This window comes from Azospirillum brasilense, from assembly GCF_003349955.1.
GTDB classification, from domain to species: Bacteria; Pseudomonadota; Alphaproteobacteria; order Azospirillales; family Azospirillaceae; genus Azospirillum; species Azospirillum brasilense_B.
This window is the reverse complement of sequence record NZ_QLKQ01000041.1, coordinates 1-57,671: the sequence shown is the minus strand read 5'-3', so window position 1 is coordinate 57,671 and position 57,671 is coordinate 1. Positions and strand designations below refer to the sequence as shown.

The 57,671-nt window shown below is 70.2% G+C and carries 46 protein-coding genes (1 of these 46 running past the window's edge); 22 read left to right on the top strand and 24 right to left on the bottom strand.

Going from position 1 to position 57,671, the window contains the following annotated elements; translation table 11 throughout:
* From DXK32_RS18475 to DXK32_RS18410, 14 genes are all read right to left on the bottom strand, one after another.
* Window positions 1-398: the 5' end (the start) of a hypothetical protein gene (locus DXK32_RS18475; protein WP_114859860.1), read on the bottom strand. Its footprint begins 544 nt before the window's first position; only the first 398 of its 942 coding nucleotides appear in the window; its start codon is at window positions 396-398; its stop codon lies off the left edge, out of view.
* Window positions 399-424: 26 nt separating this feature from the next.
* Window positions 425-1,012: a TIGR00645 family protein gene (locus tag DXK32_RS18470; protein ID WP_114859859.1), complete on the bottom strand. Its 588-nt coding sequence runs from the start codon at window positions 1,010-1,012 to the stop codon at window positions 425-427.
* Window positions 1,009-1,566 (bottom strand): Hcp family type VI secretion system effector, encoded by a 558-nt coding sequence (locus tag DXK32_RS18465; protein ID WP_114859858.1) that lies wholly within the window; start codon window positions 1,564-1,566, stop codon window positions 1,009-1,011. Before DXK32_RS18465 ends, DXK32_RS18470 begins: the two co-directional genes overlap by 4 nt.
* A gap of 3 nt (window positions 1,567-1,569) precedes the next feature.
* Complete coding sequence (gene tssA, locus DXK32_RS18460; RefSeq protein WP_247877225.1) at window positions 1,570-2,670, bottom strand: type VI secretion system protein TssA; 1,101 nt, start codon at window positions 2,668-2,670, stop codon at window positions 1,570-1,572.
* Between the two features lie 8 nt (window positions 2,671-2,678).
* Entirely contained in the window at window positions 2,679-6,815 is a 4,137-nt protein-coding gene (locus tag DXK32_RS18455; protein WP_114859856.1) for a type VI secretion system protein, read from the bottom strand.
* A 15-nt stretch (window positions 6,816-6,830) separates the two neighbouring features.
* Window positions 6,831-7,712: a DotU family type IV/VI secretion system protein gene (locus DXK32_RS18450; RefSeq protein WP_114859855.1), complete on the bottom strand. Its 882-nt coding sequence runs from the start codon at window positions 7,710-7,712 to the stop codon at window positions 6,831-6,833.
* Window positions 7,713-7,720: 8 nt separating this feature from the next.
* Window positions 7,721-9,064: a type VI secretion system baseplate subunit TssK gene (gene tssK / locus DXK32_RS18445; RefSeq protein ID WP_114859854.1), complete on the bottom strand. Its 1,344-nt coding sequence runs from the start codon at window positions 9,062-9,064 to the stop codon at window positions 7,721-7,723.
* Between the two features lie 27 nt (window positions 9,065-9,091).
* Window positions 9,092-9,541: a hypothetical protein gene (locus DXK32_RS18440; protein ID WP_114859853.1), complete on the bottom strand. Its 450-nt coding sequence runs from the start codon at window positions 9,539-9,541 to the stop codon at window positions 9,092-9,094.
* 5 nt (window positions 9,542-9,546) lie between these two features.
* Complete coding sequence (locus DXK32_RS18435) at window positions 9,547-10,308, bottom strand: SPOR domain-containing protein (protein ID WP_114859852.1); 762 nt, start codon at window positions 10,306-10,308, stop codon at window positions 9,547-9,549.
* A gap of 217 nt (window positions 10,309-10,525) precedes the next feature.
* Window positions 10,526-11,041 (bottom strand): SPOR domain-containing protein, encoded by a 516-nt coding sequence (locus DXK32_RS18430; protein WP_114859851.1) that lies wholly within the window; start codon window positions 11,039-11,041, stop codon window positions 10,526-10,528.
* Window positions 11,042-11,051: 10 nt separating this feature from the next.
* The gene (locus DXK32_RS18425; protein ID WP_205215761.1) at window positions 11,052-11,651 is read right to left on the bottom strand and encodes a lytic transglycosylase domain-containing protein; all 600 of its coding nucleotides are present in this window, start codon (window positions 11,649-11,651) and stop codon (window positions 11,052-11,054) included.
* The gene (locus DXK32_RS18420) at window positions 11,648-13,666 is read right to left on the bottom strand and encodes a PP2C family protein-serine/threonine phosphatase (RefSeq protein WP_114859850.1); all 2,019 of its coding nucleotides are present in this window, start codon (window positions 13,664-13,666) and stop codon (window positions 11,648-11,650) included. The genes DXK32_RS18425 and DXK32_RS18420 overlap by 4 nt, the downstream gene beginning before the upstream one ends.
* Window positions 13,663-15,606, bottom strand: coding sequence for a hypothetical protein (locus DXK32_RS33185; RefSeq protein ID WP_247877224.1), 1,944 nt, complete (start codon window positions 15,604-15,606; stop codon window positions 13,663-13,665). The genes DXK32_RS18420 and DXK32_RS33185 overlap by 4 nt, the downstream gene beginning before the upstream one ends.
* The gene (locus DXK32_RS18410; RefSeq protein WP_247877223.1) at window positions 15,603-16,355 is read right to left on the bottom strand and encodes a hypothetical protein; all 753 of its coding nucleotides are present in this window, start codon (window positions 16,353-16,355) and stop codon (window positions 15,603-15,605) included. The genes DXK32_RS33185 and DXK32_RS18410 overlap by 4 nt, the downstream gene beginning before the upstream one ends.
* 182 nt (window positions 16,356-16,537) lie before the next feature.
* Here DXK32_RS18410 and DXK32_RS18405 point away from each other — a divergent pair, with 182 nt between their 5' ends.
* The 11 genes from DXK32_RS18405 (at window position 16,538) to DXK32_RS18355 (ending at window position 29,413) form a co-directional block, all read left to right on the top strand.
* A complete protein-coding gene (locus tag DXK32_RS18405) occupies window positions 16,538-16,852 on the top strand; it encodes a hypothetical protein (RefSeq protein WP_114859849.1) in 315 nt (104 codons plus the stop codon).
* Window positions 16,853-16,980: 128 nt separating this feature from the next.
* Window positions 16,981-17,616 (top strand): hypothetical protein, encoded by a 636-nt coding sequence (locus tag DXK32_RS18400; RefSeq protein WP_236778238.1) that lies wholly within the window; start codon window positions 16,981-16,983, stop codon window positions 17,614-17,616.
* Between the two features lie 168 nt (window positions 17,617-17,784).
* The gene (gene tssB / locus DXK32_RS18395; protein ID WP_114859848.1) at window positions 17,785-18,318 is read left to right on the top strand and encodes a type VI secretion system contractile sheath small subunit; all 534 of its coding nucleotides are present in this window, start codon (window positions 17,785-17,787) and stop codon (window positions 18,316-18,318) included.
* A 49-nt stretch (window positions 18,319-18,367) separates the two neighbouring features.
* Window positions 18,368-19,837, top strand: a complete 1,470-nt coding sequence (gene tssC, locus DXK32_RS18390) for a type VI secretion system contractile sheath large subunit (RefSeq protein WP_114859847.1) — start codon at window positions 18,368-18,370, stop codon at window positions 19,835-19,837.
* Between the two features lie 39 nt (window positions 19,838-19,876).
* On the top strand, window positions 19,877-20,392 hold the full coding sequence (locus DXK32_RS18385; RefSeq protein ID WP_114859846.1) for a type VI secretion system tube protein Hcp: 516 nt from the start codon (window positions 19,877-19,879) through the stop codon (window positions 20,390-20,392).
* A gap of 178 nt (window positions 20,393-20,570) precedes the next feature.
* A complete protein-coding gene (gene tssE, locus DXK32_RS18380; protein WP_114859845.1) occupies window positions 20,571-21,029 on the top strand; it encodes a type VI secretion system baseplate subunit TssE in 459 nt (152 codons plus the stop codon).
* Between the two features lie 14 nt (window positions 21,030-21,043).
* Window positions 21,044-22,840 (top strand): type VI secretion system baseplate subunit TssF, encoded by a 1,797-nt coding sequence (tssF, locus tag DXK32_RS18375; protein ID WP_114859844.1) that lies wholly within the window; start codon window positions 21,044-21,046, stop codon window positions 22,838-22,840.
* Entirely contained in the window at window positions 22,837-23,961 is a 1,125-nt protein-coding gene (gene tssG / locus DXK32_RS18370; protein WP_247877222.1) for a type VI secretion system baseplate subunit TssG, read from the top strand. The genes tssF and tssG overlap by 4 nt, the downstream gene beginning before the upstream one ends.
* Before the next feature lie 53 nt (window positions 23,962-24,014).
* Window positions 24,015-26,630, top strand: coding sequence for a type VI secretion system ATPase TssH (tssH, locus tag DXK32_RS18365; protein WP_114859843.1), 2,616 nt, complete (start codon window positions 24,015-24,017; stop codon window positions 26,628-26,630).
* 16 nt (window positions 26,631-26,646) lie between these two features.
* Window positions 26,647-28,722, top strand: coding sequence for a type VI secretion system Vgr family protein (locus DXK32_RS18360; RefSeq protein WP_114859842.1), 2,076 nt, complete (start codon window positions 26,647-26,649; stop codon window positions 28,720-28,722).
* A 1-nt stretch (window position 28,723) separates the two neighbouring features.
* A complete protein-coding gene (locus tag DXK32_RS18355) occupies window positions 28,724-29,413 on the top strand; it encodes a toxin-antitoxin system YwqK family antitoxin (RefSeq protein ID WP_247877221.1) in 690 nt (229 codons plus the stop codon).
* A 140-nt stretch (window positions 29,414-29,553) separates the two neighbouring features.
* On the opposite strand, the gene DXK32_RS18345 is transcribed toward DXK32_RS18355, so the two are convergent.
* The 4 genes from DXK32_RS18345 to DXK32_RS18330 form a co-directional block, all read right to left on the bottom strand.
* Entirely contained in the window at window positions 29,554-29,946 is a 393-nt protein-coding gene (locus DXK32_RS18345) for a DUF4280 domain-containing protein (protein ID WP_014198555.1), read from the bottom strand.
* A gap of 94 nt (window positions 29,947-30,040) precedes the next feature.
* Window positions 30,041-31,240 carry a DNA polymerase IV gene (locus DXK32_RS18340; protein WP_114859841.1) on the bottom strand — a complete coding sequence of 400 codons (1,200 nt, stop codon included), beginning with the start codon at window positions 31,238-31,240 and terminating at the stop codon, window positions 30,041-30,043.
* A gap of 68 nt (window positions 31,241-31,308) precedes the next feature.
* A complete protein-coding gene (locus DXK32_RS18335; RefSeq protein ID WP_114859840.1) occupies window positions 31,309-31,962 on the bottom strand; it encodes a ChrR family anti-sigma-E factor in 654 nt (217 codons plus the stop codon).
* Window positions 31,959-32,534 carry a sigma-70 family RNA polymerase sigma factor gene (locus tag DXK32_RS18330; RefSeq protein ID WP_114859839.1) on the bottom strand — a complete coding sequence of 192 codons (576 nt, stop codon included), beginning with the start codon at window positions 32,532-32,534 and terminating at the stop codon, window positions 31,959-31,961. The genes DXK32_RS18335 and DXK32_RS18330 overlap by 4 nt, the downstream gene beginning before the upstream one ends.
* Before the next feature lie 212 nt (window positions 32,535-32,746).
* On the opposite strand from DXK32_RS18330, the gene DXK32_RS18325 reads away from it, so the two are divergent.
* Window positions 32,747-34,183: a sigma-54 interaction domain-containing protein gene (locus tag DXK32_RS18325; protein ID WP_114859838.1), complete on the top strand. Its 1,437-nt coding sequence runs from the start codon at window positions 32,747-32,749 to the stop codon at window positions 34,181-34,183.
* Window positions 34,184-34,327: 144 nt separating this feature from the next.
* Here the strand turns inward: DXK32_RS18325 and pflB are convergent, their stop codons facing one another.
* The gene (pflB, locus tag DXK32_RS18320) at window positions 34,328-36,610 is read right to left on the bottom strand and encodes a formate C-acetyltransferase (protein ID WP_114859837.1); all 2,283 of its coding nucleotides are present in this window, start codon (window positions 36,608-36,610) and stop codon (window positions 34,328-34,330) included.
* A gap of 373 nt (window positions 36,611-36,983) precedes the next feature.
* On the opposite strand from pflB, the gene DXK32_RS18315 reads away from it, so the two are divergent.
* On the top strand, window positions 36,984-37,820 hold the full coding sequence (locus tag DXK32_RS18315; RefSeq protein ID WP_059399660.1) for a MurR/RpiR family transcriptional regulator: 837 nt from the start codon (window positions 36,984-36,986) through the stop codon (window positions 37,818-37,820).
* 83 nt (window positions 37,821-37,903) lie between these two features.
* On the opposite strand, the gene DXK32_RS18310 is transcribed toward DXK32_RS18315, so the two are convergent.
* The 4 genes from DXK32_RS18310 to DXK32_RS18295 all read right to left on the bottom strand — a co-directional run bounded on the left by DXK32_RS18310 (window position 37,904) and on the right by DXK32_RS18295 (window position 43,306).
* On the bottom strand, window positions 37,904-38,359 hold the full coding sequence (locus DXK32_RS18310; protein WP_114859836.1) for an RES family NAD+ phosphorylase: 456 nt from the start codon (window positions 38,357-38,359) through the stop codon (window positions 37,904-37,906).
* Window positions 38,356-38,790, bottom strand: coding sequence for an antitoxin Xre/MbcA/ParS toxin-binding domain-containing protein (locus DXK32_RS18305; protein WP_114859835.1), 435 nt, complete (start codon window positions 38,788-38,790; stop codon window positions 38,356-38,358). The genes DXK32_RS18310 and DXK32_RS18305 overlap by 4 nt, the downstream gene beginning before the upstream one ends.
* A 162-nt stretch (window positions 38,791-38,952) precedes the next feature.
* Window positions 38,953-42,105 carry an efflux RND transporter permease subunit gene (locus tag DXK32_RS18300; RefSeq protein ID WP_114859834.1) on the bottom strand — a complete coding sequence of 1,051 codons (3,153 nt, stop codon included), beginning with the start codon at window positions 42,103-42,105 and terminating at the stop codon, window positions 38,953-38,955.
* A gap of 16 nt (window positions 42,106-42,121) precedes the next feature.
* Window positions 42,122-43,306: an efflux RND transporter periplasmic adaptor subunit gene (locus tag DXK32_RS18295; RefSeq protein WP_114859833.1), complete on the bottom strand. Its 1,185-nt coding sequence runs from the start codon at window positions 43,304-43,306 to the stop codon at window positions 42,122-42,124.
* Window positions 43,307-43,527: 221 nt separating this feature from the next.
* On the opposite strand from DXK32_RS18295, the gene DXK32_RS18290 reads away from it, so the two are divergent.
* From DXK32_RS18290 to DXK32_RS18280, 3 genes are all read left to right on the top strand, one after another.
* Entirely contained in the window at window positions 43,528-44,238 is a 711-nt protein-coding gene (locus DXK32_RS18290) for a TetR/AcrR family transcriptional regulator (RefSeq protein WP_114859832.1), read from the top strand.
* 219 nt (window positions 44,239-44,457) lie between these two features.
* A complete protein-coding gene (locus DXK32_RS18285; protein WP_114859831.1) occupies window positions 44,458-45,123 on the top strand; it encodes a TetR/AcrR family transcriptional regulator in 666 nt (221 codons plus the stop codon).
* A gap of 144 nt (window positions 45,124-45,267) precedes the next feature.
* On the top strand, window positions 45,268-48,030 hold the full coding sequence (locus DXK32_RS18280) for a hybrid sensor histidine kinase/response regulator (RefSeq protein ID WP_114859830.1): 2,763 nt from the start codon (window positions 45,268-45,270) through the stop codon (window positions 48,028-48,030).
* A gap of 257 nt (window positions 48,031-48,287) precedes the next feature.
* Here DXK32_RS18280 and DXK32_RS18275 read toward each other — a convergent pair whose 3' ends face one another.
* Window positions 48,288-50,813, bottom strand: a complete 2,526-nt coding sequence (locus tag DXK32_RS18275; RefSeq protein WP_247877220.1) for an HWE histidine kinase domain-containing protein — start codon at window positions 50,811-50,813, stop codon at window positions 48,288-48,290.
* A 528-nt stretch (window positions 50,814-51,341) separates the two neighbouring features.
* On the opposite strand from DXK32_RS18275, the gene pyk reads away from it, so the two are divergent.
* From pyk to dctP, 6 genes are all read left to right on the top strand, one after another.
* A complete protein-coding gene (gene pyk / locus DXK32_RS18270; protein WP_114859828.1) occupies window positions 51,342-52,865 on the top strand; it encodes a pyruvate kinase in 1,524 nt (507 codons plus the stop codon).
* Between the two features lie 66 nt (window positions 52,866-52,931).
* The gene (pflA, locus tag DXK32_RS18265; protein ID WP_114859827.1) at window positions 52,932-53,711 is read left to right on the top strand and encodes a pyruvate formate-lyase-activating protein; all 780 of its coding nucleotides are present in this window, start codon (window positions 52,932-52,934) and stop codon (window positions 53,709-53,711) included.
* A 38-nt stretch (window positions 53,712-53,749) separates the two neighbouring features.
* Window positions 53,750-54,643, top strand: coding sequence for a formate/nitrite transporter family protein (locus DXK32_RS18260; RefSeq protein WP_114859826.1), 894 nt, complete (start codon window positions 53,750-53,752; stop codon window positions 54,641-54,643).
* A gap of 133 nt (window positions 54,644-54,776) precedes the next feature.
* Complete coding sequence (locus DXK32_RS18255) at window positions 54,777-55,724, top strand: DMT family transporter (RefSeq protein ID WP_114859825.1); 948 nt, start codon at window positions 54,777-54,779, stop codon at window positions 55,722-55,724.
* A gap of 73 nt (window positions 55,725-55,797) precedes the next feature.
* Window positions 55,798-56,556, top strand: a complete 759-nt coding sequence (locus tag DXK32_RS18250) for a GntR family transcriptional regulator (protein WP_114859824.1) — start codon at window positions 55,798-55,800, stop codon at window positions 56,554-56,556.
* A 444-nt stretch (window positions 56,557-57,000) separates the two neighbouring features.
* Window positions 57,001-57,671: TRAP transporter substrate-binding protein DctP (gene dctP, locus DXK32_RS18240; RefSeq protein ID WP_205215760.1), on the top strand; the 671-nt coding region annotated here is incomplete at its 3' end.

The following is a 57,671-nucleotide window of genomic DNA, read 5'->3' as shown; positions in this document are numbered from 1 at the left end:
GGCACGTAGACCACATATTCCGCCGTCTGGTCGCTGTCCTCGATCACCAGACGGATGGTCTGGGTGTCCAGCGGAAAATGGCTCACGTCCCAGGGCTGGTTCAGAACGGCCTGGACGCGCGCCTGCCCGTAGTTGGTGTCCTTCAGCTTGCGGACCGGGGTGGGCGTGCGGGATTCGATCCGCCCGTTCATCAGCTCGAACGTCTCCAGCGGGTTCAGGGAGTCGTCGTCCCAGCGGAACCAGACGTAGAAGTCCACATTGACCTGATTGTCGCGGAGATTCACCCCGGTGATCTGGTTGACGTAGGTGCCGACCACCACCTTCGCCGGTTCCGCCCGCGACGCTCCGGGCAGGCCGGTCAGAAGGATGGCGAGGAACGCCAGCGCGTACCGAATCATGATGCCCTCTCCTTTCCTGCCGGATGTCAGTGCGCGTGGCTCTTCTTGACCAGCACGTCCATGGTCGCCAGCAGGACGCCGGAGACGATGAAGGTGATGTGGATGGCGACCAGCCACATCAGGTCGCGGTCGGAGACCTCCGACACGTTCATGAAGGTCTTCAGGATCTGGATGGAGGAGATCGCCACGATGCTGGCGATCAGCTTCACCTTGAGCGCGCTGAAATCCAGCTTGCCCATCCATTCCGGACGGTCGGCGTGGCCGGCGACGTCGATCTTCGAGACGAAGTTCTCATAGCCGCTGAAGATCACCATCAGCACGAGGTTGCCGACCATCGTCAGGTCGACCAGCCCGAGCACGATCAGGATGATGTCGTTCTCCGTGCCGTGGAGCAGAAGCGGCAGCGCGTGCACCAGTTCCAGCGCGAAGCGCCAGCCGATCATCAGCAGCGCGCCCACCAGACCGACATAGAGCGGCGCCAGGAGCCAGCGGCTCTGGAACATCACCTGCTCCAGGAAATGCTCGGCCCGGCGCGCCGGACCGCGGCGCCCCTCGCCGTTGCGGGGCAGGAGGGTGGTGTCGCCGCTCAGGGCCGACGGGTTGGACTGGGTCATGACTTGCTCGCCAATGTGATGTCGCCACGGATTTGGCCGATTTTCCGGCCGTCGATCTGGTGCTGGTAGGTCATCTGCAGCTGGTCGAAGGCCAGCGAGATGGTCTCGGTGCCGTTGCTGCTGTCGTCGTTGTCGACCGACAGCACATATTCGGTGATCTGCGTGTTCTTCAGGATGATGGTCAGGTACGGCTCGGCGAAGATGTCGCTTTCGCCAAAGAACTCGCCGCCCTGAAGCTGCGCGAAGGTGCGGAAGAAATGGATGGTCGCGGTGACGTCCTTCTTCTGCGGATCGAAGGCCGCCTGCATCAGCTTGGGCGAGGCGAGGTCGAAGTGACGCTCCAGCTTCAGGCTGTCGACGCCGAGCTTGTCCTGCTTCTGCGCCTTCCGGCTGCCGAAGTAAGAGTTGTCCTCGATCGGGTCGTCGTAGTTGAAGCCGCCGACCTCGCGCTTGCCCGACGACAGGTCGAAGCTCACGCACTCGGCCAGATTCTTATAGTTGCGGATCAGCGACTCGCCCTTGATGCCGGGGTAGTCGAGCAGGATGCGGGGCATGGCTCAGCGCTCCTCAAGACGCAACAGGCCGAAGATCCGCCCGACCTCGCCGCGGTCGCCCAGCAGCTCGGCGTACAGCTCCGGCAGGGACAGGTTCCCCCAGGCGGCGGCGCGGCGGACGAGGTAGGAGGTCGGGCTGTGCGGCTCCTCCCGTGCCAGGAAATCGGCGATCTGGTGCAGCATCGCGTAGGCCTCCTGCCGGGTCCGCGGCCCGCCGGGGCGGGCGAAGGCGGCGGCGGGAATGATCTCGGCGGACGCGTCGATGGTGGCTTCCTCCCCGCCTTCGGTCTGTTCCGGCGCGGCGGAGGCACCGTCCGGATCGATGCCGCGCTTGGCGAGCGCGTCGCGGTGGAACTGGATCAGGCTTTCAAGGGTCTTCAGAAGCTGGCTGAAGCCGGGGGCGGAGCGGCCGGCCACGGCGTCCAGCTCCGCCGCCAGCGTGCGCACCGCCGTCACCGTATCCCGCAGATGGCCGTGCTGGGTCTGGTAGAAGTCCGGTGGGGTGCGGTCCTGGGCGGCAAGGATCTGCTCGACCGTCACCTCCCCGTCGTCCACCGCCTCGTGGAAGGCGCGCGGATCACGGGTGGCGAGCTTGCGCAGACGCTGGGCGTTCTGCCAGTCCTGGAAACGGTGCGTCTCGTCGGCGTGCGGCCCCGGCTGGGTGATGGCGGTCGCCATCAGATCGCGCGACAACTGGCTGTCCAGCCAGACCAGCGGCGCCAGCCGCGGCTCCGGATCGCCGTCGTCCAGGCGTGGGTAGAGGCCCTCCCAGAAATCCTCGACCAGCCCGTGGACCAGCAGGAGTCCCGGCGCCAGCCCCACCGGGCCGTGCAGACGGCCCAGCGCCTGGACCAGCCACGCCGCGACCTGGAGGTCCTTGGTGCGGGTCGTCAGCAGGTCCGACGCCTGCTGGACAACGCCCTTCCAGTCGGCCTTCTTGACGGTGGTCTGCCAGATGCCCTGGTCCAGATCGTCGTCCATCCGGCGCGCCTCGGTCAGCGCGTCGAATTCCGGGCCGTGGCGCAGGTCGTCGCCCGCCGGATCGTCGCCGGGGATGGGCTGGAGCAGGGCGCCGATGTCGATCAGCGGGTGGGATGCGGTCATTTGGCTGCTCACGGGAAGCGTTGGGCCGCGGGGCGGAGCATCGGGGGCTGGGACGGGGCGGTGCCCAGATCGAAGAAGGCGCGATCCGCCGGAGCCACCGCCCCGGAGGGCGCCGGCCAGCCGGCCAGACCCGGCATCCGCCGCATGCTACCGACCGGGGCCAGCGGCGGCGCCTGCGCGGGCAGCGCCGGCACGGCCACCTTCTCCTCGCGCGGCGGCTTGCCGTCGGCCAGGACGGTGCGCTTGACCGCCAGAGTCATGAAGACCCGCACGTTGGGCTTCACCACGGGTTGCGGCGCCGCCTGGACGGCTGGAGCGATCGGCGTCGGGGCAGCGGCGGCGGCTTCCTTGACCGGGCCGCTGGCCGTGGCCTCGAACAGCAGAAGCGGCTCGGTGTCCGGGCCGGGGCGGCGGTCACGCTGCGGCGCGGCCTGCCGGGCGGCCAGAGCGAACAGCGCCCAGGGACCGTCATAGTCGAAACGCAGCGAGGGTCCGTCCACCGTCACCCCCGCACCGACGCCGGAGACCGGCAGCACCGTACCGTCCTTCGCCCAGCGCAACGTCAGGCTCAGCTTGTCGCCCGGATACCAGCGCAGCGGCGTGCGCGGCAACATGCTGGACAGCGCGCCATTCGGCGTGGCGAGCTTCCATTCGATGATGTCGCTGCCCCCGGCCTCACGCCCGCGGTTGACGCGGAAGGCGGGGTCGAGCGCCAGACCGCCGCTCTGGTCCGGGGTCACCGCGGCGATCAGCAGCGGGCGCGCCCGCTCCATCGTCTCCACGAAGCGCAGCGCCTCGCGTCCGGCGCTGCCGAACCGCTCGCCGCGGCGCAGCCCCTCCAGCACGAAGGCCGAGCGCGCGTCGAACCGCTCGTAGAAGGCGCGCACCGCCGCCGGATCGGCGTCCTCGCCCGGCACCGCGGCGGTTGCGAAGGGGAAGCGGCCGGCCAGCATCTCGTTGAAGGACGCGGCCATGTCGACGTAGGCGTCGTAGACGCGGGCGTCGGCGGCCAGCACGCAGCGCGTGGCGATCCACTGCTTCAGCTCGGCCAGACGGCTGCGGAAGAAGTCGTCCGGCACCCCGTCGATGGCGCCGAGATTCTGGCAACCGGCGGCGTCCACGGCGGCGCTTTCCACCGTCACGAACTTCTCGAGCTGCGCCAGGGAGCTGTTCGGGCGACCGCCGTCGTACTTGTCCAGTTCGGCGATGATGCGCGCCCATTTGGCGGCGGCGCCCGAACCGGTCCCGGCGCCCATCACCGGGCGCTCCAGGATCTCGACCACCGGGGCGGCGATGTCGCGGGCGAGCACCGTCACCTCCTGCCGGGCGTTGCCGAGATAGAGCGCCAGCCCGGCCGGCGTGGTCTGCCCGAACAGCAGGTGCGGCACCAGCGGCCCGTCCACCCAGACGTCCAGCGCATGGGCGTCGGGCCGGTAGAGCTGGTCGCCCTCCAGCAGCCGGTCGGCCTGGACCAGCACGGCGTTGGCCTGCCGGGCCACCGTGTCGCGGATGGTGTCGGCGGAGGTGGTCAGACCGATCTGGCGGAAGGACTGCATGGTCTCGGCCAGCACCGGAAAGGCGGTGCGCAGCGCGTGGGCCGAGGTGCGGAGCTGCGCCAGCCCGCCCGCCCGGTCCACGCCGCCCGGAGCGGGGCTGCCGGCCAGGGCGCGGGCGAGGATGCGCTCCACCCCCTGGCGGAGCTGGTGCTGCGCCGCCGTCCGCATGGAGGTGCGCAGCATGGCCGGCGCCTGCGGCAGGTCCTTGGCGTCGAACAGCAGATAGTCCTCGACCAGCGGTGGGATGCTGTCCAGGGCGGCGCGGTCCCAGCCGGCGCCCACGGCGGGCATCGCCAGCGCGCCGCTGTCGTCCGTCTTCATGAAACGGCGGGCCATCCACACCGCCAGGGTGCGGCGGAGCTGTTCCGCCGCCGGGGCCAGCCGGGCGCCGCCATTCGGGGCCTGCTCCAGCAGGCGGCCGATCACCGAATCCAGGCTGCGGGCACCGACTCCCGCCTCGTCGTAGCGGCGCTGCGCGAGGTCGAGGATGTCGGCGCGCAGGGTGGGGCCGAGCAGGTCGGACTTCTCCAGCCGGCCGAGCAGCGCTTCGAACTCCGGCGGCAGGACGGGGCCGTTGGCGCCGATCCAGGCGCCGCGTTCCGCTCCCAGGCCGCGGGCGGCGTCCTCCAGGCTCGACAGCACCTCGGCGTAGGCCGCCGCCGCGTCGGCGCCGGAGCGCGCCCCGCCGGCCAGCAGTTCCAACTCGTTGGCGGCGACCGACAGCCTTGCGGCGGCGAGGCCGCCCATGGCGAGGTCGCGCAGATAGGCGTCGGCGTATTGCCGGAAGCGACGGCTGACTTCGGCCCGGTGTGCGGTCAGGTCGATGGGGCGTTGCGCCCCTGGTCCCGGCGCCGGGATGGCGGTGCCGCCCGGCGGCTGGTCGATCTCCCAGCCGTGCAGCCGGGCCGAAAAGCCGCGCGCCACGCCGGAGCCCAGGGCGAAGTCCAGCACATCGTCCAGCGGCAGGGTCGGGTCGCGGGCGTCCACGTTGTTGTAGGCGCGGGCCAGTCCCTCGGCGATGCTGATTTCGCCCGCGAAGGCGCGCAGCCGCTCGAAGGCGCCCGCCCCCGCCGGCCCCACCCCGCCGTCGCGGGTCAGGCGGCGCAGCCGGTCCTCGGCGACGTCGCGCACGGTCGACAGGGCCAGCCGGCGGTAGCCGACGGCCAGCGCGCCCGACACCGAATCCGGAACGCCGCTGATCCAGGCGGCCGGAAGCGGGTTGAAGGTCCAGTCGGTGGGCAGCATGGTCACGCCCTGCACGAAGCGGGCGGCGGGATCGCCGTAGGCGGCGGTCATCGGCGCCCCGGCCTCGACCGCTGGGCGCTGGTCGGCGAGCTGCTGCAGCCCGCCCGGAATGTCGGCCAGGACCGGAACCAGCCGGTCCGACAGGGTGGAGGCGCGCTGCACCCCCATCCACAGCAGCAGGACGGCGGCGACGGCGGCGACCCCGGTCCCCACCGGCCAGGAGTAGCGGCGCCACGCGCGGGACGCCGCCAGCGCGCGGGTCGGCTTGGGCAGCCCGGCCTCGGGGAAGATTTTGCGGTTCAGCAGGTCGCGCCCGAACAGCGCCGCCGCGTCGGGATCGGGGCGGCCGGTGAAGTAGAGGCCGCGCACGTAGAGAGTCTCCTGATAGGCGGTGCGCTTGAAGGCGGTGCCGAGCAGGGCGCGCAGCGCCGCCTCCGTCCCGGTCAGCCGCTCCGTCAGGGCGAACAGCGGGGCGCCGTCCGGCGCGGCCGCAGCACCGAACACCTCCAGCTCCACCGCCAGCAGCCCGTCCGCCAGCGATTGCAGCGCCTCGCTTACGAAGTCGGGCGAAAAGGCGGTCTCCAACGCGTAGGGGCTCGACCAGCCGAGCATCCCGCCGGTCAGGGACGGCGGCAGAGCCTCGGCCAGCGCCGCGAATCCGGGAGCCTCCTCGCAACCCGTCACCACCACATAGACCGGCAGCGCGAAGCCCAGCGTGCGCTGGATCTCCCACAGCCGGGCGTACAGCTCCGTCCCGCGCGCGGTGGCGCGGCGCACATCGTCCAGCTCGGCCAGCGGAACGGTGAGGATCAGCCCGTCGGCGGGCAGCATCGGGCGGCGGCGGCCCAGCAGGTCCAGCACGCCGGCCCAGGCGGCGCGGGGATCATCGACGTCGATGACCACCGCCCGGTCGTAGAAGCGCCAGGAGAAGCCGGCGTGCCGCTCGGCGGTCACCGGGGGGCGCACCTCGTCCGCGCAGGATAGCAGGCCGGCGTCGTCCGACGCGGCCACGCCGGTGCGCAAGTACCAGGGCACCAGATAGACGTTGCGCGACAGCGTCTCGCGATAGGCGGCCAGACCGTCGCGGAACAGGCGGCGGATGTCGCGGATGGTGACGTCCGGCGCCATCGCCGCGAGCGCCGGAACCGACCCACCCTCCTCCGCTGCCGCGTCGGGCGGCGGCAGGGCGGCGGGCTCCGCCGGGGCGGGCGGCGCCGCGCTGCGGGCGCGCAGCAGGATCGCCGCCATCACCGCGATGATCAGCAGCACGAGGACGAGAAGCCCCGCGAAGACCCAGATCTGGTTGCCGGCGATGCCGGACAGGACCGCTGCCAGGAGTTCCATGACCGTCCTCTCCCGTCAGCGGGTCACGCGGACCGATGCCTGAAGCACCGCGTCCGCCGCGTTGGAAAGCTGCGCCGTGGACATCCACCAGAGCGCCTGACCCAGCACCAGCCACAGCCCGGCGATGGCCCCCAGCACCAGCGGCCAGCGCGGCCCGCGGGCCAGCGTGCGCGCCTTGCCGTCGGTCAGCGTGTAGGCGTAGGCGGCGGGGATCAGCGTCCGCCCGCCGGGCAGCACGCCGGCGCCCAGCTCGGACTCGCGGCCGGCGATGAACTCGAACAGCCGGGCGCTGTAGTCGCGCAGGGTGGACTCGCCGCCCGGCACCCGGCAGCGCCCCTTGAAGCCCATGCCGAGCACGCAGAGATAGACCGCCGCCAGCTGGACCAGCCGCCGGTCGTTGCTGGCGAGCAGCGCCTCCATGCGGTCGAACACCCGCTCGCCGGCCAGCCGGGTGCGGAACACCGCCTGCTCCAGCAGCACGCTGCGCCACAGCTCCCGCCCGTTCCACTCCACGTCGTGGATGAACAGGTCGTCGGCCAGCGCCGCCATGGCGTATTGCGCCTCGCGGTGCTGGCTGATCATCAGGTCGGTACCGGTGCGCCCGACCTGGACAGCCTGCGCCTCCAGAAAGTCCTGAAGGCGGCGGATGATGATCTCGGCGTCGGGCTCCAGCGCCAGGGCCGGCACCGCCGCAGCGGCGCCGCGCGGCGCCGGGGTCGCCAGGGCGTCCTCGGTCAGGAAGGCCGGCAGGCTGTCCGCCGTCTCCCCGGCGGCGCCCTCGGGCTTCGCGGCGGCGGCGGGACGGCCCGCGCCGACCGCGGCGCGGTGCGTCCGGAGTTCCCGCGCGAAGGCGAGGAAGTGATCGACCAGATCCCGGCGGTGCAGCATGGCGGTCATTCCCAGCCTCAGGCGCTGACGAAGAGGGTGATCTCGACGGGGCGGAAGCGGCTGCCCAGCGAGTCCGGATTCCAGATCTCCAGCCGCTCGCCGGGGACGATGTAGCGGGGATCGACCTTGACCTCGAACGGCACCACGCCGCGCGGGGCGGCCACCCCGCCCTCGCCGCTGTCGTCCAGCGCGACGCGCTCGGCCCCCTTGACGCGCAGGCCGGACAGCGTCTCCAGCCGCGAGCGCGAGGCGACGATGCAGTTCTCCATCCAGGCGGCGACCTCGCTGACCGGGGCCGACGCCGGGCCGCGCACGCCGACGACCAGCCGGCCCTTCAGCCAGGCCTCGTCCATCGGCAGCCCGAACATGCCGTCCTCGAAGGTGAAGGGGATGCGGGCGACGCCCTCCTTCACGCGGTCGATCATGCGCAGGATGAAGTCGCGCACCTCGCCGAAGCTCGCCATCGGGTCGTCGTGGTCGTAGCGCGACAGCTTGGCCGGCACGGCGCCGCTGGCGAAGGCCGACAGGTGCCCGGCCAGCGTGCACAACGACATGTAGACGTCGAAGGGGTGGCAGACGCCGACGCCGAGCTGCGCCTCCAGCGGCGGCAGGCCGGTGACGAGGCTGCGGATCTCCGCCCGCGCCGCCTCGGCCAGCTCGGTCGCCGGGTTGCCGTTGCCCACACCGGAGCGCTCGGCCAGGAACAGCGCCTTCTCGCGCACGCGCCGCACCACCTCCGCCCCCAGCCGGCCGAGCGGCGCGTTGGCGGCGACGGTCAGCGCCGGCGGCACGAAGTCGGTCAGCACGAAGGCGTCGTTGCGGAAAGTCGCCTGCGCGATCGGCATGGAGACGAACTTCTGCGGCGGCTTCTGCGTCGGGCCGGTGGTGGCGAACAACGCCGGACGCGGGCGCAGCCGGGCGATGGACAGTTCCTCCCCGCCATGCTGGTCGGCGACCGGCGCGCCCTCGACCGAGACGTAGCGCGGCGTTTCTCCCGGCCCCGGCGCGCGGTCGCCGCGGGCGGCGGGAACGATCAGGTGGATGGTGATCTGCGTCTGCCCCACCGGGTCGGCGTAGGCGGAGATATCCACCTCCAGCGGCTCGTCGGTCCCGGCGCGGTAGTCCACGACGAGGCCGTCGGGCAGGATCGCCTCCAGCTCGCGCACCTGGACCAGCCCGGAGACGAGCTGCACGCGGTCGACCTGGAGATGGACGACGCCCCAATGGAAGGGCCGCGCCTGCCGGACATGGTAGGTCAACTGCCGCTCGTGCCGCAGCGCCTGCTGCTGGAAATGCTGCGGGGCCAGCAGCATCCCGTCGTGCCAGTCGATGGCGTCGGGAATGTCGCGCGCCTCGGTCATGCGGTCCTCACGGAGAAGGAAAGAACATCACGGAACCAGTTCGACATCCTTGTCCCCGGCGGTGAGGGTCAGCGTTCGTGTGTCGGGCACGCGCAGGCGGTGCGGCCCCGGCGTGGAATAGTTGGCGAAGACCAGCAGGGCCCAGGCCGGCTCGCCCGGCGGCAGGTCCGCCTTCAGCGTCTGGCCGGGGACCAGTTCCCAGCTCGTCACGCCGAGCGTGGTCGGGTGGTCGCGCATGGACTGCTCGCGCTGGCCGAACCATTCCGCGGCGGTCAGCGCGCCCAGCTTGTCCACCAGCGCCTTGTCGCGGACGGCAACGAGGTCGATGGCGACCGGCGTGGTGTCGTTGGCGGCCGGGGCGACCGTGAAGGACACGCTGTCCAGCGCGGCGCGCGGCTTGTCCGCGCAGCCGGCGACCAGCAGCGCCAGCGCCAGCGCGCCGGCAAATCCCACTCGTTTTCCGTTCACCGGAGTCATGGCGTTCAGCGCTCTCCCGCTTCGGCAAGGGTGACGACGGTCCCGGACACCCCGTTGGCCCGCGTCAGCGCGTCCAACGCGCGGGCGGCCTCGTCGGCGGCGGCGTAGCGTCCGGTGCGCACGGCGTAGGGGGCGTTGCCGCCCGGCAGCGGCGCGAAATCGACCGTGCCGCGCACCCCGCGCTGGGCGGCGGCGGCGGCGAAGGACTCCGCGTTGGCCGGGGTGGCGAAGCGCCCGAGTTCGATGGCGTAATGGCGGATCGGCGCCGCCCCGTCTTCCTTCATGGCGTCCAGACGGTCGTTCAGCGTGTCCTCGACGACGCCTTCCACGCTGTTGCCGGCGAATTCGGTGACGCGGTAGCCGGTCTTCTCGATCACGTGGGCGGCGGTGCCGGCCATCCAGCCGGGCAGGAAGCGGCGGGCCGCGTCGGCGGCGCCGCGGGTCACCGGCTCGGTGGCCGAGATCGCCCGTCCGCGCGCCTCGTCGCTGAACATGTCCGCCGTCTCGATCACGCCCTGGCGGGCCTCGAAGCTGTCGGCGACGTTGCGTTTCGCCATCCCGGCCAATCCGCCGCCCGCGGCCGGCGCCGCGTTGGATGATGATGATGCCGTGACGGGAGCCGGGAGCGAGGCCACCGGCGCGTCGCCGTCACCGGTCAGGATCAGCGCCGCCATCACCGCGCCCAGCAGCAAGGCCACGACGGTCAGCACGGCGACGCCGGCGGCCAGAGCCGCCACCTGCCATCGTCCGAGCGTGATCGTGGTCATCGCGGGAAATCCTGGGGAAGACACCATCGGGCGGACCGCCCGCCGTGCAGGGCGGCGGCCCAGCCTGATAGAAGCATCCCGGCGGCCCAAATCCGCGCGCTGTCTGGTTCGTTCTGGCGTAGTCCCGCCGGGGTTTCGCGGCGGCGGCCCGGAAGCCCGCCGCGGCCTGCGGAGAAGCCCGCAAATCCGGCGGGTTACCCCCTTGGTCCGAACTGGATCATTCGCCGCCGCCGGCCTTCGCGGGCAGGGCGGCGGCAAGCGGCTCCTCGACCACCACCCCGCCGATCCCGGCGGTCCGCTCGAAGGACGGGCGGCGCGCCTCGGCCTGCCAGCGGTCGGCGAAGGCGCCGGCACGCACCCGGTGCCACTGCCCTCCGGCGGCGTCCATGGTCTCGACGATCTCCACCGGAAGGCCCCGCCCGGCCAGCACCGTCGCGAAGTCCTGGGCGTTCCCGGCGGAGCGGAAGACACCGAGTTCGATGGAGAATCGCGCCGTCGTCGCCTTCACGGACGCGACCGGACGGACCGGAACGGCGGCCGGCGCGGCCGCCTCTGGCTCGGCCTTCGCCGCCTCCTGCGGTGCTGCGGCCGGGGTGGCGGGCGCCGCCTTCGCCTCGGCGGGCGTGGAGTCCTCCGCGCCTCCCGGCACGCTGCCGCCGGCCAGGAAATAGCCCCCCGCGAAGGCCACGAGGAGGAGGAGCAGCGCCAGAACGCCGATCAGGAGTTTCTTCATGGCTCCGCGCTCACGAGTCCGGGCCGCCGCACAGCCGGCGCATCTCCGCCGTCTCGCGCTGGTAGCCCAGCCGCACCCGCCGATCGAGCACGAGGCAGAGATAGGTGTCCTGCGCCGTCGGGTCGCTGGCGTGGTAGCGGCGCACCGCCTCCGTCCAGGAGCCGTGGCGGTCGTACAACTCCCGCAGGAAGCGGGCGGCGTAGGCGACGTTGACGGCGGGGTCCAGCATGTCCTCGCCCCCCGCGAAGGAACCGGCGTGCCAGCGCGTGTGGATCTGCATGCAGCCGACCGCCACGTCGCCGCGCAAGCCACCCTCGTCGTCCTGCATCAGCCGCAGCGCCTCGCGCCGCGTCGCCGGGTAATGCGGGCGCCCCGAGACGTTCAGCGCCCAGGGCCAGGGCATCCCGGCCCGCCCGGACTCCACGACGCTCATGGCGTGCAGGATGCCCGGCGGAATGCCGTAGAGCGTCTCCCCGTTGCGCAGGTAACGGCCGCACTGGAACAGCGCGGGGCCGCCGTCCGATGCCGGCGCCACCTCCGCCACCGCCGGCCCGGCGAGCAGCGCGCCCATCAGGGCGAGCGCACCGGCGAGAAGGCCGCGCGCCCTCACGCCCGCACCCGCAGGGCGACGCACAGCCGGTCCACCGCCATCGCGGCGCCGCCGCCATGCTCGGCCAGCCCGGCGGACACCGCCGCGGTCACGCTGGCCGAGGACAGGTCGTCGAGGTTGCCGAGGATGCCGGTCAGCCGCGCCCGCCCGAAGGCGACGCCGAAGCGGTTCTCGCCGTCCAGCAGCCCGCCGTTGCACAGCACCAGCGTCGAGGGCACCGGCAGGTCGAGCGCGGTTTCCACCGCCGTCATCGCGGGATCGAGGCCGAGCGGCGGGTTGGCCGCCACCGGCAGGTCCACGACATCGCCGAAGCGCCGCAGCAGGAAGGGTTCCGGCACGCCCGCGGCGGCGAAGACCAGCCGGCGCGAGCGCGGCGACACGATGCCCATGGCGAGCCCGATTGACAGGCCCGCGGCGTTGTCCGCCGCCAGCAGCCGGTTGGCGCCGGTCAGGCAGGCCGCCGGCCCGAGCCCGGCCGCCGCCAGCGTCCGCAAGGCGGCGCGCGCCGTCACCGTCATGAAGCCCGCCGCCAGCCCGCCGCCCGAGACCTGCCCGATCAGCACCACCAGCGCCCCGTCCGCCGTCAGGAAGAAATCGTAGAAGCTGCCGTCGAACTCCGCCGCCGGGCGCATCAGGCCCGACGCCTCCAGGTCGGGGGCGGTGGTGAGATCGGGCGGCAGGATCGCCGCCTGCATGCGCCGGGCGATCTCGAACTGCTTCTGCAGCTCGACAAGCTCGGTGCGGGTGTCCAGCGCGGACTGAAGCTGGCGGACCATGCCGTCGAGCGCGGTGTGCTGGTCGCGCACGCGCTCGGCCATAACCTCGAAGGCGACGGCGAGCGCGCCGGGGTCGTCGGTGCGCGCGCAGGGCGTCCGGCCCTCCGACGCGGCCTCGATGCGGGCGAGGTCGGCGAGGAGTTCCCGCCGCCCCTGCTCCGGCAGGGTTTCCGACAGGCGGAGCATCTGGCGGCGGATGAAGGACTGCTGGCGCAGCCAGTGGCGGGCGCGCCGCTCCTCGGCGTCGCGCAGCGCGCGGCTGCGGCTGCGGAAGACCTCGACGGTGCGGGCGAGCTGCCCGGCCTCGTCGGCCCGCTCCGCCCCCAGCACGGCGACGCCGGTGTCCCCCGCGGCCAGCGCGGACAGGGCGGACATGGAGGCGTAGACCGGCGTGAAGACGCGCCGGAAATACCAGTCCAGACCCAGCGTCCCCGCCACCAGCACCATCAGCACCACCAGGATGGCCGAGCTGTCGAGAAGGCTGTCGGCCATGGCGGCCAGCGTGGTCTCGCGCACCGTGACGAGGTAGAGCGCCCCCTCCGTCCCCGCCACCTTGGGCAGCCGCAGCTTGCGCACGCCGTAGCCACGGGCGCCGATGGTCGCCCGCGCCTCCTCGCCGCGCTCCGCGGCAGGACGCACGTCGGGCCAGGCCAGCGGCCCGGCGTGGCCGTACAAGGTGCCATCGGCGCCGACCAGGAAGGCTGAGCCCCCGAGAATACCGGCCAGCGCCTCCAGGCTGCCGGTCAGCGGACGGGTGGCGATCAGCGCCCGGTCGGCCGGCCGCTGCGTGCCGAGCGGGCGGGCGAGCAGGAGCTGCGCGGCACCACCGGTCAGCACCAGACCGTCCTGCGTGTCGTTGCGGGCCAGAACCTGCCCGATGCGCCGCTCGTCGAGAAGGCGGATCGGCTGGTCGGCCGGGACGGCGAGCAGGGTCTGCCCGGCGCCGTTGACCACCGTCGCCGCGGTGAAGCCCAGCGCGCCGAGCCGCTCGGCCGCCGCCGCGGCGTTGCCGCGCTCCAGCGCCTCGCTCAGGCGGGGGTCCCCCGCCGCCACCCGCGCCGCAGCGGCGGACTGGTCGAGAAGCCCCTCCCACAGCCGCAGGGTCAGCCGCCCCTCGTCCTCGGCGTGGCGGTCGGCTCCGCTCTCGATGCGCAGCAGGGCGAAGACGGCGGCGGTGACGAGCACGGCGAGGACCACCGCCGCCGCGGCCACCGTCATGCGTTGACGAAGCCCGGTCATCGCGCGGCCTCCCCGTCGAGCGGAAGGCTCCGGCGCGGCACAGCGCGGCGCCACAGCGCAAGCGCCAGAGGCGGCAGGGCTCCGATTCCGGCGAGCAGGGCCAGCGAGGGCAGCAGGCCCGCGGCGACCACCGCGTTGCTCCCGCCGGCCAGCCACAGCGCAGCGAAGGTTCCCGCCAGGGTCAGCGCGGCGCGGACCGCGGTCAGCCCTCCCCAGCCTCCGGACGCCGCGAAGCCCGCGTGCGCGGCGCCAAGAGCCGCGGCGGCGCTCAGCGCGACGGCGGTTCCCGGACCCACCGGGCCGAGCGCCAGAAGCAGCCCGACCGCCGCCGTCCCGCCCAGGCTCATCGCCGCCGCCCCACTCCGCGGGACCAGGAGGGCAACCAGCGCGGCGGCCAGCCAGGCCGGGGTCGCGTGCAGCCAGAGAAGCTCCGCAAGCCGGCGCGCATCCATCGCGCCGCCGCCGTCGGCCCGGCTCAGCGCCGCCATGGCCAGGGCGGTGACCAGCCACAGGCCCCAGCCCTTGGGGCGCGGCGTCCCGTCCACCCACCAACGGTCCATCGCCAGCAGGGCGCGCAGCGTCACACGCGGCAGCGTCAGGCCGGTCCGCCGCTCCAGCCGGACGGCGGCCAGCAGGCCGGCCAGCCCGGACAGCATCCCGCCGGCCACGAGAACGCCGGGCACCGCGCCGCCGATGCACAGGACCGACAGCCCCGTCCCGACGACGAGACCGCCCGCGGCGGACACCGCCGGCCCGGCGCGCAGGCTTTCGGCGGCGGGACGGGCCGCCTGGAAGGGAAGCGCCGCGGCCATCCCACCCAGCACCGCCCCGCTCAGCCAGACCACCACTCCGTCACCCAGCCCGTTCAGCAGCGCCCACGCGCCCAACGCCAGCGCCCCCGCAATGGGCGCGCGGCGGCCGAGCGCCAGAGCGAACGGCACCGCCACGGCCAGCCCCAGGGCCACCCCGCCCAGCGCGACGCCCGGCGGCAGGTGCCGCGCCGCGAACGCGGCGGCGACGGCCGCCCCGACCCCCGCGCAGAAGGCGGTGGCGTAGGGCAGCGACCCGGCGTCCGGCGGCGCCAGCGCGGTCAGCCGGTCGGGCGAGAAGCGCCCCAGCCGCTCGATCCGTTCGATCAGCGGCGCCACCTCCGCCGCCGCGTCCTTGTTGAAGCTGAGGTCGCGCACCTCGGCCAGATAGCTGCGCAGGCGGGCGAAGCGGTCGTTCACCCCGGTCACCACCCGGTTCATCTCGGCCAGCAGGGTACCGATCAGGCTCTGCTCCACCGGCGGGGCGATGCGGTCGTAGACGGAACGCGCGAGGTTGGCCTCCAGCGAGGCCGCCAGCCGCAGCGGCGCCATCACCTGGGCGTTCAGCATGGTGCGCAGCGCCAGCCCGCCGAGCGCCAGCGCGATGCTCAGCGCCACCGCGAAGTCGATCAGGATGCGCGGCGCGTTGGCCGGCTGCGCCACGGCGTTGCGGCCCAGCAGCACCTCGCCCGCCGTGGCGGCGCCCTGCCGGATGGGAAAGCGCTGCAGGACCAGCCCCAGCGCCGGCCAATCGGTTTCCGCCGGCACCAGCCGGACCGACAGGTCCGGGCGCGCCGCGTCGGATTTCTGGTACAGCGGGCGTCCGGCGCCGTCCACCACCAGGATCAGCTTGATCTCTGGGAAGACCGCGCCGGCCTCGCCCAGATAATCCTCCATCCCGGCCATGCGGTCGAGCGGCAGACCGAGCGCCAGCGCCTTCTCCAGGTCATGGGCGATGCCCGTCCCGACGATCTCGGCACGGGAGGCGATTCCCCGGTCGGCCAGCCCGGCCGCGGCGATCAGCGCCGCCGCCAGAGTGGCGAGCCAGGGCACGACGACGACCACCGCCATCAGCGGGATGAAGCGCCGCAACACGCCGCGCTGGGGGAACGGGGTCACGGGGCGGGTCATCGCAGCACCTCCCCGTCGATGCGGGCGGCCTCGGTCTCCGCCGCGCGCAGCCCGGCCAGCACGGCGGACAGCGCCGGGTCGGCCACCGCCACGGCGGCGGGTTCGTCGACCTGGAGTTGCCGAGCCTCGGCGGCGTAGAAGGCCGTCCGCTCCAGAACGGACCGGCAGACGCCGGACAGCAGAAGCCGCGTGCCCAGAACGGCAAGGATCGCGATGGCGGCCAAGAAGACGGCGGTGACCGTCGCGGTCTCGCGCAGCGCGGCCAGAACCTCAACCCGCGCGTCCTGCTGCGGGGCGAGGCCCAGCACGGCGCCGGCGGGTTTGCCGAGGGCGTCGGCCACCGGCACGCCGACCAGCACGCCGTCGCGGTCGGCGAGGTCCCAGGGCTCCGTCGGCAGCCCTGCGGCACCACCCATCCAGGAGGCCGGCACCGGTGTTCCCGCCGCCTGGGCGGTGGCGAACAGCACCGTCCCGCGCGGGTCCACCACATAGAGACGCACGCCTCCGCCGCCGGTGGACGCCACGTCGATCAGCCTTTGCAGGTCGTTCTGGTCGGCAAGCGGAAAGCCGATGGCCGCGCGCTCCGCCGCGCTGGCGGCCACGCGGCTGGCCAGCGCCGACGCGCGCGCGGCGATTTCCGCCGTGTGCGCCTCCGCCACCGCGTTGTGAAAGGCGAACAGGGTGAACGCCTGTCCGCCCACGGCGCACAGCCACAACACAAGCGCCAGACGCCCGAAACCGTAGAGCATGGCCAGCCTCCCAAGGGTCCGGCTATAGCGGCTTTCCGCGGGTGCATCCCGTTCAGATTGGCCCAACTTGGTCTGATCTGCTTTTGCCGCTCCCCGGCCCCTGCGATACTCCCCCGGCCAACCAAGCCAGCCAACCAGACCGGCCAACCAGAAGGGACACGCTCCATCATGACGCGGCCATCATGAACCGGGATGCCCGCCTGCACGCCATCCTCGCCCGGCTGCGCAGCGACTCCCCCGGCGAGCGGCTGGCCGCCCTGTCCGCGCTGGACCGGCTGATGCCCACCGGGACCTCCCTCTACGAGGTCATCCAGGTCGGACTGTTCTACACCGACCGCGGCACCGTCGCCCCCTCGCTGGTCGAGGAGGTGGACCGCCTGCGCGGCGAGGCGCAGGAGGCCGCACGGCGCGAGGAGCGGCAGCGCCGCCGCGTCCGGGCGCTGGAAACCGGCATCCGCGCCGCGCTGGAGGACTTGCGCGGCGGCAGGGACGCCTGACCGCCTTCGCTCCGCAACGGACGCAGTTCCGGCGGCGTGACTCCGGGAGTGGACCAACAAGGCGTTCCGTGGCGGCCCGCCATCGCACACCTTGCGGGGCACTACCGCCGTGCGTACCCGGAGGCCCTTTGCCCACCATCACCGCACCCTGTCAGCATGCCCTGTACGCCGCCGTGGATTCCGCGGCGGCGGCGCGCGGCATGACGGTGCCCGCCCTGATCCGCTCCTGCCTGACTCTGGTCGGGCCGGAGGCGCTGACCCATCTGCCCGACCCCGGCAGCCCGGAGCCGGTGGACGTCTCCCACCGCACCGTGACGCTGAAGAACGGCGGCACCCGCCGCGTGCGGGTCGTGCCGAAGCTGCGCGTGCGCCACGCCACGCCGCTCGACGCGGCGACCGTGCGCAAGGCCGCCTGGGTCGCCGCCACCATCGGCAACGACGACGGCGCGCACCTCATCACCGCGGGCGAGCTGAACGCCGTGGAAAGCGAGATGAGCCGCTGCCGCCTGCGGCTGGAACAGCTGACCGCGGCGCTGGAGACGCTGGCCTTCCGCCCGCTGCGCCAGCCGATCCGCAAACCCTGGCAAGCCACCTACGTGCTGGGCTTCACCCATGAATGGGGCCTCGATCCGCAGGTGGTGAACAGCCGTTTCCGCACGCTGGCCCCGATCTTCCACCCCGACACCGGCCTGCTGTCCAGCGCCGAGCGGATGAGTCAACTGTTGGAGGCCCGCAACTTCCTCTTGCAGCACCTTCGAAGCTGAGCGGGCGATGCTTCGTACACCGGACATTCCCTCCGAAACGGAGGTGTTCCGGGGCGATGTCGTCCAATTGGGGTCCATCTCGGCTGGCCTCCGCGGGGGTGCCTTTCGAATGATGGCGAAGCTCGACAGCCGGCGCGCGACGCGCACAACCCTATGAGGTCGTCAGATATGAGCGAGAGCAGTCAGAAGAAGTTGGAGCGCGTCCGCCCGCCGCGGGTGAAGCTCACCTACGAGGTCCACACCGGCGGCGCCCAGGAGACCAAGGAGCTGCCCTTCCTGGTCGGCATCCTGGCCGACCTCAGCGGCAAGCCGGAGAAGCCCCTTCCCAAGCTGAAGGAGCGCAAGTTCGTCGAGATCGACCGCGACAACTTCAATGACGTGATGGCCGCCACGGCGCCGCGCCTCGCCTTCCAGGTGGACAACAAGCTGCAGGAGGACGGCGGCAAGCTGAACATCCTGCTGAACATGCGCCACATGGACGATTTCCAGCCGGTCGAGGTGCTGAAGCAGGTGCCGACGCTGAGCCGCCTGTTCGAAGCCCGGCAGAAGCTGTCGGACCTGCTGGCCAAGCTGGACGGCAACGACGAGCTGAACGGCCTGCTGAACGACGTCATCACCAGCACCGAGCAGCAGGACGAGCTGAAGAAGCTCCTCGGCCCGGCGGACGCCGCCGCCGGCGAGCCCGCGGGCGAGCCCGCCTGATCCCCCGTCCCGGCAAGCCCAACCAGAACCCCCTTCACGGAGCGAACAGGTGAGCACGGAAACGTCCGTTGAGAGCGCCGCCAGTCTGTCCCTGCTCGACCGCATGATGGTCGAAGGCAAGATGGCGCGCGAGGAGGGCCAGCGGCCCTACGCCCGCGACCTTCTGACCGAATTCGTCGACCAGGTCCTCGCCGAGACCGGCGACGCCTCCGCCGTCGACGTGGTCGAGGCGATCAACCAGCGCATCGCGCAGATCGACGAGCTGATCAGCGACCAGCTGAACGAGGTCATGCACCACCCCGACTTCCAGACGCTGGAAGCGACGTGGCGCGGCCTCAACTACCTCGTCATGAACACCGAGACCTCGACGACGCTGAAGCTGCGCGTCCTCAACGTCTCGCGCAAGGACCTGCAGAAGGACCTGGACAGCGCGGTCGAGTTCGACCAGAGCGCCATGTTCAAGATGGTCTACGAGGCCGAGTACGGCACGCTGGGCGGCACGCCCTACAGCATGCTGGTCGGCGACTACGAGTTCGGTCGTCATCCGCAGGACATCTCCCTGCTGGAAAAGATGTCGAACCTCGCCGCCGCCGCCCACGCGCCGTTCATCAGCGCCGTGTCGCCGGCGATGTTCGACATGGAGAACTTCGGTGAGCTGGGCGCCCCGCGCGACCTGTCGAAGATCTTCGAGACGGCCGAGATGGTGAAGTGGCGGTCCTTCCGGTCGTCGGAAGACTCCCGCTACGTCTCGCTGACCATGCCGCACGTCCTGATGCGCCTGCCCTACGGCCCGAACACCGTTCCGGTCGAAGGCATGAACTTCGTCGAGGACACCGACGGGCGCGATCATTCCAAGTACCTGTGGGGCAACGCCTCCTGGGCGCTGGCCTCGCGCATCACCGACAGCTTCGCCAAGCACGGCTGGACCGCGGCCATCCGCGGCGTGGAAGGCGGCGGCAAGGTCGAGGGTCTGCCCAGCCACACCTTCAAGACCGACGAGGGCGACATCGCCCTGAAGTGCCCGACGGAGATCGCCATCACCGATCGCCGTGAGAAGGAGCTGAACGACCTCGGCTTCATCTCGCTGGTCCACTGCAAGAACACGGATTACGCGGCGTTCTTCAGCGGCCAGACCACCAACAAGCCGAAGGTCTACAACACCGACGAAGCCAACGCGAACGCCCGCATCTCCGCGATGCTGCCGTACATGCTGGTGTCGTCGCGCTTCGCCCATTACCTGAAGGTGATGCTGCGCGACAAGATCGGCGCCTTCCTGACGCGCAACAACATCACGGACCATCTGAACACCTGGATCGCCAACTACGTCCTGCTGGACGACGAGGCGTCGCAGGGCACGAAGGCCCGTTTCCCGCTGCGCGAGGCCCGCATCGACGTCTACGACGTTCCGGGCCGTCCGGGCGTCTACCGCGCCAACATCTTCTTGCGCCCGCATTTCCAGCTCGAGGAGCTGTCGGCCTCCATCCGCATGGTCGCCGAACTGCCGGCGCCGGAAGCCTGATCCCCTCCCCACCGAACGCATCGTCCGGAGTAAATCCGCATGTCTATGATCATTCTCGATATCCCCAACGTCGCGGGGGAGTCCTCGGTGGAGATCGCCGGGGGCGTGGTTTTCAAGGACAAGATCCTGTGCGAATCCATGTCGCAGGACATGACCGTCGAAATGGAAGTGTCGACCAACGCCCGCCGCACGGTCCACACCCCGAAGGTCGAGAACATCACGCTTGAGCGCAAGTGGGACCGGGCCTCGCCCAAGCTGATCTCGCTGCTGCTGCGCTCGGCCAACTCCGACACGGCGAAGAAGCAATGGACCATCCATTGCCTCAAGCCGATCGGCGACACCCACCAGTGGGGCGAGTTCCTGACGATCGAGCTGACCAACCCGCTGATCGCCAAGCACAGCCTGAGCGTCAACGAGGGCGACACGACCGAGACCATCGAGATCAACGCCACCGAGATCTACTGGACCTACAAGCGCTACACCGAGGACCAGAAGCACGAAGGCGGCGGCGGCGTGAAGTTCAACCTGCTGAAGGGAACCGTGTCCGACAGCTGAGCCAGCCTCCCCATGATGGGAAACCCTCTCCCCTCTGGGGAGAGGGGAGGGTGAGGGGGCTGCGCTTTTGCCGGACGCACCGTCACGCGCATCCCCCTCACCGGCCCTCCGGGCCACCCTCTCCCCAGAGGGGAGAGGATTACAAAATAGAGTTTCACTCCCCCCAACGGACACGGCGATGACCCAGCCCAAGACGATGACCGGCGGACGGTCGCTGCTGTTCGAACGGCTGATCGACTTCGAACCGGACCAGCCGACGGGCGACGAGCCGTCCGCCACGGTGCTGTCCATGCCCGACCTCAAGGCGTCGATCCGGCGCGAGGTCGCGCGCATCCTCGACAGCCGAAGCACCGGCATCCGCCGCCCCGACCTGGGCGGAACGGCGCTGGACTATGGGATTTCCGACATCACGCATCTGGACGCCGCCTCCGACGCCGACCGCCGTCAGGTGGAACGGATGGTGCGGCAGGCCATCATCGATTTCGAGCCGCGGCTGAAGCGCCCGCGGGTGACCGTCAGCGCCGGAACCGGGCGCGGCACCATGGTCACCAGCATCTCCGGCGAGGTCGTGGCGGGCACCGTCACCGAACGGCTGGAATTCGACGTGGGCCTGCGCGGCCAAGCCGAATCCGGCTGAAAGGACGCACCAGGATGCGGCGCGAGGACCTCCTCGACCATTACGAACGCGAGCTTCTCTACGTCCGCCGGGCGGGCGAAGCCTTCGCGCGCAGCTATCCCAAGATCGCGCGCCGGCTGGCGCTGGGGCCGGATCAGGCCGCCGACCCGAACGTGGAACGGCTGATCGAGTCCTTCGCCTTCCTGTCGGGCCGCCTGCAACTGAATCTGGAGCGCGAGTTCCCGCGCTTCTCCGAGGCGCTGCTCGGCATCCTGCACCCGCAGATGATCGCGCCGATCCCGGCCATGGGCATCGCGCGGATGGAGCCGACGCCCGGCGAGGGGCGGTTGACCGGCGGTTTCCGCGTGCCGCGCGGCACCCCGCTGCACGCCGTGGCCGAGGACAATATCCGCTGCCGCTTCCGCACCGCCTACGACGTGACTCTGTGGCCGGTCGCGGTGACCGACGCCGCGGTGGAACCGGCCGACCGCTACGACTTCCTCGACGGCGCCGCCACTGCCTCGGTGCTGCGGCTGCGGCTGGAGACGCGCAACCAGTCCTTCGAGAACCTGCCGATCGACAGGCTGCGGCTGTTCATCGACGGCGAGACGATCCTCACCTCCGCCCTGCACGAGCTGTTCCTGTGCGGCGTGGTCGAGATCGCCTACGTCCAGCCCGGCAAGCCGCCGGTGCGGTTGCGCGGCGAGAACCTGATCGCCCCGGTGGGCTTCGGCCCCGACGAGACGGTGCTGCCCCACCCCAGACACGCCCAGCCGGCCTACGGCCTGCTCCAGGAATACTTCGAGTTCCCGCAGAAGTTCGACTTCTACGACCTGCCGATCCCCCAGGGACGGCTGTTGGGGGAGGTCGTGGACATCCTGATCGCGGTGTCACGCCCGCTGCCCAACCGGCTGACCCTGCGCAAGGACAGCTTCGTCCTCGGCTGCACGCCGATCGTCAACCTGTTCAACCGCACGGCGGAGCCGATCCGGCTGAACCACCGGCGCACCGCCTACCGCGTCGTTCCCGACGCGCTGCGCGAACGCACGACCGAGGTCCATTCGATCCTGGAGGTCAGCGGCCTGCGCGACGGCGACGGCATGCACCACCGCTACGTCCCCCTCTTCTCGCACCAGCACGCCGAGGCCGAGACGGAGCCGCGCGGCTTCTGGCTGGCCGCGCGCGAACCGACCCAGCGGGAGGACGTGCCGGGCACCGACATCCATCTCAGCCTGCACCACCTCGACCTGACGCCCACCGAGCCGGCGGACGAGACGCTTCTGGTGCGCACGCTCTGCACCAACCGGGCGCTGGCCGAGCAGGTCCCGGCGGGGGCCGCGCTGATGATCGAGGAAACCGCCCCCATCGCCACCATCCGCTGCCTGCACAAGCCGACTCCCGGCCGCCCCGCCCCGGCGGGTGGTTCCTCGGCCTGGAAGCTGATCTCGCACCTGTCGGTCAACCATCTCAGCCTGACCGGCGACGCCGAGGGGCTGCGCGCCTTGCAATCCATCCTGCTGCTGCACGCGCCCGACGACCCGTCCGCCCAGCATCAGATCCGCGGCGTGCAGGGCCTGTCCTCCCGCCCGGTGCTGCACCGCATGGGGCAGGACGCGTGGCGCGGCTTCGTGCGCGGGCTGGAGGTGACGGTGGCCCTGGACGAGCGGAACTTCGTCGGCGCCAGCCCGCTGGTCTTCGGCGGGGTGCTCAGCCGCTTCCTCGGGCTCTACGTCAACGTCAACGCCTTCGCCCAGCTTCGGCTGCGCTCGGTGCAACGGGAAGGGGTGTGGAAGGCATGGTCGCGCCTTGCCGGCAGCCAGCCGGTCCTGTGACGGACCGCGCCGTTAACTCCCCCGCCCTGATCGACCGGCTGGAGGCGGAGCCCTGGGGCTTCGACCTGTTGCAGGCCATCGCCCTGCTGGAGCGCGCCGCTCCCGGTCTGGCACCGCTCGGCACCGGGATCGACCCGGAGCAGGAGGCCGTCCGCATTGAGCACGACCCCAGCTTCGTCTTCCCCGCCAGCGATGTGGTCGAGGCGCGGCGGACCGAGGACGGGCGCGGCGTCGTCCGCTCCCCCGTGCTCGGCGTGGCGGGCATCAACGGCCCCCTGCCCTACGTCGCCACCGAACTGCTGGTGGAGCGGGCGGCGCGGCGCGACACGGCGGGCTCGGCCTTTTACGACATCTTCAACCACCGCCTGATGTCGATCTTCTACCGCACCCGCCAGGGCAGCCTGCCCCTGCTGGAGCGCGACCCGGAACGCACTCTGATGGCCCGCGTCCTGCGCGCTCTGGCCGGCATCGGCACGCCCGGCCTGGAGCAGCGCCTGCCCGGCACGCCCGACCGCATGCTGCTGGCCTTTTCCGGCATCCTCGCCAACCGGCGCCGGTCGTCGGCCGGGCTGGAGGCGATCCTCGGCGCCGTCTTCCGGGTCAAGGTGCGGGTGGAGAGCTTCGTCGGGCGCTGGCTGCCGCTGGACGAGGAGAGCCGCACCCGCATCGGGGGCGGCTTCGGCGCGCGCAACAACAGCCTGGGCCGGACGGTCGTTTTGGGCCGCCGCGTCTGGGACCAGCAGAGCTGCTACGCCATCGAACTGACGCTCGACAGCCTGGAGCGCTTCCGCGAGTTCCTGCCCGATGGGCGGCACCACCAGACGCTCTGCGCGCTCGCCCGCTTCCACACCGGGGACGGCATGGACTTCCGCATCGTGCTGGTGCTGGAGGCCACCAAGGTGCCGCCGACCCGCCTGTCCACCAAGCCGCCGGAGGGCAGCCGCCTCGGCTGGACCTCCTGGCTGCGGGCGCCGGGCCGCCCGACTGTGAAGGACGGCCGCCTGACCCTCGACCCCGCCTCTTATAACCCTCTCCCCCCTGGGGAGAGGGTGGCCCGAAGGGCCGGTGAGGGGGTTGCGCTTGTGCCGGACGTACCGCATAGCGCAACCCCCTCACCCTAACCCTCTCCCCAGAGGGGAGAGGGAACGTCAACGTCATCCCAGGGAGCCGTCCCGTGACCGCCGACATCAAGTCCCTCATCGGAAAGCTCGACCGCGACGGGCGCAAGGTGCTGGAACGCTCCGCCGCGCTGTGCGTCTCGCAGACCCATTACGACGTCGAGGCGGAGCATGTGCTGCTGGCCCTGCTACGGCTGAAGGACGCCACCGTCGCCGGCATCCTGCGCCATTACGGCGTCGAGACTGGCCGGCTGGAGACGGAGCTGGACGCGGCGCTGGACCGCATCCGCCGCGGCAACAGCCGCACCCCGGCCTTCTCCCCCCGTGTTCCGGAGATGCTGGAGACGGCGCTGCTGATCTCGGTGACCCATCTCGACAGCCCGCAGATCCTTCTGCCGGCCATTCTCTGGGCCGCGGTTGCCTGCGATTCCGTGCGGGCGGTGGTGACGGAGTCCGCCCCCTCCCTGCTCGCCCTGCCGCGCGAGCGCACCGCGTCCGACCTGCCGGAGCTGGTCCGCGTCCTGAAAGAGGGAGGGCCATCGGCCATTGCGGCCGACTCCGCTTCCGCCGCCGCTCCGGTCTCCGCCGCGTCGGACGGACGGGCCATGCTGGACCAGTACAGCCAGGACCTGACCGCCCAGGCCAAGGCCGGGAAGATCGACCCGGTGATCGGGCGCGACCGCGAGATCCGGCAGGTCATCGACGTCATGATGCGCCGCCGTCAGAACAACCCGATCCTGGTCGGCGACCCCGGCGTCGGCAAGACCGCCATCGTCGAGGGGCTGGCCCTGCGCATCGCCGAGGGCGACGTGCCGCCGCCGCTGCGCGGCATGGTCATCCGCACGCTCGACCTCGGGCTGCTGCAAGCCGGAGCCGGGGTTAAGGGCGAGTTCGAGAACCGGCTGAAGTCGATCATCAAGGAGGTCTCGGCCTCCCCCGTGCCGATGGTCGTCTTCGTCGACGAGGCGCACGCGCTGATCGGCGCCGGCGGGGCCGCCGGCCAGGGCGACGCCGCCAACCTGCTGAAGCCCGCCCTGGCGCGCGGCGAGTTCCGCACCATCGCCGCCACCACCTGGGCCGAGTACAAGAAGTATTTCGAGAAGGACCCGGCGCTGGCCCGCCGCTTCCAGCCCGTCTCGGTGCCGGAGCCGGACGAGACGGCGGCGGCGGCCATGCTGCGCGGCCTCGTCCGCCGCTTCGAGGAGCATCACGGGGTCCGCGTGCTGGACGACGGCATCGCCGCCGCCGTGGCCCTGTCCGCCCGCTACATCCCCGCCCGCCAGTTGCCCGACAAGGCGATCAGCGTGCTCGACACCGCCTGCGCCCGCGTCGCCATCGCCCGCAGTTCCAAGCCCGAGGCCATCGAGGCGATGGAGCGCGAGGACGCCATCCTGGCCCGCGAGGCGGAGCGGCTGGAGGCCGAACCCGGCACAGCCCACCACGCCCGCCTGTCGCAGATTTCGCAACGCCGCGGCGCGCTGGCCCTGGAGAAGGCCGCTCTGGACGAGCGCTGGACCCGCGAACGCGACTTGGTCGACGTGGTGGAGGCCGCGCTGAAGGCCGGCCACGCCGTGGAGGCCGCCGCGGCCACGGAAAAGCTGAAGGCCGTGCAGGGCGACAGCCCGCTGGTCCCGCACCGGGTGGACGGCGCGGTGGTCGCCGCCGTGGTGTCCAACTGGACCGGCATCCCGGTCGGCTCGATGTCCAAGGACGACCTGGAGGTGGTCGCCACGCTGGAGGACCGCATGGCCGCCCGCGTCGTCGGCCAGCCGCAGGCGCTCCAGGCCATCGCGCGGGCCGTGCGCGGCTACCGCGCCGGGCTGGGCGAGCCGCAGCGCCCCATCGGCGTCTTTCTGCTGAGCGGCCCGAGCGGCGTCGGCAAGACCGAAACCGCCCTGGCGCTCGCCGAACTGCTGAACGGCGGCGAGGACAGCCTGATCACCATCAACATGTCCGAGTATCAGGAGGCCCACGCGGTGGCGACCCTGCGCGGCGCCCCGCCGGGCTATGTCGGCTACGGCAGCGGCGGCGTGCTGACCGAGGCGGTGCGCCGCCGCCCCCACGCCGTGGTGCTGATGGACGAGGTCGAGAAGGCCCACCCCGACGTGCTGGACATGTTCTACCAGGTCTTCGACAAGGGCATGCTGGAGGACGGCGAGGGGGTAGAGGTGGACTTCCGCAACACGCTGATCCTGCTGACCAGCAACCTCGGCGACACGGAGCTGTTCGCTCTGGGCCGCGAGGCGCTCGACGCCGGGCGCATCGGCGAGGCACGGGAGGAGGGGCTGGCCGCCATCTCCGACGTGCTGCGCCGCCGCTTCCGCCCGGCCTTCCTCGGCCGCCTGTCGGTCGTGCCTTACTACCCGCTGAGCGAGGCGCAGATCCGCCGCATCGTGACGATGAAGCTGGACAAGCTGCAGCGCCGCACCGCCGGCAACCGCGGCGCCGAGCTGGCGGTGACCGACGCGGCGGTGGAGGCGCTGGTGCTGCGGGCGCTGAATTCCGACGCCGGGGCGCGCATGATCGACACGCTGCTGTCGGAGTTCGTGGTGCCGGAGGTGGCGATCCGCATCCTCGACCGCGTCGCCGCCGGCCAGCCGGTGGGCCGCATCATCGTGGACCACGGCGCGGACGGGCGCTTCACCGTGGGCGTGGACGGCACGGCGGCCTGACCGGGGAGGGGCGAGGATGGCGAAGCGCTTTTCCCAGGACGGCCAGTATCTGTCCATCACCACCCCGCTGGGGGCGGACGCGCTGGCGCTGCGCACCATCGTGGGGGAGGAGCGGCTGTCGTCGCTGTTCACCTACCGCGTCACCATGATCTCGTCCGACGATGACATTGCCTTCGACCGTGTCGTCGGCAAGGCGGTGACCGTCGCCATCACGCTCGGCGACCAGGAGACGGTGCGTCACATCAACGCCATCGTCGGGCGGATCGAGCTGACCCACGTCGACGACCGCAGCCAGGTCGCCCATTACGAGGCGGAGCTGCACCCCTGGCTGTGGATGCTCACCCATTCCGGCGACTGCCGCATCTTCCAGGAAAAGACGGTCCCGGAAATCGTCGAGGAGGTCTGCAAGGGCGCCGGCTACACCGACATCAAGAAGTCGCTGACCGGCACCTACGCCAAGCGCGAATATTGCGTGCAGTACCGCGAGACCGACTACAATTTCGTCGCCCGGCTGCTCGAAGAGGAAGGCATCTTCTATTACTTCGCGCATGAGGACGGGAAGCACACGCTGGTGCTGGGCGACGGGGCCAACGCCTTCGCCAAGAGCCCGCTGCTCGACGCCTTCGAATACCGCGCCACCGAAGGGCACGACGACGAGGACCATGTGCTGAACGGTCTCAGCGTCGAGCGGCGGGTGACGACCAAGAGCTACGGCATCGACGGCTACCATTTCGAGACGCCCTCGACCGACCTCTACGCGACGGCCGAAGGCGCATCGGGCTTCGGCACGGTCAGCGACTACATGGGCCGCCACACCACCTCGTCGGACGGCGAGGCGATGGCCAAGCTGCGCCAGCAGGCGCTGGCCTTCCCCGGACGCCGGGTGCGCGGCAGCGGCGAATGCCGGTCGCTGGAGGCCGGGACGCGCATCACCGTATCCGGCCACAGCAAGAGCGACCTGAACGCCGAGTATGTCCTGTATTCCGTGCGCATCGACGGGGCGAGCGGCCACTTCAACGCCCATTTCACCGCCTTCCCGCCCGACCTGCCCTTCCGCCCGCTCGACACGGCGGTGAAGCCGCGCATCCACTCCACCCAGACCGCCATCGTCGTCGGCAAGAGCGGGGAGGAGATCTGGCTCGACAAGTACGGGCGCATCAAGGTGCAGTTCCACTGGGACCGGCTGGGCAAGAAGGACGAGAAAAGCTCCTGCTGGGTCCGCGTCGCGCAGAACTGGGCGGGCAAGAATTACGGCATCATGTTCTTCCCCCGCGTCGGGCAGGAGGTGGTGGTGACCTTCCTCGACGGCGATCCCGACCGTCCGTTGGTCACCGGCTCCGTCTACAACGCCGAGCAGACCGTGCCCTACACGCTGCCCGACGATTCGACCAAGAGCACCATCAAGACGCAGACCTCGAAGAACGGCACCGGCAAGTTCAACGAGATCCGCTTCGAGGACAAGGCCGACGCCGAGGAGATTTTCGTTCACGCCCAGAAGGACATGAACGTCGAGGTGTTGAACGACGTCACCCGCCTCATCAAGCACGACGAGGTGGAGACGGTCGAGAACGACAGCACCATCGACATCCAGCACGACCGCAAGCTGACCGTGAAGAACGATCACAGCATCACCGTGTCGGAAGGCAACGAGACTCACGAGGTCGCGAAGGGCACGCGCGCCGTGACGGTGAAGGACAACGAGACCCACACCAACAAGGCGGACTTCATCCACAAGGCCGACGGCGACTACACCCTGACGGTGAAGGGCAACCTGACCATCGACGTGACCGGCGACGTGGTGATCAAGGGCAAGTCGGTGAAGGTGACCGCCACCTCCGGCGAGGTTGGCGTCAAGTCCGGCACCGGCATGACGCTCGACGCCGGCGGCGCCTTCAACGCCAAGTCCGGCATGGCGATGGAGATCAAGTCGGGCATGGGCATGGATGTCAAGGCGAGCATGGGCATGAACCTGAAGGCCGGCCTCGCCTTGTCCGCCGAGGGGCTGTCGGCCACGCTGAAGGCCCAGACCATGGGCGAGGTCAGCGCCGGTGCCATCATGACCGTCAAAGGCACCCTGGTGAAGGTGAACTGAGATGGCCACTGAGACCGCCGACGACATGGCCGCCCCCGCCGCGTCCGATCCCCAACCCGTCGAGGAGCGCGACGAGCTGGGCCGCATCGTCCGTAGCGGCGAGATGCGCGACGAGCAGTTCCATGGCCTCTACACCGCCTACGGCGAGGACGGGCACCCGCTCCTGCGCGCCCGGCTGCGCGCCGGGAAGCTGCACGGGGAGGTGCGCAACTACGCGCCCGGCGGCGCCCTGGTCCAGGTGGCGGAGTATGCGGACGGCGTGCAGCACGGCCAGACCACCTTCTACGCCAACGCCCGCCCGACCTGCCGCATGACCTACCGCGACGGCCTTCTCAACGGTCCGTCGGTCTTCTTCCACGAGAGCGGCACGGTGGCCGCCGTCTTCCAGTATTGCGACGGCAAGCGCGAGGGCGAGGCGCTGTTCCACAGCCCACAGGGCCGTCCAATGCGGCGGGAGAGCTACGCCAACGACCGCCTGCACGGCCCGGTGCTGGGCTATTACGACGACGGCACGGTGAGCGAGCGCGCCGCCTTCCTGGACGGGCTCCAGGACGGGGTGCTGCGCCGTTTCTTCCCCTCCGGCGCGCTGATGCAGCACGGCGTCTACCGCCGCGGCCTGCTGATCGAACCGCTGCGGACCTATTCGGAGGACGGCAAGGAGATCGCCGTGCTGCAGCCCCCGGCGGGGTGAGGGGGAACCCTTGGAAGGTGTTGCCCCCACCCTAACCCTCCCCCGCTCTCGCAGGGGAGGGGACCGCCGCCGCTTCGCAGAAGGCACCCTCTCCCGCCCAGCGGGGGAGGGCCGGGGTGGGGGCAAGAGCCCCGCTCACCCTACGGCGTCTGCACCGTGAACTGCCCCGGCACCACGATCTGGATCACCCCGCCCCAGTTGCACATCAGCTTGCTGGTGGAGGTCAGGGCCGGCATGTTGCCGACCATCACCGTGGGCGCGCCGGGCACCCAAGGGGCGACCGTGCAGGGAACGCAGGGCTGCGGCTTGATCACGCCCGGCGGCGGCACCGGAATCATCGAAGCGACCACCGGGTTGGCCGGGCTGGTGCAGACGCCGAAAGGCGGGATGTTCATGATCGGCTTGTTGTCCATGATGTTGGCCATCGGCGGGCCGCCGGCCATCGTCCGGTTCAGCGGCAGCACCACCAGCGCGGACGGCGCCGCCCCGAAGCTGCAGGTCATCATGGCCCCTGCGCACACCGCCTGACTCATCCCGTCTCTCCCTGCCGAAACGTCCAGGCGAAGAGTGTGCGCCTCCGCCGGTCCGCGGCAAGCGATCCCTGGACCGGATTGGTCCGAATTCGCTTCAACCCGGCGGAGACGGGCCGAACCCGTCGAACAGGCCCGGCTCCGCCTCGGTCTCGGGGTCGAGCAGGTCGGTGCAGCCGATGCCGATCAGGCGGATCGACCGCCCGTCCGGCTCGGCGTCCAGCATCTCGCAGCCGGTCTGCCAGATCAGCCCCGCCGACCGGGCGGGCGGATCGACCCGGCGGGAGCGGGTGATCGTCTGGAAGTCGGCGGTCTTCATCTTCAGCACGACGCTGCGCCCCCGCAAGCCCGCGGCCGACAGGCGGCGGGCCACCGTCTCGGCCAGTGGCAGCAGAGCGTCCTTGAGCGCGGCCTTGTCGGCGGTCTCCCAGTCGAAGGTCGTTTCGGCGGAGATGCTCTTGCTCGGCGTCTCCGGCTCCACCCGGCGGTCGTCCTGGCCGCGGGCGAAGCGGTGCAGCAGACGGCCCATCTTGCCGTGGCGGCGCACAAGGTCGATCTCCGTCCAGCCGCGCAGGTCGCCCACGGTGCGGATGCCGTCCGACTGCAGCTTGCGCTGGAGCACCGGACCGACGCCCCACAGGATCGACACCGGCTTGGGCGCCAGGAAGTCCAGCGCCTGCCCCCGCCCGATCACCGAGAAGCCGCGCGGCTTCTCCAGGTCGGAGGCGATCTTGGCGAACAGCTTGTTGTAGCTGAGCCCGACCGAGGCGGTGATGCCCAACTGGTTCTCGAAGCGGCGGACCAGTTCGGCCAGCGCCTGGGCCGGGCTGATGCTCAGCCGCTCCCCCACGCCCGACAGATCCAGGAAGGCCTCGTCGATGGACAGCGGCTCGACCAGCGGGGTGAAGGCTTGCATAAGCTCCCGCGCCTGCCGGCCCACCGCCTTGTACTTCGCCATGTCGGGCCGCAGCACCACGGCGTCCGGACAGGCCTCCAGCGCCTGCCACATCGGCATGGCCGAACGCACCCCGGCCATCCGCGCGATGTAGCAGCAGGCCGCGACCACCCCGCGCCGATCGCCGCCGATGATCAGCGGTCGGCTGACCAACTCGGGCCGGTCGCGCTTCTCCACCGTGGCGTAGAAGGCGTCGCAGTCGATGTGGCCGATGGCGAGGCCATGCAGCTCCTCATGCCGGACCAGCCGCCGGCCGCCGCATTTCGGGCAGCGCGGCTCGCTCCCGCGGACAGCCGCCGCGCAGTCGCGGCACAGGGCCTTGCAATCGTCGAACACAGCCATGGCCGCAGTCTAGCAGCAGCGCGCCTGCGGCGGGGAAGGAATGTTCCTGTCCCGTTCCAGTTTTCCGCTCAGAAGCGGAAGCCCCGGTTGAGCAGCCAGCCGAGCGGGCCGGTGAAGACCAGCGGCTGGTCCTGCACCAGCAGGCACAGGCACTCCCCGTCCGCGTCGGCCACGGCGTGGTGCGGCGTACCGGTGTCGTAGGACGCCACGTCGCCGACCCGGTAGGCCCCGAACTCGTCGGAGAAGCCGCCCTTCATCACCAGCAGCATCTCGCTGTCGGTGTGGCGGTGGGCCGGCACCCGCGACCCCGGCGCCATGCGCAGCAGGCAGGCCGAGGCCGTTCCGGCGCTGACGCCCCAGGCCGACAGGTGGACGCCCGGAACGACGCGCACCCAGTCCAGCGCCTCCGGTTCCGCCCCGATGGCGCGGCGCAGCGGGCCGGGAAACAGACTCGTTCCGGCCGGTGGGGGTACGGGCGGCGGCGTGGCGGCCGTCGTGTCGAGCCGGGTCATCAGGGTGCCGAACAGCGAATCGGACACCGGCTCCGGCGGCAGATCGGCCAGCAGGACGCCGCCACAGGCTTCCAGCTCCGCGACCTGCGCGCGGCAGTCCGGACAATAGGCGAGATGGGCGGCGATCAGCAGCGACTGCACCGCGCGCAGGCTGCCGGCGGCGTAGTCGAGAAGCAGTTCGGGGGCGGGATGATGGGCCGGCACGGTCACGCCCCCTCCCCGAAGGCCCGGCGCAGGCGGACGAGGGCCAGCCGCAGACGGGTCTTCACGGTCCCCAGGGGAATGCCGCGTTCGGCGGAGATTTCCGCATGAACCTTGTCCTCGTAATAGGCCAGCCGCAGCACGTCGGCCTGCTCCGGCGGCAGGTTGCCGATCACCGCGCGCAGCCGGAAGGCCGTCTCGGCCGCTTCGAACTGGTGGTCGGGCGTCGGTTCCTCGCCACCGTCCGCCATCAGGTCTTCGGGCTGGAGCTCGGGCCGCCGCTCCTGCCGGACGCGGTCGATGCGGCGGTTGCGGGCGATGGTGTAGATCCAGGTGGAAGCGCTGGCCAGCGCCGGATCGAAGCGGTCCGCCCGCAGCCACACCGCCATCATGACGTCCTGGACCAGTTCCTCGGCCGCGCTGCCGTCGGCGCCCAACCGGCGCATGTAGGCCTTGATCCGCGGCGCGAAGTGATCGAACAGCGCGCGGAAGGCGGTGGAGTCCCGGTTGCGGGCGACGGCAAGCAGAAGTTGCTCGTGGTCCGGCATGGTCGGGTCGTTCGAATCGGCCTTCGGCAGCATGCCAGGGAAAGGTCTTCGGTCGGTCTCGGTCTTTGCGCACCATACAACAGCGTGTCCTGCCGCACACGGCGTAATTCGGCATAGGATTTCCGTCATGCATGCGGGCGAAGCACCCCCCAACTGGATTCCCTGGTATGGTGCCCCCACTTGATGCTAGGTCCGCATCCCCCTCCGCAAAGCCCCGCCAAGCCCCCTCCAAGAAGGAAGAAGGCATGAGCCTCGAACCGAACTTCGAACATTTGCGGGCCCGGGCCGTGGAATCGCTGTTCCACCATCTGGCGGACGCCTGCGTCGGGCTGATCGTGGTCGACCGGGACGCGCGGATCGCCTGGATCGGCGAGCGCTATCTGGAGTTGCTCGGCTATTCCGGGAACCCGGACGACGCGCTTGGCCGCCCGGTGGAGGAGGTCATCCCCAACAGTCAGATGCGCCATGTGGTGGAGAGCGGGCAGACCATGCTGCTCGACCTCATGGACATCGGGGAGCGGACCATCGTGGTCACCCGCCTGCCGCTGCGCGAGGAGGACGGGACGTTGATCGGCGCCATCGGCTTCGCCCTGTTCGACCGGGCCGACCGGCTGCGCCCGCTGATGTCGAAATACCAGAAACTCCAGGAGGAGCTGACCCGCGCCCGGCAGGAGCTGGCGCAGGAGCGGCGCGCGAAATACTCCCTGTCGCAGATGATCGGCAACAGCGATTCCATGCGCGAGGTGAAGCGCCTGGCCCGCCGCGCCGCGCAGCTCGACAGCACCGTCCTGCTGCTGGGCGAGACCGGCACCGGCAAGGAGCTGCTGGCCCACGGCATCCACGCCGCCAGCCCGCGTGCCGGGGCGCCCTTCGTCGGGGTGAACGTCGCGGCGATCCCGGAAAACCTCCTGGAATCGGAGCTGTTCGGCGTCGCCCCCGGCGCCTACACCGGCGCCGACCGCAAGATGCGCGAAGGCAAGTTCCAACTGGCCGACGGCGGCACCCTGTTCCTGGACGAGATCGGCGACATGCCGCTGCCGTTGCAGGCCAAGCTGCTGCGCGTGCTTCAGGAGCGCGAGTTCGAGGCGGTCGGCTCCAACAAGGTGGTGCGCGTCGATCTGCGCGTCATCGCGGCGACCAGCCGCGACCTCGACGCCCTGGTCCGCGAGCGGCAGTTCCGCGCCGACCTCTATTACCGTCTGAACGTGGTTCCGATCACTCTGCCGCCGCTGCGCGACCGGACGGAGGACATCGGCAGCATCGCCGACCGCATCCTCGACGAGCTGGCCTTCACCACCACCGCACCGTCGCGGGAGCTGACCGCCGGGGCCATCGCCGTGCTGGAGGATTACGACTGGCCGGGCAACGTGCGGGAGCTGCGCAACGTGCTGGAACGGGTGTCGGCCATGACTGACGACACGGCCCTGACCGCCGAGCACATCCGCGGCGCCCTGCCGCGCGCGGCGGGTCCCGCCGGTCCGGGCGAGCGGCCGCTGGAGGGGGGCGACCGTCCCTTGAGCGACGTGTTGAAGGAGACGGAACGCGCGGCCATCGTCGGCGCTCTGTCCCGCACCGGCGGGGTGAAGGCGAAGGCCGCAAAGCTGCTGGGGATTTCGCGCGCCTCGCTCTACGAGCGGATGCAGGCGCTGGGGATCAGGGAGGATACCCAGGGGACGGTGTGAGTCGGGACGTGTTGCCCCCACCCTTCCCACGGCTTCGCCGCGGGCCCCTTCCCTCCCCCGCTGGGCGGGAGAGGGAGTTGTCCCCTCCCCTGCGAAGCGGGGGAGGGTCAGGGTGGGGGCAGCACGTCGCGGCTCAGACGCTTCTCAATGCGCCCCGTGGAAGGTGCGGCTGATGACGTCCATCTGCTGCTCGCGGGTCAGCTTGATGAAGTTCACCGCGTAGCCTGACACCCGGATGGTCAGCTGCGGGTACAGCTCCGGATGGTCCATGGCGTGCAGCAGCGTCTCGCGGTCGAAGACGTTCACGTTGATGTGGTGCCCGCCCTGGCCGAAATAGCCGTCCAGCATGCCCACCAGATTGTCCACCCGCTCACCCTCGGTCGGACCCAGCGCGCCGGGCACGATGGTGAAGGTGTAGCTGATGCCGTCCTGGGCGTGGGCGTAGGGCAGCTTGGCCACCGACGCCATCGAGGCGATCGCCCCCTTGCGGTCGCGCCCGTGCATCGGGTTGGCCCCCGGTGCGAAGGGCTGGCCGGCCTTGCGCCCGTCCGGCGTGTTGCCCGTCTTCTTGCCGTAGACCACGTTCGACGTGATCGTCAGCACCGACTGCGTCGGCACCGCGTCGCGGTAGGCCTTCTGCTTGCGCAGCAGACCCATGAAGGTCTCGACCAGCCACACCGCGATGCCGTCGACCCGGTCGTCGTTGTTGCCGAAGGCCGGATAGTCGCCCTCGATGACGAAGTCGGTGGCGAGGCCACGCTCGTCGCGCACCACCTTGACCGTGGCGTGCTTGATGGCCGACAGGCTGTCCGCGACGACGCTCAGGCCGGCGATGCCGCAGGCCATGGTGCGCAGCACGTCGCGGTCGTGCAGGGCCATCTCCAGCCGCTCGTACATGTACTTGTCGTGCATGAAGTGGATGGCGTTGAGCGTGTTCATGTAGGCCCGCGCCAGCCATTCCATCATCGGCAGCAGGCGGGCGACCACCGTGTCGTGGTCGAGCACGTCGCCGGTGATCGGCGCGAAGGCCGGGCCGACCTGCTCGCCCGACACCTCGTCGCGGCCGCCGTTGATGGCGTAGAGCAGCGTCTTGGCGAGGTTGGCGCGGGCGCCGAAGAACTGCATCTGCTTGCCGATGCGCATGGCCGAGACGCAGCAGGCGATGCCGTAGTCGTCGCCCCAGTAGGGCCGCATCAGGTCGTCGTTCTCGTACTGCACCGAGCAGGTCTTGATCGACGTTTCGGCGCAGAATTTCTTGAAGCCTTCCGGCAGGCTTTCCGACCACAGAACGGTCAGGTTCGGTTCCGGCGCCGGGCCGAGGTTGTTCAGGGTCTGGAGCATGCGGAAGCTGTTCTTCGTCACCAGCGTGCGCCCGTCGAGCGCCATGCCGCCGATGCACTCCGTCACCCAGGTCGGGTCGCCGGAGAAGAGCTGGTCGTATTCCGGCGTGCGCAGGAAGCGGACGATGCGCAGCTTGGTCACGAACTGGTCGATCAGCTCCTGCGCCTCCTCCTCGGTCAGCAGGCCGTCGCGCAGATCGCGCTCGACGTAGACGTCGAGGAAGCTGGAGACGCGGCCGAGCGACATGGCCGCCCCGTTGGCCTCCTTCACCGCGGCCAGATAGGCCAGATACGTCCACTGCACCGCCTCGCGGGCGTTGGCCGCCGGGCGCGACACGTCGAAGCCGTAGGACTTGGCCATGGCGGCCAGTTCTTTCAGCGCCTTGATCTGCTCGGTGATCTCCTCGCGCAGGCCCAGCGTGTGCTCGTCGATGCGGTCCAGCTCAAGGCTCTTGTACTGCGCCTTCTTGTCCTCGATCAGGAAGGTCGCGCCGTAGAGCGCCAGCCGGCGGTAGTCGCCGATGATGCGGCCGCGCCCATAGGCGTCCGGCAGGCCGGTGATGACGCCGGACTTGCGGCAGCGCAGCATCTCGTCGGTGTAGACGTCGAAGACGCCGTCATTGTGCGACTTGCGCAGGCCGGGGAAGACCTCCTCCAGCCTGGGCGAGGGTTTGAAGCCGTAGGCCTCCAGCCCGTTCTTGACCATCCGCCAGCCGCCGAAGGGCATGATCGCGCGCTTCAGCGGCTTGTCCGTCTGAAGCCCGACGACGAGTTCAAGCTCCCGGTCGATGTAGCCGGGCGCGTGGGCGGTGATCGAGCCGAAGACCTCCGTATCGGCGTCGAGCACGCCGCCCTTGGCCGCGCGCTCCTCCTTCAGCAGGGCGGTGACCTTGTCCCACAGGGCCTTGGTCCGTCCGGTCGGGCCGGTCAGGAAACGGGAATCCCCGGCGTAGGGGTGGACGTTGCGGACGATGAAGTCGCGGACGTTGACCTCTTGCTGCCAGACGCCCGGAACGAAGCGGCGCCAGGGGCGCTCGGCTTGCTGTTCCGGGGTCTCGACGAGTCCGTCTCTCAGCAGGGTGTCCATGATGTCTCCTCACGAAAAGGCGTCTGGGCGGCACGCGCCGCGTCGCTGATCGACCCTGGAGGCCCCCCAGCGGAGGGGTCGGAAGACCGCCGGCCCCCTGGTCGGGGCGGGAGCGGCGGTGTGGCAACGGGCTGTGAAGCCGGCAGGGCCAAAGGTCATTATGTAGTTTTGCTACATAAACCGGATCAGGGAGGCGCGCAAGGCAAAAGCGGTTGATTTTCCACGTTCTTTGATGAAGCTACTGTGACGGAACGCCGCATCGTCGGCGGTCCCGATATGTGGGACAGCGCCGCCGATAGCGCCCTTCTATCGCACGATGTAGTTTTACTATCCGTGCTACGATGGCGGATGGACGGAACGGGGGAACAGGCCGATGCTGGCGAGGATCATGGCGGTGCGCGACGGGCTCCGTCCTTCGGAACGGAAGCTGGCGGACTGCGTGCTGGCCCAGCCGGGCGAGGTGATCACCCTGTCGATGGCCGACATGGCGGAGCGCGCCGGGGTCAGCGAGCCGACCATCGCCCGCTTCTGCGGGGCGCTCGGCTGCAGCGGCTTCCGCGAGTTCAAGATCAAGCTGGCCCAGGACATCGCCGCCGGCATGCCCTTCATCGACCAGGAGGTCAGCCCGGACGACCGCGCGGCGGGCATCGCGGGCAAGGTGTTCGACCGCACCCTGGCGACGCTCATGCAGGTGCGCAACAACCTGTCGGCGGAATCGGTGGACCGCGCCGCCGACCTGCTGGCCGGGGCGCGGCGGATCGAGTTCTACGGCTCCGGCAACTCCGGCACGGTGGCGCAGGACATCCAGCGCCGATTCTTCCGGCTGGGCATCCCCACGGTCGCCTACAGCGACGCCCACGTCTATTTCGTGTCGGCCCTGTCGCTCGCCCCCGGCGACGCGGTGGTCGCCGTGTCCAGTTCGGGCGGCACCCGCGACATGCTGGAGGCCGTGCAGAACGCGCTGTCGTCCGGGGCCGCGGTCGTCGCCATCACCCGCTCCGGCTCGCCGCTGGCGCAGCTCGCCACGGTCAGCCTGCTCGCCGACGTCGCGGAAGACTTCGACATCCACTCGCCCATGACGTCGCGCATCAGCCATCTGGTCCTCGGCGACATCCTGTCGATTGCCGTGGCGCTGCGCAAAGGCGACGCCCTGCGGGAGCGGCTGGAACGCCACAAGCAGGCGCTCAGCCGTCACCCCCGGGAACAATAAATACTAGTATATCAGTTTGACGGCAAGGCGCTTCGGCCGGTGGTGCGCAGCCTGCGCCGTTTCGCCGCGGATCGATGGCCGCTTCAACGGGGGCGGGAGAACAGGCGCGGGTCCCACCGCACCGGCTGCTCCGCGGAAACGGTGATGCGGGCGGCGTCGGGATGGCGTTGGTTTATGACGATGTTGCGGTCCACCGCCGTGACGGCGGACGGCACCAGAAGAACCGCGGAACGCCCCTCGTCGAACCACCGGTCACCATAGGCGCTCGCCACCGCATAGCCGGGCTCGTCCCAGCCGGGCAGATGGGCTGGATGGACGGTTTCGACGGCATCGTCCGGAATGGTGATCGAAACGAAACGGTCATTGACCGGAGCGCGGCCGATGGCGGTGTAGACCAGCCGTTCCAGCATGCAGATGGCGAAGGACTCGCCGCCATAGATCACCCGGCGCCCACGCGAGTTCCAACGCCCACCGTGCACCTCGGCACCGGTTCCGTCGAACACCGGATGGTTGGCGCCGGCAATCCGGAAGGCGATCACACGGGAAGCCCATATTCAATGGCCGCGAGGATCTGCTCGACCTGCCGCGCCCCGAGGTCCGTCACCGCCGCCTCCACCGGCGTGCGGCCGCCCAGCATCGGGTGCGGCGCCGCCAGGAAATCCTGGGCGTCCGCCTCCACCCCCCAAACACTCAGCGCGTGGGCGGTGATGCGGGCCAAGCGCTCCGTCCGTTCGCTTTCATCCCGGCTCAGCCGATCACGGCGCCGCTTGTAGGTGGCCTCCGGCACGATGCCGTACATGATGGTGCGGCGATGCCGGGGATCGCGGGTGACGCGCTTGACGACGGTGCCGAGCGTCGACTTGGGCAGCCCCTCATCAACGGCATCGCTGAGATCGGCCAGCGAATGGACCGGGCGCCCGATCAGCCGCTCTCCACCCAGAACCTCGGCCACCATTTCGGCGCGGATCATGGCTCCTCCCTACGGTATCATATGGCGAAAATATGAGTCCGAATGATCCCTCATGCAAGGACAAAGCACCGCCCACAAGACGCGGCCGAAAAAACAGAGCCAACAAAAAGCCCGGCACCGTTTCCGGGACCGGGCCTTCCGCTTCCAGCCGCAGCCGGACCGTCAGTCGCCGGCGGGCACCGGCTCGGCACCCTGCGGGGGATGGGCGCCGGCGCGCTTACTGCCGAACAAGCGATAAACCGCGACGAAGAAGACCGGGACGAACAGGATCGCCAGCACGGTGGCGGAGATCATGCCGCCCATCACGCCCACGCCGATGGCGTTCTGGCTTTCCGAACCGGCGCCGCTGCTGGTCGCCAGCGGCAGCACGCCCAGCACGAAGGCCAGCGAGGTCATGATGATCGGGCGCAGGCGTTGCCGGCACGCCTCGATGGCGGCGTCCTTCAGGTCCATGCCCTCGTCGTAGAGCGCCTTGGCGAACTCCACGATCAGGATGGCGTTCTTCGCCGACAGGCCGATGGTCGTCAGCAGGCCCACCTGGAAGTAGACGTCGCTGGGCAGGCCGCGCAGCGTGGCGGCGAGCACGGCACCGATGACGCCCAGCGGCACCACCAGGATGACCGACACCGGCACCGACCAGCTCTCGTAGAGCGCGGCCAGGCAGAGGAAGACGATCAGCATGGACAGGGCGTAGAGCGCCGGCGCCTGCGACCCGCTCAGCCGCTCCTCGTAGGACAGGCCGGTCCACTCATAGCCGACGCCCGGCGGCAGCTTGGCCATCATCGCCTCCATCTCCTGCATCGCCTCGCCGGAGCTGATGCCCGGCGCCGCGGAGCCCTGGATGTTGAGCGACGACATGCCGTTGTAGCGCTCCAGCTTCGGCGAACCGTAGGTCCATTGCGCCGTGGTGAAGGCGGAGAACGGCACCATTTGCCCCATGGCGTTGCGCACGTACCAGCGGTCGACGTCGCTCGGCTGCATGCGGTAGGGCGCGTCCGCCTGGAGATAGACGCGCTTCACGCGCCCCCGGTCGATGAAGTCGTTGACGTAGGAGGAGCCCCAGGCCGCCGTCAGGGTCGTGTTGACGTCGGTCAGCGACAGGCCGAGCGCGCTGGCCTTCTCGCGGTCCACCGTCAGCTTGAACTGCGGCGTGTCCTCCAGACCGTTCGGGCGGACGCCAACCAGCTTGCCGTTCTGCGCCGCGAGGCCCAGAAGCTGGTTGCGCGCCTGCATCAGCCGGTCGTGCCCGACGCCGCCGCGGTCCACCAGCTGCAGGTCGAAGCCGGTGGCGTTGCCGAGACCCGGAACCGAGGGCGGCATGAAGGCGAAGACCACCGCGTCCTTGGCCTTCGACAGGGCGCCCATGGCGCGGCCGGCGATGGCCGTCGGCTTGCGGTCGGCGGACTCGCGCTCGCTCCAGTCGCGCAGCCGGACGAAGGCCATGCCGGCGTTCTGGCCGCGGCCGGCGAAGTTGAAGCCGGCGATGGTGAACAGCCCCTCGACGCTGTCTTTCTCCTGCTCCAGGAAGTAGGTCTCGACCTGCTTGGTGGTCTCCAGCGTGCGCTCGATGCTGGCGTTCGGAGGGGCCGACCACAGCACGAACATCGTCCCGCGGTCCTCCTGCGGCAGGAAGGAGGAGGGCATCTGGAGGAACAGGTAGGCCAGACCGCCGACGATCAGCGCGTAGGCGAGGCCGTAGCGCCCGAGCCGCGACACCGCCCCGCGCACGCCGCGCAGATAGACGCGGCTGCTGGCATCGAAGCCGCGGTTGAACAGGCCGAAGAAGCCGCGCTTGGCGTGGCCGTGGCCCTTCGCCACCGGCTTCAGGATGGTGGCGCAGAGCGCCGGGGTCAGCACCAGGGCGACCAGAACCGACAGCGCCATCGCCGACACGATGGTCAGCGAGAACTGGCGGTAGATGGCGCCGGCGGAGCCGCCGAAGAAGGCCATGGGGACGAACACGGCGGACAGCACCAGCGCGATGCCGATCAGCGCGCCGGTGATCTGGCCCATCGACTTGCGGGTCGCCTCGCGCGGGGGCAGCCCGTCCTCGCTCATCACGCGCTCGACGTTCTCCACCACCACGATGGCGTCGTCGACCAGCAGACCGATGGCCAGCACCATGCCGAACATCGTCAGCGTGTTGATCGAGAAGCCGAACAGCGACAGCACGCCGAAGGTGCCGAGAAGCACCACGGGAACCGCGATGGTCGGGATCAGCGTCGCCCGGAAGTTCTGCAGGAACAGGTACATCACGGCGAAGACGAGGATGATCGCCTCGATCAGCGTCTTGACGACCTCGTGGATCGACAGCTCGACGAAGGGCGTCGTGTCGTAGGGGTAGATGACCTCCAGCCCCTCAGGGAAGAAGGCCGACAGCTCGGCGATGCGCGCCTTCACCGCCGCGGCGGTGTCCAGCGCGTTGGCCCCGGTCGCCAGCTTGACGCCCAGGCCCGCCGCCGGCTTGCCGTTGTAGCGGGCGGTGATCTCGTAGGTTTCCTGCCCGATCTCGATCCGCGCGACGTCGCGCAGACGCACCTGCCCGCCGTCGGGATTGACGCGCAGCAGGATGGCGCCGAACTCCTCCGGCGTCTGCATGCGCGACTGCGCCATGATGGTGGCATTGATGCGCTGGCCGGGCACCGCCGGGGCGCCGCCGAGCTGGCCGGCCGAGACCTGCGCGTTCTCCGCCTTGATGGCGTTGGTGACGTCGATGGTGGTCAGCTGGTGGCTGTTCAGCGCGTCGGGGTCCAGCCAGATCCGCATGGCGTGCTGCGGGCCGAACACGGTGATGTCGCCCACGCCCTCGACGCGGCTGATCGTGTCCTGGAGGTTGGAGGCCACATAGTCGGCGATGTCGCCCTGGGTCAGCCGCCCGTCGCTGGACACGAAGCCGGCGACCATCAGGAAGTCGTTGCCGGCCTTCGACACCTGGAGGCCGCGCTGCTGCACCTCCTGCGGCAGGAGCGGCACGGCGAGCTGGAGCTTGTTCTGCACCTGGACCTGGGCGATGTCCGGGTTGGCCTCCGGCTCGAAGGTCAGGGTGATGGTGACGTTGCCCGACGAGTCGCTGTTCGACGACATGTAGCGGAAATGGTCGAGCCCGGTCATCTTCTGCTCGATGACCTGGGTGACCGTGTCCTCCAGCGTCTTCGCGGATGCGCCGGGGTAGCTGGCGGTGATGGACACCGTCGGCGGGGCGATCTTCGGGTATTGCTCGACGGGCAGGCCCAGGATGGCCAGACCGCCCGCCAGCATGATGACGATGGCGATGACCCAGGCGAAGACGGGCCGGTCGATAAAGTATTTCGACATGGATCGGTCCCCGGTCTCAGCGCGCCTGCGGTCCGGGCAGGGCCGCGACAGCGGCCTGCGCCGGGACCGGCTTGACCTCGCCCCCCGGCTTCACCTTCTGCAGCCCCTCGACCACGATGCGCTCGCCCGCCTTCAGGCCGTCGGAGACCAGCCAGGCGTTGTTGATCGCCCGCTCGGTCTTGATGGTGCGCGGGTTGACCTTGTTGTCGTCGCCGACGACCCACACGCGGGCCGAGCCGTCCGGACCGCGCTGAACCGCCTCCTGCGGCACGGCCAGGGCGTTCTCGGCGACGCCCTGCTCGACGCGGGCGCGCACGAACAGGCCGGGCAGCAAATTCAGGTTCGGGTTCGGGAAGACCGCGCGGAGCTGGACCGAGCTGGTGCCCGGATCGACCGAGACGTCGGAGAACTGAAGTTCGCCGCGCTGGGGATAGGGGGCCTCCGCCGCGTGCAGGAACAGCGAGACGGGGATCTTGCCGGGCTCGGCCGGGCGGATGCGCCCGCTCTCCATGTCCTGGCGGAGCTGCATGAGCTGCGAGGCGGTCTGGGTCACGTCCACGTAGATCGGGTCGAGCTGCTGGACGGTGGCGAGCGCCGTCGCCTGGTTGGCGGTGACCAGCGCGCCCTCCGTCACGGCGGACTTGCCGATGCGGCCGGAGATGGGGGCGAAGACCTTGGTGTAGTCCAGGTTGATGCGCGCCAGATTGTGGGCGGCCTTGGCGGCGGCGAGCTGCGCCTCGTTCTGCTTCAGCGAGGCCATGGCGTCGTCGTAGTCCTGCTTGCTGACGACGCTGTTCTTGACGAGGTCGTTGTAGCGGGCCGCCTTGTTGCGGGCGGCCTGCAGGTTGGCCTCCGCCTTCTGGATGTCGGCCTGGGCGACGGCGAGGTTGGCCTCGTAGGTGGCCGGGTCGATCTGGTAGAGCTGGTCGCCCGCCTTGACGTCGCTGCCTTCGGTGAAGAAGCGCTTCAACACGATGCCGCTGACCTGCGGGCGGATCTCCGCCACGCGGAAGGCCGCGGTGCGGCCCGGCAGTTCGGTGGTGACCGACAGGCTCTGCGGCTGGATGGTCGCCACCGCGACCTCCGCCGGACCGGGCGCCGGCTGGCCCCCGGCGGCGTGCTTCTTGTCCTGGCAGGCACCCAGCACCACGGTCAGGGAGGCCGCCACGGCAAGAGACAGAAATGCGTTCCTGTTGAACATCCGTTCCTCGTGAAAACGCCGTGATGCGGCGATGAAATGTCCTAATGAGCCGGGGATACCCCGCGTTCCGCCCGGCTGTTTCGGGACCGGCCTTCAGAACCGGGGGAAAAGGCCGGTGCGCGCGGACGGTGCGAAATGACCCCTTTATTCGTACTGTCTCATACAGTACACTGTACCGAACGATACATTCAGAACGACCGTTCGCGCAAGGGGGAACCGCAATGCCCGACAAGGGGGCATCCACACCGTTCCAAGGCGGAATCGCTGGTGGCGGAATCGCCAGCCTCGGCATCAACAGCTTCGACACGCCCGGCTGCGGTCCGCGCGGGCAGGCGCGCTGCCGGGCGCTGCTCGACGCGGCGGCGGCGCTGTTCGTGGAGAAGGGATTCGCGCTGACCTCGCTGTCGGACATCCTGCGGCAGGCCGGCGGGTCGCGCACCACGCTCTATGAGCATTTCGGCGACAAGGAGGGGCTGTTCCGCGCGGTGATGGAGCGCCACTGCGACCGCGTGCTGGAGGAGATGTCGGCCATGCGCGCCGCCGGCCCGGCGGCGATGGCCGAGGAACTTGAGGAGACTCTGTACCGCGTCGGCCTGCACATCGCCGGCACGCTGACCATGCCGGAGACCACCGCCATCCTGCGCATCCTGGTGTCGGAGGGCGGGCGCATTCCCGACATCGCCCAGGCCTTCTTCCAGATCGGCCCGGAGAAGACCATCGGCTGGCTCGCCGACTGCTTCCGCGAACTGTCCGAGGCCGGGCGCCTGCGCATCGACGATCCGGAGGGGGCCGCCCACGCCTTCATCGGCATGGTGGTCGGCGACCTGCTGACCAAGCGGCTGATCCTTCCGGACGAGCCCGTCCCGATGGAGGAGTTGGAGCGTTACGTCCGTCAGTCCGTGCGGTTGTTTCTTGCGGGGACCCGCCCCTGAGCGGGATCGGGAGCGGCGTATTGCCGTCTTGCCAGCGGGGGCGGCACGGGTCATAGCTCCCGCGACGATGCGCGCTTGTTGTAACGTTGCCCCCACCCTAACCCTCCCCCGCTTCGCAGGGGAGGGGACTGCCGCCGCTTCGCAGAAGGCACCCTCCCCTGCGATAGCGGGGGAGGGCCGGGGTGGGGGCAACCGCCGCCAGCGCCTGAGGAAGAACCGATGGACCGGGGAAGCGTTAGGGAATTGGTCGACAAGGACTCATCCACCATCGGCCCGCGCGGCCGGGCGCGCCGGCAGGCCCTGCTCGACGCGGCGGCGGCGCTGTTCGTCGAGAAAGGCTTCGAGAAGACCACGCTGACCGACATCATCGGGCGGGCCGGCGGCTCGCGCGCCACCCTCTACGAGCATTTCGGCGACAAGGAGGGGCTGTTCCGCGCGATGATGGAGGAGAACAGCGCCCGCATCCAGGAAGGGCTGGCCGCCATCCAGGCCGACGAGCGGGCAGCACCGGAGGACGGGCTCACCCGCTTCGCCCTGCACATCGTCGCGGCGCTGTTCGACGACCGCACCATGGCCATCGTCCGCGTGCTGGTGTCGGAGGGCGGGCGCATCCCGGACATCGCCGAAGCCTTCTTCCGCATCGGCCCGGAAACCGCCCAGCGGCGGCTGGCCGACTATCTGGCCCGGCAGACCGCCGCCGGCGCCCTGTCCGTCGCGGAGCCGGAGGCCGCCGCCCGCGGCTTCATCGGCATGATCACCGGCAACATCCTGCTGCGCCGCCTGATCCTGCCGGAACAGTCCTTCTCCAGGGAGGAGGTGGAGTGTTACGTCGGACGGGCCGTCGCCCTTTTCCTGATGGGCGCCCGCCCCCTTGCGGAGCACTGACCTTGGGCTGAGGCAAGCCCGGCCGGGCGCAGGAAAGCGTTAGGACCGAAGGACAGGCGTTGCAACATACCTCAGTATGTTAGGGTTCACACGATCGTTTCCCTCATCCCAACGGCCTCCGGGCCGGGACGGTCGATCGTGTCCATGGTCCGCTGGCTTCTGCTGCTTGTCTTCACCCTGGCCCCGCTGATCGGGTTCGAGGTCTATTCCCACGCCCGGCTGCGGGCGGAGCGGGAGGCCGAACTCGGTCAGGAGGCGTTGCGCCTGCTCGACCTGATCGATGTCGAACAGGGTCGGATCATCGACGACATCGAGCACATCCTTGCCACGCTGGTGGAGGCGAACATCGCCGGACCGGGCTGCCAGGAGACGATGGAACGCCTGGGGCAGCGCCTGCCCAGCTACCTGACGCTGGGCTTCGCCGACCGTTCCGGCACCGTCCGGTGCGCCACCGACCGACGGATCGTCGGGACCGGGGTTGCCAACCAGCCGGAAGTTCAGCAGGCCCTGTCCACCGGTCGCTTCGCGTTGGGAGACTACATCGTCGCGAAAGGGCTGGATCGTCACGTCCTGCCCTTCGCCATGCCCTACGCGCACGACAAAGCCGATGCTTCCGGCAATGGCTCCGATGCCGTGGTGGTGACCGCCCTGCTCGACCTCGACTGGCTGCGGCAGTATCAGGCCCACAAACCGCTGCCTCCGAACACGACGGTCCTGCTGGCCGACAGCAACGGCACCATCATCGTCCGTGTGCCGGATATTCCGGGTCTGGTCGGCCAGCCGCTGCCGGAGCGGCTGAACCTCTTCCTGAACGGCGACCGGACGGCGACGGCGCTGACCGAGGGGTTGGACGGGGTGCCCCGCATCGTGGCCTATTCTCCTCCCGGGGTGAACGGCAACGGGCTCGCCGTCGCGGTGGGCATCGACCACGCCGCCGCTTTGCGCGCCGTCGACGTGGTGGCGCTGCGCTCCTGGTTTCCCTTCCTGGTGATCCTGCTGCTCACCCTGACCGGCACCGCCTGGGGAATCGGGCGCCTGACCCGGCAGCGCGAGACGGAACGGGCCCTGCTCAAGGCCGTGCTGGAGCATCTGCGCGCCGGCGTGGTGGTGGCCGAGGCGCCCACCGGACGGGTGATCCTGCACAACGGCGCGGCGGAACGGCTGATCGGCCAGCCGCTGGGCCGGATCGAGCGCGTCGAGGACTACCCCCGCCCCTTCACCGGCGGCCCTTCGGAAGGGTCCGGAGAGCTGCCGCTGGTCCGCGCCCTGCGCGACGGCGCGGTGGTGCGGCAGGAGGAGCTGCGCCGCGACACCCCCACCGGTCCCATCACCTGCCTGGCCGACGCCGAGCCGGTGCGCGACCCCGACGGCTGCATCACGCTGGCCGTCGTCACCCTGACCGACCTCACCGAGCGCAAGGCCGCCGAGGAGGCCCTGCGGCGGAGCGAGACCCGCTTCCGCGAGCTGGTCGAAAACACGCCGGTGATGATGTGGATCAACAGGCCGGACGGCGGCCGGGAATACTACAACGCCGCCTGGCGCACCTACACCGGACGCAGCCTGGAGCAGGGGGAGCGCTGGTCCTACATCCACCCCGCCGACTATCCCCGGCTGCTCGACTGCCGCGAGCGCGGCATCGCCGCGGGCGAATCCTACGGCTTCGACGTGCGCATGCAACGCCACGACGGGGTTTACCGCTGGCACGTCTGCCGGATCAACCCGATGCGCCAGAACGGCCAGATCATCGCCTGGGTCGGCACCGCGGTGGACGTCCACGACAGCCGCATGGCCCGCGAGGCGGCGGAGCAGGCCGACCGCTCCAAGAGCCGCTTCCTGGCCGCCGCCAGCCACGACCTGCGCCAGCCCATGCAGTCCATGTTCTTCTTCGCCGAGGCGCTGCACAGCCACGTCCATTCCCCGCGCGGGCGCGACGCCCTGGCGATGCTGGAACGCGGGATGGAGACGCTGAAGGGCCTGCTCGACAGCCTGCTGGACGTCTCGCAACTGGACGCCGGGGTGATCGAGCCGCGGATCGAGGACATTCCCATCAAGCCGCTGCTCGACGACATCGGGTCCTCCTACGCTCCGGTCGCCGCGGCCAAGGGTCTGGACCTCCAGGTGGTCAACCACCACGACCTGACCGTGCGCAGCGACCGCAACCTGCTGGGGCGGATGGTCCGCAATCTGGTGGAGAACGCCATCCGCTACACCGAGCGCGGGGTGATCCGCCTGGAGTGCCATCCCCTGGACGGCCACGCCGGCATCCAGGTGCGCGACACCGGGATCGGCATCTCGGGCGAGCAGATGTCGTGGATCTTCGAGGAGTTCTATCAGGTCGGCAACCCCGAGCGGGACCGCAACCAGGGGCTCGGCCTCGGCCTCGCCATCGTGCAGAAGCTGTCGGCCCTGCTCGGCCACCCGGTGGAGGTGCGCTCCGAACTCGGCAAGGGGTCGGTGTTCCGCATCTCCGTGCCGCTCGGCGACGCCGCGGACAGCCCGGCCCCGGCCCCCTCGCCCCGCGAGCCGGAGCGCGGGCGGCTGGCCGTCCTGATCGACGACGACGCCATCGTCTTGATGGGGCTGCGCTCGATCTTCCAGGACTGGGGCTACGACACCATCGTCGCCTCCTCCACCGAGGAGGCGCTGGACCGCCTGCGGGCGGCGGGGCGGCGGCCCGACGTGATGGTCGCCGACTACCGCCTGCGCGAGCACAAGGTGGGCACCGAAGCCATCCTGAAGATCCGCGAACTGGCCGGGGCGGCGATCCCGGCCGTCCTGCTGACCGGCGATTCCGGCCCCGACGTGATGCAGGAGGCCGAACGGCACGGGATCGGCGTGATGTTCAAGCCGGTGACCGCCCGCCTGCTCCAGGAAGCCCTGACCCGCCAGACCGGCACCGCCGCGTGAGTCCTCGACCCGGTCGACCGTGGTGGTGCGGCAATCGGGGAGGGTGCTGCTTGTTGGATGACAAAGGAGTTTACACGGATTTCACGGATTCAGGCACGGATGACACGGATTTTGTAATGCTTGCTCAGTATAGGCTTCGCGACTGACGTTTTCTGAGCACGCAAACATTGAAAAAAATCCGTGGAATCCGTGTTCAGATCCGTGAAATCCGTGAAGCCCTTGTTGCCCCCGAGAATCCCGAACGCCGGCGAGACGCGCTACAGCCCCCGCACCGCCAGCAGCCCCCGCCGCACCTGCTCCGAATCGTAGGGCTTGCGCAGGACCAGAACGTCGCGGAACTCCTCTGGGAAGATCGCGGACTCGCCGTAACCGGTGGCGAACAGGAAGGGGATGCCCAGCTCGCGCAGCCGCTCCGCCACCGGGAAGGAGGTCTCAGTTCCCAGATTGACGTCGAGAAGCGCCATGCCCGGAGGGTCGTCGGCGATGGCGACCAGCGCCTGACGGACGCTCGCCACCGTCTCCACCCGCTCGGCGCCCAGCTTGAGCAGCATGTCCTCCGCGCTCATGGCGATGATCATGTTGTCTTCCAGCAGCAGCACCGTCCCGCCCAGCGGAGCATCCGCCGCCGCGCAGGGCGTCACCGCCGCCTCGATCACCGCCGCCGGGCGTTCCGGCGCCAGGCTGACATGGATGGCCGGGATGGTGAAGCGCGCCTTCAGCCCGGCCAGGGCATAGGTCACCGTCGCCTCGCCCTTCAGTTCGTGCGGGACGGAGCGCTCGATGATGGTGGTGCCGAAGCCCTGGCGCGTCGGCGCCTGCACAGGCGGGCCGCCGCTTTCCTCCCAGCAGAGTTCCAGCGCGTCCCGGTCGTCGAAGCTCCAATGGACCTTCACCCGCCCGCCGCTGTCGGCGAAGGCGCCGTACTTGGCGGCGTTGGTCACCAGCTCGTGCATGATCAGCGCCATCACCGACAGGGCCGGCGGCGACAGCAGCACCTCCGGTCCCGACAGGACCACCCGGTCCGCCCGGCTGCCCAGATAGGCGTCGACCTCCGCCGCGATCAGGGGGCGCAGGGGGGAGGGCTTCCAGTTTTCCGCCGTCAACTGGTCGTGCGCCCGCGCCAGCGCCTGGATGCGCCCGCCGACGATCTCCGCGAACTCCTCGACGCGGGTGACCCCGGCCCGGCTCTGGGCCAGCAGGGCGCGGACGAGGCTGAGGATGTTGCGGACCCGGTGGTTCAGCTCGGCGATCAGCAATTCCTGCCGCTCGCGGGCCGTCCGGCGTTCCTCCTCCGCCTGGTCGGCCAGCCGCAGCACCACCTCCATCAGCGTGATCCGCAGGGAGTCGGCGATGCGCAGGTCGGCCTCCGTCCAGGGCTCCGACTGGCCGTGCACCGTCTCCTTCCACGCCTCGAAGCTCTTGCGCGGGGTCAGCCGCTGCCCGTTGGGACCGGCTTCGACCGGCTTGTCCGGGTTGCCGGCCCAGGTGACGGTGCGGACCGACTCCTTGCGGAAGAAGATGATGTAGTCGCGCGGCTTGCGCGACACCGGGATGGCCAGCATGCCGGCGGCGCGCTCGGCGAAATCCAGCGCCGGCTGGTGGACCTGCCCGATCTCGCTGGTGGCGAAGACGCGGCTGGCGTGCGTGCGGTTGAGCATGCGCACCAGCCCGAGCAGCTCCTCGGGCGTCGGGGTGCTGCCGTCCACAAGGGTCTGGCCGCCCAGCACGATGGCGAAGCCGTCGCTGCGGATGTAGTGGCCGACCTCGCCGCGCAACCGCTCCAGATTCTCCATGGAGGAGGCGCCGTCGGCCATCACCGCCATAATGCGGGTGTGGAGCAGATGCGCCTTGGCCTCGTAGGCCTCCTCGCGGTCGCGCTCGACGCTCTCCAGAAGGAAGGAGAACATCTGGCCGTACAGCTCCGCCGCCGTGCGCCGCTCCAGCGACAGACGCCTCGGCACCATGTTGTGGCAGGCGAACAGCCCCCACAGCTTGCCGCGGCGCAGGATCGACACCGACAGCGAGGCGGCGACGCCCATGTTGCGCAGATACTCGCAATGGATGGGCGACACGCTGCGCAGGACGCTCATCGACAGGTCGAGCGGTTCGCCCTCCGGTCCGAAGGGCGGCAGGATGGCCGCGGGCGGCGCGTCCACATCGTTGATGCAGCGCAGCCAGTTCCGCTCGTACAGCGCGCGGGCCTGCTTGGGAATGTCCGAGGCCGGGTAGCGCAGCCCCAGATAGGAGGGCATGCCGCGCACCGCGGATTCCGCGATCACCTCCCCCGCGCCGTCGCGGGCGAAGCGGTAGATCATCACCCGGTCGAAGCCGGTCAGCGACCGCAATTGCCGCGCCGCCTCGCGGCAGCAGGAGTCGAAGTCGGGGGTGCGCTGAAGCCGCCCGATCATCGCGCGGACCATGGAGCCGACGTCCAGCTCGCTGTCCGGCTCGCTCGGCTCCGCCTCGACGATGATCGACTGGCCGGAGAGATGGACCGCGATGTCCAGCGGCAGCGCGCCGGGCGACAGCGTCACCCGGAAGGCGCGCTCCACCGACCCGTTGATCAGGGACAGCTGGAGCCGGCCACGGATGGCGTGCAGCGCCTCCTCGTCCATCACCTCGGCCAGGGGAAGACCCAGCAGGGCGTCGGGCTCCACCCCCAGCCACGCCCCGATGTTGGACGAGACGTGCTTGACGATCCAATCCGTCGACAGCGCAATCAGGAATCCGCTCGGCTGGATGGACCCGACGAGATGGATCGGCTCCCGGTCGCAATTGCTCAAGTCTACGCCACCGTTCATAGCCGCACCGCCCGCGTCATTCGGCCACCATCGTCATTGTTCCGGCGTTTCTCAAATTTGTCCCATGCATCCGGATGGGCCAATGATTTGCCGATCCCTTGGCTTATTCCATGCCAACACACCGAAGCGGTCTTAAAGCACGTCGTGTCGGTAAAATAATCCAAAATCGAAGGGGGCCCAATACCATCCCTCTCGGCCCCTCTCGGCAAAAAGCCCTACACGCCGGCCAATCCTTTGGGCGGGGGAGCCTGCGGCATTTTAGCCGAAAAACCGCTTTGCCCTGCGAAACAGGCTTGCCTTTCAATCTGATATACTAGTATTTTATTTTGCGAAGGACAGACGCGCAGCCCGGCCGGCCCAAGCCCGCCCGCGCCGCGAGCGCATCCCCGAGAACCGCACCGACCGCCGCGCGCCGCACCGTCACGCCGGCCCTGGCGCGGCGGTCTTACCGATGAACGCCCGCGCACCGCGCCCACCGTCCCCGCCCTCTTTTGCGGAGCCCGTTTCGATATGACCGCCACCTCCCCGATCCGCCGCTTCCGGCAGACGAAGATCGTCGCCACGCTGGGTCCGTCCTCCTCCTCGCCCGAGATGATCCGCGCGCTGTTCGAGGCGGGCGTCGACGTCTTCCGCCTGAACTTCAGCCACGGCTCCCACGACGACCACGGCGCCCGCGTGCGCGCCATCCGCGCCCTGGAGCGCGAGTTGGAGCGGCCCATCGCCATCATGGCCGACCTCCAGGGGCCGAAGCTGCGGCTCGGCCGCTTCGCCGACGGTTCGGTGGAGCTGACGGTGGGCCAGCCCTTCCGCCTCGACCTCTCGACCGAGCCGGGCGACGCGACCCGCGTCGGCATGCCCCATCCGGAGATCTTCGCCGCCCTGCGCCCCGAGACCGACCTGCTGCTCGACGACGGCAAGGTGCGGCTGCGCATCGTCGCGTGCAGCCCGGACCACGCCGACACCGTCGTCGTGGCCGGAACGAGGCTGTCCGACCGCAAGGGCGTGAACGTCCCCGACGTGTTGCTGCCGCTGTCGCCCCTGACCGCCAAGGACCGCGCCGACCTCGTCTTCGCGCTCGACCAGGAGGTGGACTGGGTGGCGCTGTCCTTCGTGCAGCGGCCGGAGGACGTGGCGGAGGCGCGCAAGCTGATCGCCGGGCGCGCCGCCCTGATGTCCAAGCTGGAGAAGCCGCTGGCCATCCAGCATCTGGAGCGCATCGTCGAGCTGTCGGACGGCGTCATGGTCGCCCGCGGCGACCTCGGCGTGGAGATGCCGCCAGAGGACGTGCCGAGCATCCAGAAGCGGATCATCCGCGAGGCGCGCAAGGCCGGCAAGCCGGTGATCGTCGCCACCCAGATGCTCGAATCGATGATCGGCGCCCCGGCCCCGACCCGCGCCGAGGCGTCGGACGTCGCCACCGCCGTCTTCGACGGCGCCGACGCGGTGATGCTGTCGGCGGAGACCGCGTCGGGCGCCTACCCGGTCGAGGCCGTCTCGATGATGGACCGCATCGCCCGCCGGGTCGAGCACGACGACCTCTACCGCACGATGATGGACGCCCAGCACGCCGACCCGCAGGAGACGGCCGCCGACGCCATCACCGCGGCGGCGCGGCAGGTCGCCCACACCATCCACGCGGCGGCCATCGTCACCTACACCACCAGCGGCTCCACCACCCTGCGCGCCGCCCGCGAGCGGCCGGAGGTGCCGATCCTCTGCCTGACCGCGACCGTCGCCGCCTCGCGCCGTCTGGTGCTGGCCTACGGCGTGCACAGCGTGCTGACCGAGGACATCCAGAACTTCTCCGACATGGTGCACAAGGCGACCCGCATCGCCTACGCCCACGGTCTGGCGGAGGACGGGCAGCGGCTGGTCATCACCGCGGGCGTGCCCTTCGGCATGCCGGGTTCGACCAACATCCTGCGCATCGCCTGGGTGGAGCGCCCGGTCCTTCCGGCCGGCGCGCACACGCAGTACGCGCAAGAGTCACGGTCAGATCAATTGACCCCGGTCATGGCCGACGCCGGGGCGTGACCTAGGATGGCACACAGCGCCGGTGCCGCATGAAGCGGACGCCGGCGCCCATTCACGAGGTGCCTCATGCTCAGCCCGATTACCCCCCAACCCGCGCACGCCGCCGGGACGGGCGCGTCGGTCCGCGGCTGGGTCCATTCGGTGGAGACGGGCGGCACGGTCGATGGGCCGGGTTTGCGCTACGTCCTGTTCCTGGCCGGATGCCCGCTGCGCTGCCAGTACTGCCACAACCCCGACACCCGCCACATGCACGACGGGTCGCCGGCCCAGTCCTCCGACGTGCTGGCCGACATCGCCACCTACGCCGATTTCCTGCACCGCGCCCATGGCGGCCTGACCATCAGCGGCGGCGAGCCGCTGGTCCAGCCGGAATTTTGCGCGGCCATCTACCGCGGCGCCAAGCAGCTCGGCCTGCACACCGCGCTGGACACCTCGGGCTTCCTCGGCAGCCACGCCGACGACCATTTGCTGGCCGACGTCGATCTGGTGCTTCTGGACATCAAGGCGTTCAAGGAGGCCACCTACCGCGCGGTGACCGGCGTGCCGCTGCGCCCGACCCTGGAATTCGCCGAGCGGCTGTCCGCGCTGCGCAAGCCGATCTGGCTGCGCTACGTGCTGGTCCCTGGCCTGACCGACCATCTCGACGAGATCGAGGGTCTGGCGGAATTCGCCGCCGGCCTGGAGGTGGTGGAGCGGGTGGACGTCCTGCCCTTCCACAAGATGGGCGAGTTCAAGTGGAAGCAGCTCGGCCTGCCCTACGCGCTGGCCAACACCGACGCCCCCCCGCCGGAGCTGACCGAGCGGGTGCGCGGCATCTTCCGGGCCCATGGCCTCAAGGCCCCCTGAAGGCCCCCTGAACGCCGCGTGAGACGAGGAGCATCGACATGGACACGCATTCCCTTCCGGAGGCCACCCCCCACGCCTCCCCGCCCGCCTCCTCCCTCGACGCGCTGATGCCCGACGCCATCGCGCTGGCGGCGGAGAATCTGGGCGTCAAGAAGGCCAATTACGACGGCGCGACGCTGTTCGCCCTGGCCGTCCTGGCCGGCGCCTTCATCGCGCTGGGCGGGCTGTTCGCCACCGTCGCCATGTCGGGGGCGGAGGGCATGCTGCCCTACGGGGTGACCCGGCTGCTCGGCGGTCTGGTCTTCTCGCTGGGGCTGATCCTGGTCATCGTCGGCGGCGCCCAGCTCTTCACCGGCGACGCGCTGATGGTCATGGCCTGGGCCAGCGGGCGGGTGAAGACCGGGCGGATGCTCCAGGTTTGGACCATGGTGTGGCTCGGCAACTTCGTCGGCGCCGCCGGCACGGCGCTGCTGGTCTTCCTGTCCGGGCAATACGCCTTCGGCCACGGGGCGGTGGGCGCCTCCGCGCTCTACTTCGCCACGGCCAAGGCCGGGCTGCCCGCCGGACAGGCCTTCTTCCTGGGCATCCTGTGCAACGTGCTGGTCTGCCTGGCGGTGTGGCTGGCGCTCGGCGCGCGCAGCGTGACCGACAAGATCATGGCGATCGTCTTCCCGGTCAGCGCCTTCGTCGCCGCCGGCTTCGAACACTGCGTCGCCAACATGTACTTCGTGCCGCTGGGCCTGCTGATCGAATGGGGCGCCCCGGCCTCCTTCTGGGCCGATCTGGGCCGCGCCGCGCCGGTCATCCCGGTCGGGCAGTTCCTGCTGAACCTCGCCGCGGTGACGCTGGGCAACTGGTTCGGCGGAGCGGTGCTGGTCGGCGCCGTCTACTGGTTCATCTACCGCCGTCCGAGCCGCCGCACGGCGCACTGAGCGGCGAGCGTTTGCCCCCACCCTAACCCTCCCCCGCTTCGCAGGGGAGGGGACTGAATCTCCCTCCCCTGCGCCAGCGGGGGAGGGCCGGGGTGGGGGCACGGTCTCACCAACGAACCACCCCGGGGCACCCATGGCCCAGCCCATCCCCAGCCATCTCCAGGCGCGCAGCGGCATCGTCTCCATGCTGCTGGCGGTGTTCCTCTACGCGGTGCTGAACGCGCTGGCGAAGCATCTCGCGGCGGACTACCCGCTGGCCGAGGTGACCTTCTTCCGCAACGCCTTCGCCCTGCTGCCCGCCACCGCCATGCTGGTCCGTGCCGGCGGCTGGCGCAGCCTGCGGACGGAGCATCTGGGCGGCCATTTCTGGCGGGCGGCGATCGGGCTGACCTCGATGGTCCTGCTGTTCCTCTCCTACCACCTGATGCCAATGGCCGACGCGGTGGCGCTGTCCTTCTCCGCCCCGCTGTTCCTGACCGCGCTGTCCGTGCCGGTGCTGGGGGAGCGGGTCGGCCCCTACCGCTGGGGGGCGGTGGCGGTGGGCTTCGCCGGGGTGCTGGTCATCGTGCAGCCGGGAAGCGGCATGCTGAACACCGGCGCTCTGGTCGGGCTGAGCGCCGCCGTCGCCTACGCCTTCGCCATGATGGCGATGCGCCAGCTGGGGCGGACGGAGGCGCCGATCACCACCGTCTTCTACTTCACCGCCTTCTCCACGCTGCTCAGCGCCGTCGCCCTGCCCTTCGTCTGGACGATGCCGACGGCGGAGGGCTTCGTACTGATGGCGGCGATGGGGCTGGTCGGCGGCGGCGCGCAGTATTTCGCCACCCGCGCCTACGCCCTGGCCCCGGCGGCGGTCATCAGCCCGTTCAACTACGCCGGAATCCTCTGGGCCTGCCTGTTCGGCTGGCTGTTCTGGGGCGACTGGCCGGGAACCCATGTGCTGGCCGGGGCCGCCATCGTCATCGCCAGCGGCCTGCTGATCCTGATCCGCGAGACACGCCGCCGGGCCGCAACGGAGACGTGCGACACTTCGCCCGAGGTGTCCCACACTTTGCCACTCAGCACCGGCCGCAAACACTAATATATTAGCTTTCACACGTTCACCGGGGCGCCGGCCAACGCCCGCGCGACCCGTCTGTTTGACGAGGTGGCTCATGCCATCGGATTCCCTCACCGCCGCCCCTCCGCGGCAGCGCCGGCTCGCCACGGTCCGGCCCGCGCCACGCTCCGCCTCTCCCATCTACCGCGACCTGCGGAACGATATCCTGGGGATGCGCCGACGACCGGGCGAGCCCATCGCCGAGGCGCGCATCGCCCAGGCCTACGGCGTCAGCCGCACCCCCGTGCACGAGGCGGTGCTGCGGCTGGCCGACGAGGGGCTGATCGACGTCTTCCCGCAGTCGGGCACCTACGTCTCGCTGATCCCGGTCGCCGCCCTGCCGGAGGCCGGGGTGATCCGCAAGGCGCTGGAGGAGGCCGCCGTGCGGATGGCCGCCATCCGCGCCACCCCCGGCGACATCGCCCGGCTGCGCGCGGCGCTGGAGGCGCAACGCGACCTCTGCGCCGCCGGCGACCGCGACGGCTTCCACGAGGCCGACGAGAGCTTCCACGCCCTGCTCGCCGAGATCGCCGGATTCCCCGGCTTCTGGGCGTTGGTGGAGCAGGTGAAGGTGCAGGTCGACCGCTGCCGGCGCCTGACCCTGCCCGTCCCCGGCCAGATGGCCAAGGTCATCGCCGAGCACGACGCCATCGTGGAGGCCATCGCCGCCCACGACCGCGAGGCCAGCGTCGAAGCGCTCGGCGCCCATCTCGACGGATTGCGCTTGGCCATCGACGATTTGCGGGCCGCCGCACCGCTTTACTTCACCGACGCGCCCACCGCCGCGGGGCGTCAAACCCCGCCCCGGCTTTGATCCCCAACCTTTAATCCCCACTAGGCTTGCGACATTTTGGCGTCACGCTTTCCGGCCTCCGTTTTGCGCTTGCCTTGAAAGCTGATATATTAATATAACTAGCGCAGCGGGATGTGGCACGGTCGTGAACAACCGACGCCGCCCGCTCACCGGACAACACCAGGGCAGCCGCGCGGAAGAACACCGCGGTCGCCTCGGAACAAAGGACAAGAACCGCCCAGCTTCACCCCCGTCGGCACGCGCCGATGGCGCCGGGATTTTGCGCCCTCATCCCCTTCGGGGTTCTTTTTTGCCCTCCCCTTCGCAGCGCTGTTATTCGAAGCGCACAGCCGAACAGCCGGGGGCATCTTCCGAACGCTGGAACTATTCGTTTGTCCATTTTCGGCGGGCCGACACCCCGCCTCCGCTCCAACAGGCACTTCTCCTAAGGCAGGAGTACGGTCCATGAAGAACACTTTCCGCCGCCTCGGAATGGCGCTGCTGGCCGCCTGCGCCGCGGGTGCGCTGCTCGCCGCCCCGGTCTCGGCCCGCGACTTCCGGTCGGCCGACATCCACCCCGGCGACTACCCGACCGTCGAAGCGGTCAAATACATGGGCAAGCTGCTGAGCGAACGCAGCAACGGCAAACTCGGCGTCAAGGTCTACCCGAACGGCGCGCTGGGCAACGAGCGCGACACGATCGAGCAGATCAAGATCGGCGGGCTCGACATGATGCGCATCAACGTGGCGCCGCTGAACAACGTGGTGCCGGAGTCGATGGTCGTCGCCCTGCCCTTCATCTTCCGCGACACCGACCACATGCACGCCGTTCTGGACGGGCCGATCGGCGACGAGATCCTCGCCGCCATGGAAAGCCAGGGGTTGATCGGTCTGGCCTTCTACGACAGCGGCTCGCGCTCGCTCTATTCGAAGAAGCCGGTGTCGTCTCTGGCCGACCTGAAGGGCATGAAGATCCGCGTCCAGCAGTCGGACCTGTTCGTGTCGATGATCGAGGCGCTGGGCGCCAACCCGACGCCGATGCCGATGGGCGAGGTCTACACCGGCCTGAAGACCGGCATCATCGACGCGGCGGAGAACAACTACCCGTCCTACGAGTCCTCGCGCCACTTCGAGGC

Coding starts and splice junctions, on each gene's coding strand:
- DXK32_RS18325 (WP_114859838.1), top strand. CDS start 32,747: ATGAGCCTCGAACCGAACTTCGAACATTTGCGGGCCCGGGCCGTGGAA.
- DXK32_RS18295 (WP_114859833.1), bottom strand. CDS start 43,306: ATGTTCAACAGGAACGCATTTCTGTCTCTTGCCGTGGCGGCCTCCCTG.
- DXK32_RS18285 (WP_114859831.1), top strand. CDS start 44,458: ATGGACCGGGGAAGCGTTAGGGAATTGGTCGACAAGGACTCATCCACC.
- tssA (WP_247877225.1), bottom strand. CDS start 2,670: ATGACCGCATCCCACCCGCTGATCGACATCGGCGCCCTGCTCCAGCCC.
- DXK32_RS18355 (WP_247877221.1), top strand. CDS start 28,724: ATGGCCACTGAGACCGCCGACGACATGGCCGCCCCCGCCGCGTCCGAT.
- DXK32_RS18410 (WP_247877223.1), bottom strand. CDS start 16,355: ATGCTCTACGGTTTCGGGCGTCTGGCGCTTGTGTTGTGGCTGTGCGCC.
- DXK32_RS18300 (WP_114859834.1), bottom strand. CDS start 42,105: ATGTCGAAATACTTTATCGACCGGCCCGTCTTCGCCTGGGTCATCGCC.
- DXK32_RS33185 (WP_247877224.1), bottom strand. CDS start 15,606: ATGACCCGCCCCGTGACCCCGTTCCCCCAGCGCGGCGTGTTGCGGCGC.
- DXK32_RS18255 (WP_114859825.1), top strand. CDS start 54,777: ATGGCCCAGCCCATCCCCAGCCATCTCCAGGCGCGCAGCGGCATCGTC.
- DXK32_RS18435 (WP_114859852.1), bottom strand. CDS start 10,308: ATGACCACGATCACGCTCGGACGATGGCAGGTGGCGGCTCTGGCCGCC.
- DXK32_RS18330 (WP_114859839.1), bottom strand. CDS start 32,534: ATGCTGCCGAAGGCCGATTCGAACGACCCGACCATGCCGGACCACGAG.
- DXK32_RS18450 (WP_114859855.1), bottom strand. CDS start 7,712: ATGACCGCCATGCTGCACCGCCGGGATCTGGTCGATCACTTCCTCGCC.
- DXK32_RS18280 (WP_114859830.1), top strand. CDS start 45,268: ATGGTCCGCTGGCTTCTGCTGCTTGTCTTCACCCTGGCCCCGCTGATC.
- DXK32_RS18455 (WP_114859856.1), bottom strand. CDS start 6,815: ATGGAACTCCTGGCAGCGGTCCTGTCCGGCATCGCCGGCAACCAGATC.
- DXK32_RS18420 (WP_114859850.1), bottom strand. CDS start 13,666: ATGACCGGGCTTCGTCAACGCATGACGGTGGCCGCGGCGGCGGTGGTC.
- pyk (WP_114859828.1), top strand. CDS start 51,342: ATGACCGCCACCTCCCCGATCCGCCGCTTCCGGCAGACGAAGATCGTC.
- DXK32_RS18345 (WP_014198555.1), bottom strand. CDS start 29,946: ATGAGTCAGGCGGTGTGCGCAGGGGCCATGATGACCTGCAGCTTCGGG.
- pflB (WP_114859837.1), bottom strand. CDS start 36,610: ATGGACACCCTGCTGAGAGACGGACTCGTCGAGACCCCGGAACAGCAA.
- DXK32_RS18315 (WP_059399660.1), top strand. CDS start 36,984: ATGCTGGCGAGGATCATGGCGGTGCGCGACGGGCTCCGTCCTTCGGAA.
- DXK32_RS18290 (WP_114859832.1), top strand. CDS start 43,528: ATGCCCGACAAGGGGGCATCCACACCGTTCCAAGGCGGAATCGCTGGT.
- tssK (WP_114859854.1), bottom strand. CDS start 9,064: ATGACCGAGGCGCGCGACATTCCCGACGCCATCGACTGGCACGACGGG.
- DXK32_RS18465 (WP_114859858.1), bottom strand. CDS start 1,566: ATGCCCCGCATCCTGCTCGACTACCCCGGCATCAAGGGCGAGTCGCTG.
- DXK32_RS18385 (WP_114859846.1), top strand. CDS start 19,877: ATGTCTATGATCATTCTCGATATCCCCAACGTCGCGGGGGAGTCCTCG.
- tssB (WP_114859848.1), top strand. CDS start 17,785: ATGAGCGAGAGCAGTCAGAAGAAGTTGGAGCGCGTCCGCCCGCCGCGG.
- DXK32_RS18430 (WP_114859851.1), bottom strand. CDS start 11,041: ATGAAGAAACTCCTGATCGGCGTTCTGGCGCTGCTCCTCCTCCTCGTG.
- tssE (WP_114859845.1), top strand. CDS start 20,571: ATGACCCAGCCCAAGACGATGACCGGCGGACGGTCGCTGCTGTTCGAA.
- DXK32_RS18340 (WP_114859841.1), bottom strand. CDS start 31,240: ATGGCTGTGTTCGACGATTGCAAGGCCCTGTGCCGCGACTGCGCGGCG.
- tssF (WP_114859844.1), top strand. CDS start 21,044: ATGCGGCGCGAGGACCTCCTCGACCATTACGAACGCGAGCTTCTCTAC.
- DXK32_RS18360 (WP_114859842.1), top strand. CDS start 26,647: ATGGCGAAGCGCTTTTCCCAGGACGGCCAGTATCTGTCCATCACCACC.
- DXK32_RS18260 (WP_114859826.1), top strand. CDS start 53,750: ATGGACACGCATTCCCTTCCGGAGGCCACCCCCCACGCCTCCCCGCCC.
- DXK32_RS18305 (WP_114859835.1), bottom strand. CDS start 38,790: ATGATCCGCGCCGAAATGGTGGCCGAGGTTCTGGGTGGAGAGCGGCTG.
- DXK32_RS18470 (WP_114859859.1), bottom strand. CDS start 1,012: ATGACCCAGTCCAACCCGTCGGCCCTGAGCGGCGACACCACCCTCCTG.
- pflA (WP_114859827.1), top strand. CDS start 52,932: ATGCTCAGCCCGATTACCCCCCAACCCGCGCACGCCGCCGGGACGGGC.
- DXK32_RS18250 (WP_114859824.1), top strand. CDS start 55,798: ATGCCATCGGATTCCCTCACCGCCGCCCCTCCGCGGCAGCGCCGGCTC.
- DXK32_RS18405 (WP_114859849.1), top strand. CDS start 16,538: ATGAACCGGGATGCCCGCCTGCACGCCATCCTCGCCCGGCTGCGCAGC.
- DXK32_RS18440 (WP_114859853.1), bottom strand. CDS start 9,541: ATGACTCCGGTGAACGGAAAACGAGTGGGATTTGCCGGCGCGCTGGCG.